Source organism: Arthrobacter sp. C152 (genome assembly GCF_054890965.1).
Genome location: NZ_JBTZSU010000004.1, coordinates 57672 through 115342, shown reverse-complemented (window position 1 = coordinate 115342; position 57671 = coordinate 57672). Strand labels below are relative to the sequence as shown.

The window sequence follows — 57671 nt, the reverse complement described above, 5'->3', positions numbered from 1 at the left end:
CGTAGACGCTTCCGCCCCGGGTACCGAAGTACACGCCGGCAGGCTCCGCCGTATCCACCGATGCCGCGTCCCGCAGGACACTGTTGTATTCATGCTCCGGCAGCCCGGCGCTGAGGCTCGTCCAGGTTTCGCCGGCGTCATCAGTGCGGTGGACGGCGAGCTTCCCGTCCGGCGGAATGCGTTCGCCGTCGGCCTTCAACGGAATGACCCAGGCGGTGCCGGCCCGGCGCGGATGGGCGAGCATCACGAAACCGAAGTCGGCCGGCAGGCCGGCGGCGATGGAGGTCCACGTGTCCGCGTTGTCATCCGAGCGGTAGACGCCGTGGTGGTTCTGCGCGTACAGGCGCCCGTCCGCCGCGGCATCGGGGGCGATCTTATGGACGCACTGGCCGAACTCGGGATTCGGGTCCGGCATGAAGTAGGCCGAGATGCCGTGGTTGCGCGGCTCCCAGGAGGTGCCGGCGTCGAGTGAACGGTAGACGCCGCCGGTGCTCATGGCGATGTGGACCGTTTCCCCGTCCGGATGGACCACGATCGAGTGCGCCGCGGCCCCGCCGTAGCCGGCCCCCCATTCGCTGCGGTGCGGATGGTCCCACAGGCCGCGGTTCAGTTCGAAGTGTTCGCCGCCGTCGGTGGACTTCCACACGGAGATGGGTTCGGCTCCCGCCCACACCACGCCGGGGCGCGAATCGGCGTCCGGGTAGATCTGCCACACGCGCTCCAGCGCCGCGCCGGTGTCCTCGGGGAACGTGATGGCGCCGTGCTCCGGCTCGGACCAGGTGGCGCCCAGGTCATCCGAGTGCGCGACCGTAGGCCCCCAGTGCGGGCTGCGGACGCCCACCATGATCCGGGTCCGTCCTTCCCTGGTGTCGATCCCGACGCTGGGAATTTCCGACATCAGGAAGTGGGGACCGGTGAAGGACCACTGCCGCCTGTCCTGGCTGGTCGCCAGCCACAGTCCTTTTTTGGTGCCGATTGCCAGGAGGAACTCCGCCGTTTTTGCCATGCGCACCATGCAACCACCGTGGCGGGCCGCCCGCAACGGTTTCGGAGCCCCTTCCCGGAGGGGTGTCAGTCTACGAACTCGGACTGCGTCTGGATGAAGTCCCAGTCGGCAACTGTGAGCGCCGCAGCCGGATTGTCCGGGTGCGGTCCGCCTGCCTCCGCGATCCCTTGCAGGACTCCGAGCGGGAGTTCCTCCGCGTAGAGGTTCTCGCGCAGCCACTCCTTGGTGGCGAGGTCCAGGTCCAGCCACCACATGAAGATTTCCATGAGCACCTGCCTTCCGTCACCTTCAACGTTAGGCGCGGCCACGGTGGCGGACAAGGTCCGGCTGCCAGGAACAGGTAGGGGCGGCGGCGATTCGGGTACCGGCAAGTAACCGGCCCATCCCTGCCCCCGAAAAGACGAGTATCCCCTACTCACGACTGCCATCGGCGGCGCCCCTAGCCTGAAACCTCACGCAAGCTGACCGTGTTGCTGGGGCACACGGCGTCGCCGCCCCGCCCCGCCTGACAGGGTCCGTTTCACCATAAATCTGGGGAGAAGAACATGAAACGCACCTTAGTAACTCTGGGGGTGGTCGGGCTCGGCCTGATCAGCCTCACGGCACCGGCAACGGCTGCCTCGGACAGAGTAGTGGTCTGCCACTGGGATGGAAGCGCCCTGACTCCACTGGAATTCAACGTCAACGGGACGGGCGGACATGAGCAGCACGCCGAGGACATCATTCCTCCGACCCCGAAAATTCCGGCGGGGAAGAACTGGAACAACGCTGGAAAGACGCTCTATGTCGCAAACTGCGCGCCGCTGCCACCTGGTGAAGTGATCGACCCGGTGGACCCGCCGGTCGTCGTCGACCCTCCGGTCACGCCTCCCGCGGTGACCCCTCCCGCAGAGGAGCCGCCCGCAGTTGTCAACCAGCCTGTGGTGGAGGCACCCGCAGTTGTCAACCAACCCGTGGTCCAACCGCCCGCGCCGGCAGCGGTTGAGCCGGCGGCAGCGGCACCTGCCCAGGCTGCACCCGTCCAGCAGGCCGCGGTGCAGGCTCCGGCCGCGCAGCAGCCGGCAGCACCGGCCGCCAAGGCAGCCGTGGGGACCAACCAGGGATTCAACGCCCAGACCGCGGTGGGTGGCCAGGAGGCCGGGCCCGCCTGGCTCGCCGGGGTGGGAGCCCTGGCCGCCGCGGGCGCAGCGGTGGCTGTGCGCCGCAGGTCCCGTTCCCTGCACACGGTCGGCTAGGCAGCTGCCCCGCCACCACGGTGGCCCGTCGACAAGGAAGGTGCCCTGCCAGTGCCCGGCGGGGTGCCTTCCTTCCATATCCCGTCCACCCCACCAGGAGCATCATGCCGAAGGAACGCAGCAAGCACGCCGCTGCCCCGCGGGAGCCACGGCGCCGCTGGAACCGGGGCGACCTGGCCATCCTTCTCTGCGGGGTCCTTTCGTTCCTGTCCTTCACCGTCGGCGCTCCCCTGTTCCACACGCCGGCCGGCGGAGGGACGTCCGCGGCGGCCAGCGCACGGTTCACCACGGGCCCTGCCGTTGCCACCCTTCCAGCATCTCCGGAGGCCGCCACACCAAGCGGCCCAGCATCCACCGACCCAGCGTCCGCAGCGGCCACGGGACTGGCGGCGGCGGGCCAGACGACCGCGCCGGCCCCCGTCCTCCCGGCGTCCGCACCGCCCGTCCGCATCAGTTACCCGGCCGCCGCGTTCGACGTCGCGATCCATCCCCTGGACCTCGACGGCGCCTCCCTGTCCAGCCGCACCATCGAGCCGCCGGCTACGAAGGACGGCTACTGGCTGGCGGCGTTCGGCGCGCCCGGCAGCGGATCCACGAACACCACGTACGTGATCGGCCACAGCTGGGTCGGCGCGGACGCACCGTTCAACCACCTCAGTTCGGCTGCGGCAGTGGGCGACGTGTTCGACGTCGGGACGGCGGCCGGCACCATCCGCTACCGCGTGGAGAACATCAGCACCTACGACAAGTCCAGCCTCAAGGACGGCTCTCTCTGGGACATGGTGCCCAACCGGCTGGTCCTGGTCAGCTGCTTCACGGAGGACCCGTGGGGCACGAACGTCGTAGTTACCGCGTACCCGTCTGCTTCCCAGCCATGAGGGCTGAAGCACCTGTTCACTGGGCCCCCCGGGGCGGAAAATGGGCGTCATGACATCCGATCAGTTCAAGGACAAGCCGCTGCTGGTGGGCCTCATGCCCCGGCAGCATCCGGAAGTCCTGCAGACCGCGGCGGCCCTGGCCGCCGCGGTGGGGGCGCCCATGGTGTGCGCCTACGTGGACGAGGCCAGCTACCTGGTGGACTGGGACCCTTCCCGTTCCGCGCATCGGATGTCGCTGCGTCCGGATGCGGGAGTGAAGGAACTTCGGGTCCTGGCGGCAGGGCTGGAGGAACGGATCCGGGAGGTGGTGGGAGCGGCGCCGGCTGGAAGGGCAGCTGTCGAGTGGACGCTGCGCACCCTCACCGGAGATCCGGCCCGCTCGCTGGGCCGGCTCGCGGCGGAAGTGGAGGCGCCCATGATCATCGTGGGAACCTCCGAACGCGGATTTTCCCACCGCCTGTCGGAGGCTTTGAACGGCTCCGTGGGCGCCTGGCTCAGCCACCACCAGAACCGGCCCGTGCTGGTGGTTCCTTACCACAAGGCCGCCCACGAGGACCGTCCCTGACCTGCCGGCACACCGCATCCGCCCCGCGGAAAGGGCCGTTTCCAGGCCTCCTAAAGTAAAGCGAAAGTAGTTATTCGCGGTGCTGGCGGACCCCCGTACCAGCCAGTAAGCTAAATCCAGCAGGACCGCTTCCCGGCAACGGAAGCCGGAAATGCCCAAGAGCTGCTCCGGAGTGCGTATCCCCCAATAACGCACTCCGGAGCTTTTTTTGTGCCCTGCTCCGCCGGCCCCGACCGCCAGCGGAATTCACCCGGGCCATACCCCCTGGGGGTACTTGCGAACATACCCCTGTGGGGTATAGGTTGGCTGCATGAGCGCTACCGACGAAGCAGCCCTGCCAGCCACCGCGCCGGACCACCCACCGGCGGAGCACGGCTACACGGGGAACAAAGAGGCCTACCTGCGGCGGCTGAAACGCATCGAGGGCCAGGTCCGCGGCATTGCCCGCATGGTCGATGAGGACAAGTACTGCATCGACATCCTCACCCAGGTTTCCGCCGTCACCAAGGCCCTGCACGCGGTCAGCCTGGGCCTGGTCGAGGAGCACATCGGCCACTGCGTGGTGGGTGCCGCCTCGGAACCGGACCCCGGGGCCCGTGCCGAAGCCATCGACGCCAAGGTCAAGGAAGCAGCCGATGCCATCGGCCGGCTGCTCCGCTGAAACCCGCCACCCAACCATCGGCTACAACCGGCCAGGAACGAAGGAGAAATCCGTGAGCACCACCTCCCCTACCACCACAACCGTCAGCGTTTCCGGCATGACCTGCGGCCACTGCATCTCGGCAGTCACCGAAGAACTCGAAGCCCTCGAAGGCGTTGAAGCGGTGGACGTCGAGTTGAACGCCGGGGCCATCTCCACCGTGACCATCACCTCCAGCAAGGAACTCGTGCCCGCGGAAATCGGCGAAGCCGTGGCGGAGGCAGGCTACCTGGTGGTTGCCAGCGAGGCCTAGGAAACTCCCCCCAACCCGGAAAGCTGACATGACCCACCAGGAAGTACTGCATCCGCCCGGCACCAGGGTGGTGGAACTCGATATCGAGGGGATGACGTGCGCCTCCTGCGTCAACCGCGTGGAGAAAAAGCTCGGCAAGCTCGATGGCGTGGCCGCCACCGTGAACCTGCCGCTGGAGTCCGCCTACGTCACCGCCCCGGCGGACATCACCGATGAGCAGCTGGTGGACGCGGTCAACGCCGCAGGCTACAAGGCGAGCGTGCGGCGGCCGGCCCCGCCCAGCGACGGGGAAGCACCCCCGCTCCACCAGGCAGCCGTCCCCGCCGCGAAGCTCAAGCCGCGCCTGGTCGTCGCCGCGGTCCTGACGGTCCCGGTGTTCCTGGTATCCATGCTCCCCGCACTCCAGTTTCCCCACTGGGGATGGGCTGCCGCCGGCCTGGCGCTGCCGGTGGTGACGTGGGCCGCGTGGCCCTTCCACCGGGCCGCGGCCATCAACGCCCGGCACCTCGCGTCCACCATGGACACCCTCGTATCCCTCGGCGTCGCGGCCGCGTACCTGTTCTCCGCCTGGCGGCTGGCGTCTGATCCGGGGATGACCGGGCACCCAGGCATGGAAGGCATGGAAACGGGCGGCCTGTACTTCGAGGTGGCGGCGGTGGTGACCACCTTCCTGCTCCTGGGCAGGTACCTCGAGGCCAACGCCAAGCAGAAGGCCGGCGACGCCCTCCAGGCCCTGCTGAACCTCGGCGCAAAGGACGCCACGGTGCTGCGTTCAGGCGGTGAGGTAAGCATCTCCGCGGACCGGCTGCAGGTGGGCGACGTGCTGGTGGTCCGCCCCGGTGAAAAGATCGCCACCGACGGTGTGGTCATCGAGGGCAACTCCGCAGTGGACGCCTCCCTGGTCACCGGCGAATCGGTTCCGGTGGAGGTGGGACCGGACAGCCGGGTCACGGGCGCCACGATCAACACATCCGGACGCCTGCTGGTCAGGGCCACCCGGGTGGGAGCCGAAACCACCCTGGCCCAGATGGCGCGCCTGGTGTCCCAGGCACAGGCCGGCAAAGCACCGATCGCCCGGCTCGCGGACAGGATCAGCGCGGTCTTCGTTCCGGTGGTCCTGGCCCTTGCCGCCGTGACATTCGTCCTCTGGCTGCTCTTCCCCGGGGCGGGCACCAATGGCGGCCACCTGCTGCAGGCCTTCACCGCCGCCGTCGCCGTCCTGGTTATCGCCTGCCCCTGCGCCCTTGGCCTGGCCACCCCGGTCGGCCTGCTGACGGGGACCGGGCGCGGCGCCCAGCTGGGCATCCTCATCAAGGGCCCGCAGGTCCTGGAGGACACACGGACCGTGGACACCATCCTGCTGGACAAGACCGGGACCGTGACCACCGGGGTCCTCGCCGTGGCCGGCACCGTGGCATTCGCTGGCTTCCAGGAGCGGGACGTCCTGCGGCTGGCCGGCGGCGTCGAGGCCGCCTCCGAGCACCCGGTGGCCCGCGCCATTGCTGCGGCCGCCGGCCCGGGCAGTCCCGCGGACGACGGCGGAGCCTTGCCTTCCGTGCGGGGCTTCCGTTCGGCACCCGGCGGCGGAGTCTCGGGAACCGTGGAGGGCAGGGCGGTCCTCGCCGGGCGCATCGGCTGGCTGGAGCAGAACGGGATTGCCCCGGGACCGGGCCAGCGGGTGGCGCTGGCCGATGCGGAAGCGTCCGGCGCCACGGCCATTTGCGTCGCCGTCGATGGGAAGCCTGCCGGAATCATCAGCCTGCGGGACACCGTAAAGGACGGTTCGGCCGCCGCCGTCGGGCGCCTGAAGTCGCTGGGCCTGCGGCCCATACTGCTGACCGGAGACAACGCCGCCGTCGCCGCACAGGTGGCTGCCGCCGTCGGGATCGCCCCGGACGATGCCTACGCCGGGGTCCTGCCGGAGGGGAAAGTCGAGACGGTGCGGAGGCTGCAGGCTGCGGGCGCCACCGTGGCCATGGCCGGGGACGGCGTCAACGACGCCGCGGCCCTGGCCCAGGCGGACCTTGGCATTGCGATGGGGTCCGGGACCGATGTGGCCATCGAGGCCGCGGACCTCACCGTCATGGGCAACGACCTGGTGCAGGTGGCGCAGGCGATCGAGCTGTCCCGGCGGACACTGGCCACCATCAAGACCAACCTGTTCTGGGCCTTCTTCTACAACGCCGTGGGCATCCCGGTGGCAGCCCTGGGCCTGCTGAACCCCATGATCGCCGGCGGGGCGATGGCCGCCAGCTCGGTCCTGGTGGTTGCCAATTCGCTGCGGCTGCGCAACTTCGGCAAGCCGCGGGGCTGACCGTCAGGCCGCGCCGTACCGCACGGCGGCGCGTGCCCTGGCCTTGGCCGCTTCGGCCTCCCGGTCCTTCGGCGGCGCCTGCGTCACAAGGGCGTCCAGGAGGTGCTGGGTGATGTGGGCAATCTCGTGGACCGCCTCGTCGAACGCCTCCTGGTTGGCCTTGGACGGCTTGGTGCTGCCGCTGATCTTGCGCACATACTGCAGCGCGGCGGCATGCACTTCCTCGGAGGTGGCGTGCGGTTCAAAGTTGTGGAGGGTTCGGATATTCCGGCACATACCGCCATGCTAGGCTCTTCGAACGCCTGGAATCGACCCTTTTCCACCGCCCACCGGGCCCGCGCATGGGGAGTACGGCATGGGCAGGGGTGCCCATCGACACCCTTTTGGAGGCCGGGGTAGGTTTTAGGCAATGGATCTTCCGGATGAGCCGGGAGGCCGCGGGGGATGCCGACCTGGTTCGGATCCACTACCTAACAAGGAGAAACTGATGGCTATTTGGGGTGCAGACGTTGAGCAGCTTCGCCAGCTCGGCAGCAAGCTTCAGGCAGGTGCGTCCGAGATCGAGACGCAGAAGTCCACTCTCACCAAGGTTCTGAGCGGCACCGACTGGAAGGGCCCGGACGCGGACAAGTTCCGCCAGGAGTGGTCCGGTACCCACACCACCATGCTGACCAAGGTTGCCGAAGCACTGAAGGACGCCGGCGCGCAGGCCAAGCGCAACGCCGAGCAGCAGAGCCAGGCTTCGCAGGGCTAACGCCGTGGCGGCAGGACTGCCGCCGGAAGAGGGGCCGGGCACCGCAAGGTGTCCGGCCCCTCCCGCCTTTTAACGGTGGGGCTGCGGGCCCCCAGCCTGGGCTAAGGGACGGGTTCGACGTCGTTCGCGTGTTCCAGCGGGGACGCCACCATGGGTGCCGCCGCGGCTCCGCCCGTCCTGGCCGCAGCACCCCGCAGCTCGTCGAGACGGACCAGGATGACCCCGCCGACGATGAGCACGCCACCCAGCAGCTGGATGGGCCCGGGCAGTTCGCCGAGCAGCAGCCAGGCCCACAGCACGGCGAAGAGCACCTCCGTCAGCGATACGAAGGATGCCACCTTGGAGCCCAGGGCCCGCGCGGCCATGATGCCCGAGACGTAGGCCAGGACGGTGGCCAGGACCACCAGTCCGGCCAGGGAGACCCACCACGGGGTGGTCCACGGGCCCAGCCTGGTGTCCGCGGTGCTGAACGACATGGGGAGCAGGCCCGAGGCGGCAGCAAGCCACATGACGCCAGCACCCACCATCAGCCCGCCCGAGGCCAGGACAATGGGCGGCAGGGTGTCGTTCTCCTTTGCGGTGATGAAGAAATAGATGGCCAGGCATACGGCCGCCGCCATGCCCCAGAGAACCCCCACGAGGTCCACCGTGACGGCGCCGGTCAGGTCAAGCACCAGCACCAGGCCGGCCAGGGACAGCAGTGTCCCGCCGAAGGTCAGTACCCGGGGACGTTTCCGGCTGGCCGCCCAGAGCCACAGCACGATGATCACCGGAGCCAGGTACTCCAGGAGCAGCGCGACGCCCACGGACAGCCGGGCCACGGCGTTGAAGTAGAACAGCTGGCAGGCCGCCACGCCGATGAGCCCGAAGAGCGAGATGGTGAGCCAGTTCGTCCGCAGCTGGTGCCAACGGCCGCGGAGGGCGGAGGCGGCCGGGATGGCAAGGATCAGGGCTGCCCCCGTGAGCCTGGCGGTGACCGCCGCGCCGGGTGACCAGCCGGTTTCCAGGAGTGCCTTGGCGAAGGAGCCGGAGAGCCCGAAGACGGCGGAGGAGAACAGTGCGGTGCCGAGGCCGGACGCCAGGAGGCTGCGCTGCGCGCTGGGCACGGGAGTGGGGATGTGGTTGTTGGCGGCAGGCACCGTCGCCTCCTGTCAGGAGTAAAGTGGGGTAATGGTCATGACACTACGCCCCGGGACTGTAAGGAGTCAACATGGTTTTTGCCCCTGACACCGAGGTGGCGCTGCGCACGGTGGTCAATTTGGTCAATTCCGCGGCGAACGGCAGGGAGGCGCTGGGCTCAGTGGCGGACCTCGACGCCTTCCTGGCGGCCGAGGGTTTCAGCGGGGGCCGGACCCGCGATGCCGCCGAACTCGACAGTGTCCGGCAGTTGCGGGCAGTGCTGGCAGGGGTTTGGACGGCGGATGAGGACACTGCCGTGGAAACCGTGAACAGGGTGCTGCGGGACGCCCGCGCCCTGCCGCAGCTGATGAAGCACGATGGCTGGGACTGGCACCTGCACGCCACCACACCGGATGCCCCGCTGGCGGACCGGATGGGTACCGAGGCGGCGATGGCCCTGGCCGACGTCATCCGCAGCAAGGAGATGGACCGGCTGCGGACCTGCGAATCAGAGGACTGCGATGCGGCGGTGCTGGATCTGAGCCGGAACCGCTCCAAGCGGTACTGCGATACCGGGAACTGCGCCAACCGCGCACACGTGGCCGCCTACCGCGCCAGGCAGGCAGCTGCGGGATAGCCCGCCGTAACCCTGGCGGTGCTGCCGGCGGGAGTGGGTGCTACCGCCCGGGAGCGCCGTCCGTGCCGTCGCCGGGGGTCTCGGGGCTTCCCGCATCGCCGTGACCGTGCAGCGGCTTCCGGCTCGAGCTGAGGTTCACGCCCGACCCCTTGCCGAGGTGCTCGGCGTTTTCCTTGTAGCTCATCGACAGCATGGCAGCGATCACCAGCGTGACGATGAAGGCGATGCCGGCGGCGGTGAAGGCCAAATCAAAACGCGGGGCGCGGGCGCTTCCTCCCGAGGCGAAAATCAGGACCGCAACGAAGGCAACGACGGCCCAGAATGCGGAAAACATCAGCGGCCCCTTCACCGAGGTCCGCAGCCTGCGCGGTTTTCCTGGATGCTGGTCAGCCACGGTGGTTCCTTCCTGCAGGCGGCGTCCGGCCGGCCTGGTGTTGCGGATGAGCGGGTGGCGCACGAAAAATTTCTACAGAAAGTAGAACGCCACCCCACTTAGTTTACGGCTTGTGGGCCCCTGCCCGGGCATCATGCCGCAGCGTCAGCCCGGAAAGCACCCAGAGGACACCGGAAATGATGGCTCCCCCGCCCGCGATGCCGAGGAGGGCGTGGGCGCCGAGACCGATGAAGAAGGGGAGCAGCACTGCGGTTCCGAGCCCGACCACCCCGGACGCAATCCAGTCCCGGGCAAGTACGTGGCCTCCCCTGTGCCGCAGGCCGCAGGCCAGTTCGAGGGCACCTGCGGCGCCCAGGCCCAGCGCTGCCATCACGCCGAACAGCATATCGGTGTGCAGCAGGGCCACCACCACCCCCGCACCGGCCAGGGCGGATCCCGCGGCGGACAACATCTTTCCCGCGGCGGACTTCTGCCCCAGCCCCGTGGCAGGGATGCCCCGGAGGATCAGCAGGCCGCTGGCCAGAAGGTAGAGCCCGCCTGCCCAGCCCATGACCTCGACGGAGGGCGAGGTCCAGAAGACGGTGACGGCGCCGAAGACCAGGGCCGCGCCGGCACGGAGCAGGACCGGCTTCCAGAGATCGGTGGGGTGGGCGGTTCCGGGGGCAGCGCCCGCCGGCGTCGATGGTTGCGTCACCGGTCCAGTTTAGTGGCGGCAGCTGCCAGGTCGAACCGGCGGCCGGCGGTCACCGACGTCAGGGCGATCCCAGCACCATCCACCGGTCGGACCGCGCACGCAGGCCCAGGGTGACCGCCCGGGCGGCCATGTAACCGATCCCGAAGGCCACCCAGAGCCACCCGAGTCCGGCAGCGCCGGTTGAACCGGAAACCGCCACGGCGGCGAGCAGCGGGGCATAGAACCCGACATTGGCCAGCCCGGCCAGGGCCAGGTACCGGGCGTCGCCGGCGCCAATCAGCACTCCATCCAGGACAAAGACGTACCCGGCGACGGGCTGCCCGGCCGCCAGCACCCACAGGGCGACCGCAAGGACCCACTGCACCTGCGGATCGGGGGTAAAGAGGGCACCGGCGAAGGGGGCAGCCGCCGCGAGCAGCAGCCCGGTCACCACCCCGAAGCCGGCACCCCAGCGGACCATGGTCCTGGTCAGCAGCCGCGCCCTGGCTGCATTCGAGGCACCAAGCTCCTTCCCGATCAAGGCCTGTGCGGCGATGGCAAGGGCATCGAGGGCGAAGGCCAGGAACGAGAAGATGGTCATGGCCAGCTGGTGGGCGGCGAGGTTGACCGCGCCCTGGGCCGTCGCCACCATCACGGTGGCAAGGATGGCCGCGCGCAGGCTCAGGGTGCGCAGCATCAGCCAGGACCCTACGCGCGCCATGCTGCGGATGCCGCGCCAGTCAGGCAACAGGCTGACGCCGTGGCGCACCGCGTTCCGGCGCACCATCACCACATAGACGGCGGCCATGGCCCACTGCGCGAGGCTGGTGCCCGCGGCCGAACCGACGACGGACCAGCCCAGGCCGTAGACAAGCCAGAGGTTCAACAGGATATTGACGCCGAACCCCGCGGTGGCCACCACCAGGGGAGTCCGGGTGTCCTGCAGGCCGCGCAGCACTCCGGTGCCGGCAAAGATCAGCAGCATGGCTGCCAGCCCGGGCATGGACCACCGGAAGTAATCCACGGAGAACGCCCGCACACTGCCCTCGGCTCCGAGCAGGCCGATCAGCGGGTCCGCGGCCAGGAAGCCTGCCACGGCCAGGAACACCCCCAACAGCAGCGCCAGCCACACTCCATCGCGGCCAGCGGCCAGCGCCTTCCCCACGTGGCCTTCACCGACGGCCCTCGCTACGGCTGGAGTGGTGGAGTAGGCCAGGAAGACCATAAGTCCGACGACGGTCTGCAGCGCAGCCGAGGCCAGTCCCACGCCGGCGAGCTGGGCTACGCCCAGATGGCCCACAATGGCGGAGTCGGCCAGGAGGAAGAGGGGTTCTGCAACCAGCGCGCCGAAGGCGGGCACGGCAAGGCGGAGGATGTCCCGGGCATGCCCCCGGGTGGCGGGCGCGGCGGCAGGAGGCGAGGGTTGGGGCACGGTGCCAGCTTATCTTTGCTTCCCGGGGAGGGGCCGGCGCATGACGAAGGCCACAGCGTGATTAGTTGACACTTCAACTAACGATGCGGGAGGGTTGTCTTATGAACCAGTCACGACTCACCACCACCGCGCTCACCGCCCTTCGCGTCGTCCTTGGCTTCCTCTTCGCAGCCCACGGGTGGCAGAAATTCAACGAATGGACCATTGCAGGCACCCAGGCCTCCTTCGCCAAGATGGGGGTCCCGGCCGCCCAAGCCATGGCCCCGGCGGTCGCCGTCCTTGAACTCGCCGGCGGCGTGGCACTGATCCTGGGCATCCTGACCCGGGTGGTGGCCGCGCTCCTGGTCCTGGACATGCTGGGCGCCCTGGTCCTGGTCCATGCCTCCGCAGGCGTCTTCGCAGCAAACGGAGGGTACGAACTCGTCCTGCTCCTGGCCGCCGCCGCCTTCGCCCTGGCACTCACCGGCCCCGGCCGGCTCTCCGTTGACCGCATCCTGTTCGGCCGGACCAACTCCCGCCTGGCAGTCCTCGCCTAGCCGGGCCCAACCCGCACCCGGCGGCCGCGCACCCTGTCGAAAGCGGTGCGCGGCCGCCGTCGTACTTTAAATGCCTCTGTTGCGTGGGATGCCCGCACTGTTGCGGCCGGACCCGCCGGTAGCGCGGCGCCTCAGTATGATCGCAGCATGACTGAGACCGGGCGCCCCAACTCCGTGACCCTCCGCTTCCTGGCCGCCCCCACCGATGTGGGACACAGCGGATCCGTGGATGCCGGCACCGTGCTGGAGTGGGTGGACAAGGCCGCCTACGCCGCCGCGGTCGGATGGGCCAAGTCGTACTGCGTCACCGCCTACGTGGGCAACATCCACTTCGCCGACCCGGTGAACAGCGGCGACATGGTGGAGGTGGAAGCGACCATCGTGTACACCGGCCGGTCCTCCATGCATATCCACACTGTGGTGTCCTCGGGGGATCCCAAGGGCGGCCCCGCCACCATGCGCAGCCAGTGCATGGTGATCTTCGTGGCGGTGGGCGAGGACGGCAAACCCATCCCGGTGCCTCAGTTCGAACCCGCGACGCCTGCCGAAATAGAGCAGCGCGACCATGCCCTGGCCCGGATCAAGGTCCGCGAGCAGATCGTGGAAGCCATGAACCGGCAGGAATATACCGACGCCGGTACGGCCGAGCGCGTGACGTTGCGGTTCATGGCGGCACCCACGGACGTGAACTGGGGCGGCAAGGTCCACGGCGGGATCGTGATGAAGTGGATCGACGAGGCCGCGTATGTCTGTGCGTCCCGCTACTGCGGCCGGGACACCGTCGCCGTATTTTCCGGGGGTGTCCGCTTCTACCGGCCGCTGCTGATCGGCCACGTGGTGGAGGTGGAGGCACGGCTCGTCTATACCGGAACCAAGGGGATGCACATCGCCGTCCATGTCCGCTCCGGCGACCCGAAGGGACGCGAACTTAGCCTGACCACCTACTGCCTCACGGTGATGGTGGCCCGCGACAAGGAAGGAACCTCCGTGCCGGTCCCCGCCTGGGTCCCGGTCAGCGAGGAGGACAGGCGGCTGCACGCCCACGCCCGCGAACTCCTGCAGATCAGGGGAACGGCGCCGGGGAACCGCCTGCCGAACCACCTACTGGCGCAGGCAGCGGCCGCGGGTACCCCGGGGGAAACCGCCTAGAAGCCGCCGCCACCGCCGGCGTCGCCTGCCATATTGGCGAAGCGGGAATAGTGGCCCTGGAACGCCACGACGATGTCCTTGGTGGGGCCGTTACGGTGCTTGGCCACCAGGATGTCGGCTTCCCCGGCGCGGGGGGACTCCTTGTCGTAAACGTCCTCGCGGTGGAGCAGGATCACCATGTCGGCGTCCTGTTCGATCGAGCCGGATTCACGGAGGTCGGACACCATGGGCCGTTTGTCGGAGCGCTGCTCCGAACCGCGGTTCAGCTGGGAGAGTGCGATGACCGGCACCTGCAGCTCCTTGGCCAGCAGCTTGAGCGCACGGGAGAATTCGGAAACTTCCTGCTGGCGCGACTCCACCTTCTTGCCCGAGCTCATCAGCTGCAGGTAGTCGAGGATGACCAGCTTGAGGTCGTGCTGCTGCTTCAGGCGGCGGCACTTGGCCCTGATTTCCATCAGGGACATATTCGGGCTGTCGTCAATGAACAAAGGGGCATCGTTCATCCGGCCCATGGTGGTGGCGATCTTGGACCACTGCTCGTCCTTGATGGTTCCCTTGCGCAGGTCCTGGAGGCCGATGGTGGCTTCGGCGGAGAGCAGGCGCATGGCGATCTCGTTCCGGCCCATTTCGAGCGAAAACATCACCGTGGACAAGTTGTTCTTGATGGCGGCGGAGCGGGCAAAGTCCAGGGCAAAGGTGGACTTGCCCACGGCGGGACGGGCGGCGATAACGATCATCTGGCCGGGGTGCAGGCCGTGGGTGAGTTCGTCCAGTTCGTAGAATCCGGTGGGCACGCCCGTCATGCCTTCACCGCGGTGGCCCGAGGCTTCGATCTCGTCCACGGTGGATTCCATGACGTCCTTGAGCACCACGTAGTCCTCGGCGGTGCGGCGCTCTGCCACGGCATAGACCTCGGCCTGCGCCTGGTTGACGAGGTCCTCCACCTCACCATCGGAACCGTAGCCCAATTGGACGATCTTGGTGCCCGCATTCACCAGGCGCCGCAGGACGGCCCGCTCGGCGACGATTTCGGCGTAGTAGCCGGCGTTCGCCGCGGTGGGGACGGTCTGGATCAGTTCGTGCAGGTAGGCCGGACCGCCGATCCTGTTGATTTCGGCACGCTTGGTCAGCTCATCGGAAACCGTGACGGCATCCGCAGGCTCACCACGGCCGTAGAGGTCGATGATGGCCTCGTAAATGGTCTCGTGGGCGGGGCGGTAGAAGTCCTGCCCACGGAGGATCTCCACGACGTCGGCGATGGCATCCTTGGAGAGCATCATGCCGCCCAGCACCGACTGTTCGGCGGCAATATCCTGCGGCGGTTTCCGGCTGGCGTCTGATCCGCGGGTTGCCTCAACAGGGTCCAGATGCGCGATTGACAAAGCTGCCGTCCTCCATTTGTACCAGGATCCTGGTGGTCCCGGTGGTGTTCCATCCTGTTCCAAAGCTCCACCCGGCAACCGGGCTTCACCACCTGTCCAGGTCTACCCGCCGGCACCGACATTGGTGCCGGAACAGGTCGGACGCGCGCGGGCCGGATGGAGTTATCCCCAGTGTCCACAGCTTTTCCACAGAGGATCCGCGCCGCTGGATGCGGGGGCCCGGGCAAGGCTGCTGGACCCCTCGGCAGGCCCTGGAGAACAGGTACCCCGCTACGCTAGCCCCCCGCCGCGCAACGGCAAAGCCAGCTAGTCCACGGCCTTGTGGATAACCTGTGCAGTACGCGGCATAGCTTGTGCACAGTCTGTGGGAAAGTCTGTGGAAACAAAAATTCTTTTGCCCCTCAAACCGCCTTGACCTGCGGAAACATCACCGCCAGCATGTGGAGTAAATATTTCTGCCACGGAATTTCATCCACAGCCACCGGACAGCAGAGGCGGCCGGACCCGGGGTGGGGGCGTTCGGCAAGGGCCCCCGACCGCGACCGTGGCGCCCATCATATTCCGCAGCGGGAGCACTGTCCGGCACTCTCCGGCCCTGTATACGGAGCAGCGAATATTGCTGTGGATAACCTCGATCTGGATTAAGCTCTAGGTATGGGCGATCTACTGCTGGTGCTGCTGCCTGCGGTGGTACTGGCGGCAGCCTGCAGGACCATTCCCGGGCGCAGAACCCGGCAATCTACCCAGAGCCGGCCGCGGCCGGCAAGCGCATAGAACGGCATTGAAAATGGAATCCCTCGTGGTCCCGGTCCTGATCCTTCTCGCCGTGCTGGCGGGCGTGCTGTTGGCGTACCGCGCCGTCGCCAAACGCAGGGCGGCGCGCACTGCCGCACCTTCCGAGCCGGCACCCACGCCGCAGGAGGTGGCCCGGGCTGCAGCGGCACGGCTGTCGGAGGATGAGCACCGGCGGCTGTACGCCCTGATCGCCCAGGGGCAGGCCATGGCTGCCATCAAGCTGTACTACGATGCCACGGGGGAGGGACTGCGGGCTGCACGGGACGCCGTAGGCGCCCTGGCCGCCCATCCCCAGCCCTACCGGAGCCCCGAGGCGGTGCCGGCTCCCGACGACGACGACGATGAGCCCCAGCGCTTCCCTTACCGCTACCGGGCGATCGCCAGCAAGGGCGACGTGACCCGCGAGGTCAGCAGCAACATGCTGAACGACGAAATCTACGGCAGGATCCGCACCCTCGCCCGCAGCGGGGACACCGAGGCGGCCGCCAACGCACTGACGCGGCATTCGGACATCACGCTGAAGCAGGCGCGGGAATTCATCGCCCTGCTGGACGACTAGCGGGATCCGGCGATACCCGCGAGCAGCTGCTCGAACGGGAGGGATTCCAGGGGTGCCGGCTTTCGGCCAGGCTGGGGCCCTTCGAGAAGCCGGCCGAACTCGGCCGCCGCGCGCTCGATGCGGTCCGCCAGGGAGGCGCCGCCCTCGTCGGCAGTGCCCCAGTCCTGCGGCCCGGCGAAGACGCCGGTGGCGGCGATCCGGGTGCGCAGGTAGCTGAAGAGCGGCCGCAGGGCGTAGTCCAGGATCATCTGGTGGCGGTCCGTGCCTCCGGTGGCACCCAGCAGGACCGCCTTGCCGTCCAGCGACTTGGGATCGAGGACATCGATAAAGGATTTGAAGAGGCCGCTGTAGGAGGCGCTGAACACGGGGGTCACCGCAATGATGCCGTCAGAGGCTTCCACGGCCGCGATGACCTCCGCCAGCCGCGGCGCCGCATAGCCGGTGACAAAGTTGTTGGCGATGTCCACGGCCAGGTCTCGCAGTTCCACCACCTCCACCGCTGCCGCATAGCCTGCGGACGCCAGCCGGCGCTCGGCCGCGGCTGCAAGCTGGTCCGCCAGCAGGCGGCTCGAAGACGGGACGCCAAGTCCGGCGGACAGTACGGTGATGCGGCGGGTTTCCATGGCATTCTCCTGGTGCTCGTTCAAATCATTCTACATGCATTTGCATCTATACTCCTGAACCGCGCACCCCTTCCGGATATTCCCGGGGATCAGAGCCTGACACTTCCCTGGATGCAGGTCGTTGAATGGCCTCCCACCCAGATGTCCCCACCGGCCGATTCCACTTGGATGCGCCCGGACCGCCCCAGCACACTGCCTTGGGAGGCCACATAGCGTTCAGGGGCCCTGCCGCTGCCAATCAGCCACTGGGCGGCGCCCGCGTTGAAACTGCCGGTCACGGGATCCTCCACCAGCGCATCACCGGGGAGGAAAGTGCGGACCTCGAAGTCGGCCTCCCCGTCCGGACCGTGCGGAGCGATTACCCCGACTTTCAGGTCTCCCAGTGCCGCCACATCGGGCTGAAGGGACAGGACCTGTTCCGCGGACTCCAGCAGGACGCCAATCCACTCAGGGCCATTGACCAGCCAGGAGGAGTCCACGATGTCGCCGGCGGCCACGCCGAGCGCCTTCGGCAACTGCTGTGCGTCCTGCTTCCCCAGCGTGCCGAAGCGCGTGAGCGGCGGCGCGGCGAAGGCAAGCCGGCCGCCGTCGTGCTTTATCCGGACGAGGCCGGCGCCGCACTCCTGCACCACGTAGCCATCAGATGCGGGCACTCCCCCGGCTTCGAGCCACGTATGCGCCGAACCCAGGGTGGGATGGCCGGCGAACGGAAACTCCTCCGAGCCCGTGAAGATCCGGACCCGGTAGTCCGCGCGTGGATCCTCGGGCGGAAGGAGAAAGGTGGTTTCGGAGAGGTTGGTCCAGTTCGCGAAGTGCTGCATCGTGGCCGCATCCAGGCCCTGGCCGTCGAGGACGACGGCGAGCGGGTTGCCTTTGTAGGGCTGCGGCGAGAACACATCGACCTGGTGGAAGGGACGGCTGCGGGGGGTAGGTTTCACCGGTGCAGGCTACCACCGCGGACGCGAAAGACCCCCGCCGCCGGCATCCGGCAACGGGGGTCTTCTGGCGCAGTGCGGCTGCTACTTGCCGGCAACGACCTCAAGGTCGATGACAGCGGAAACATCCTCGTGCAGGCGGACGTTGGCCGTGTACGAACCGACAGACTTGATGTGGTTCGGCAGTTCAACGTTGCGCTTGTCGATGGCTCCGAGGCCGGCGGCCTCAACAGCGGCAGCGACATCAGCAGGCTTGACGGTGCCGAAGAGACGACCGGACTCGCCGGCCTTCACCTCGAGCTTGACCTTCTTGGAGGACAGAGCCTGGGCCTGTGCCTGTGCAGCTTCAACAGAAGCGTGCGCACGGGCGGCGCGGGCAGCCTTGATGGACTCAACCTGCTTCTCGCCACCCTTGGTCCAGGTCAGGGCGAAGCCGCGGGGCAGCAGGAAGTTACGTGCGTAACCGTCCTTGACCTCGACAACATCGCCAGCAGCACCGAGACCGGTGACTTCGTGGGTCAGAATGAGCTTTGCCATGTTAGTTAATCCCTTCCTTAGCCGCGGCCAGCGCCGGAGTAAGGCAGCAGAGCAACTTCGCGGGCGTTCTTGATTGCCTGGGCGATCTTGCGCTGTTCCTGGACCGTAACGCCGGTGACGCGACGGGCGCGGATCTTTCCGCGGTCGGAGATGAACTTGCGCAGCAATGCTACGTCCTTGTAGTCGATGACAGTGATGTCAGCGGCCTTCAAGGGGTTGGACTTTGGTTTGGGCTTACGGAGTTCAGCCTTAGCCATCGTGGAGCTCCTATTCTAGGGAGCCCGTGGATATTGATCCACGGGATGGTGGTGGTCCGACGGCGGGAACTTCCGAAGGTGCCTTGCAGCACCCCTGGGCGTTCCGGCGCCAGGCCGTGAGTGGTTGGTTAGAAGGGAGGTTCGGAATCGGGGCCGTTGCCCCAGCCGCCTGCGTTGGACACACCGGGCGTAGCCCAGGGATCGTCCTGTGCAGCCTGCTGGTTGCCGCCGCCCCAGCCTCCACCGGAGTTGCCGCCCTGGTTGCCAGAGTTGCCGCCTCCGAAGCCACCGCCGCTGTTGCCTCCGCCGAAGCCACCCTGGCCCCCGCCGGAGCGCTGGGTGCGGTTGACCTTGGCATTGGCGTAGCGCAGGCTGGGGCCGATTTCATCGACCTCAAGCTCAATAACGGTGCGCTTTTCGCCTTCTTTTGTTTCGTAGGAACGGCTCTTCAGGCGGCCGGTCACAATCACGCGCATGCCCTTGGTGAGGGATTCGGCGACGTTCTCGGCTGCTTCACGCCAGACAGCGGCGCGGAGGAACAGGGTTTCCCCGTCCTTCCACTCGTTGGACTGGCGATCAAAGGTGCGCGGAGTGGAAGCGATGGTGAAGTTCGCTACTGCGGAACCTGACGGTGTGAACCGCAATTCCGGGTCATTGGTGAGGTTACCGATGACCGTAATGGTGGTCTCGCCTGCCATCTACTGCCTCCTTGTTCGATCCTGGGTGAAGAGTGCGTGTCCTGCGGGGTAAAGAATGAAAGTCGACGCTGAATTACTCAGCAACAACCTTCTGCTCTTCGGGGCGGGTGATCTTGGTGCGCATGATGGTCTCGTTAAGAGACAGCTGGCGGTCAAGTTCCTTGGCGGTTTCCGGCTTGGCGGTGAAGTTCACCACGGCGTAGATACCTTCGGACTTCTTCTTGATGTCGTAAGCCAGACGGCGACGGCCCCAGATGTCAACCTTTTCGATGGTTCCACCATCGTTGGTGATGACGTTCAGGAACTTCTGAAGCGACGGCTCAACGGTACGCTCTTCGACCTCGGGGTCGATGATTACCATCAATTCGTAAGGACGCATATGTGAACCCACCTCCTTTGGGCTAAGCGGTTACGGCATTTCCGTAACAGGAGGTTCATTTGCGGTGCCCGTGCGGCGGACCTCCCGGAACAGGGGTTGGACGCAGCACAGACTTCACTATCTTAGTGCATGCCGCCCGCTTAGGCGATTTGCGCTTGACCCAAGGCTAGCGTCGGGGGCAGCCGATCCATCGCCCGGGCGCAGCGTATGTGGAAAAACCTGCCCTAGGCCCCCGCAACTCCCTAGTGCCGGCGGGCTCCAAACACCCTATTGCCCCGGGAGAATGCTGGAGTCTAAGTTGTGCGGTAAGCACCGGAACGTTCCTGTCACGGACGTTGGGCGCGGCTGGGGGGCCTGCTGATAGATTCCCTCCTGCACGCAAGGTGGACAAGATGCCCAAAGCAAAAACTCCGGCAGCCTTCATCGCCCAGTCCCTGGCCCTGGCAGTTGCCCTGCTGGTGGGCATGATCGCCGCCGTCAGCAGCGCCCAGGCCGCAGAAAACTACGGATACCAGAGCATCAGCTACTCCGGCGTGGCCAACGCCCCTACCTCCGACAAGCCGCAAAGCAAGCTCTGGTGGAACGACGGCACGTGGTGGGCGGACATGTGGGCCACCGGAAGCGGCTGGCATATCTTCCGCCTGGACAGGGCAAGCCACGCGTGGGTGGATACCGGCATCCTCAATGACAGCCGCAGCAGCACCCTGGCGGACACGCTCTGGGACGGCAACAAGCTGTACATCGCGTCGCACGTTGTGACCGTGTCCGGGGACGCCAGTACCAAACCGTCGGTCTCCGGCCAGCCCGCCAAGCTTTACCGGTACAGCTACGCGTCCGGGAAGTACACCCTGGACGCTGGATTCCCGACCACCATCACCAACAACAGCAGCGAGTCGATGACCATCGACAAAGACACCACGGGTGCCATCTGGGCTACCTGGACCCAGGTTTCCGGGAGTTCCACTTCCGGCTACACCAGCAGCGTCTACGTGAACGCATCCGCTCCCGGCGGCACCAGTTGGGGTACGCCGTTCGTCCTGCCGGTCGCGGATCCCAATCCTGCGCCGGATGACATCTCCGCCATCGTCGCCTTCGGCAGCAACAAGATCGGGGTGATGTGGAGCGACCACAGTTCCAATGCCGTCTACTGGGCCACCCGCACCGACGGAACCTCCACCACCGCCGCATCGTCCTGGAAGGTCCAGCCTGCGGTGCAGGGCAAAGGCCAGGCGGATGACCACTTGAATATCAAGGCCCTCCTTGCCGACTCGGCCGGACGCGTTTACGCCGCGGTGAAGACGAGCCTGAACGACATCTCCACCGACAAGACCCTTCCGGAGCTCCAACTGCTGGTGTTCAAGCCGGGGACAGGTTCCTTCACCAAGTCAACCATCGCCACCATCGCCGACTGCGTCACCCGTCCCCAGATCCTGCTGGACACCGCGAACAACCTCGTGAGGGCCTTCTACACGGGACCATCCACCTCCGTTTCGGGCTGCGCGTACTCCGGCATCCCGGGCAGCATCTACGAAAAGACCGCCTCAATGGACAGCCCCGTCTTCGGCAGCGGCCGTGGAACGCCAGTGATCCAGGACGGGGCATCGGCCAACATGAATGACGTCACCACCACCAAACAAAGCGTCAACGCCACCACCGGCGTGGTGGTCATGGCCAGCAACAAGGCCACGCAGCGTTACTGGTACTCGGACCGGCCCCTCGGAACGGCCCCATCGCCGTCGCCCTCCCCGTCACCCTCGCCCTCGCCGTCTCCGTCGCCCTCCCCGTCTCCATCAGGGTCAATCAGCGTCGTGGGCACGGCCAGCAACTACTCCGGCACAGCCTCCACCATTACGCTCACCAAACCTTCGGCGGCTGCCGCCGGGGACGTCCTGGTGGCATCCTTCACCGCTGACCAAAACCCGTCGATCAGCACCGCCCCGGCCGGGTGGACGCCGATCGTCAACGGGCTCAAGATCAGCACCGGGGCAAAAATGTTCTCCTACTACCACGTCGTCGGAACGGGCGATGGTGCGTCCTACTCCTGGACCACCAGCCCGGCAGTGAAGTGGGGCGGCGGAATCACGGCCTACCGGGGCGTCAACACGGGCACTCCCTTGGACAGCGCGGTGGCCACCAAGGTGGACGCCACCTACGCGGCCACCAGCATCACGGTCCCGGGCGTCACCACCGCCAGCAACGGCGCGCTGCTGATTGGCGGCGTGGGGTTTGACAGCGGCAACCCCGCAGCGACAGCACCCACGGGATGGACTGAACGCTATGAGGCCGCAGGCGGCCAGGTGGCAGAGCAGGCCGACAAGCCGCAATCGACGGCCGGGGCCAGCGGCACCGCCACCTGGACCCTTTCAAGCTCCAAGGCAGTGGGCGCCTGGCAGACGGCTTTGAAGCCCGCCGCTTGAGCCCGGGTTAATGTGCACCTCCGGGCTGCGCTGCCACGACGGCGGCGCAGCCCGCCCCTTTTGACGGTTCCTGCCGCGAAGGGCCCCGCTTTCGCCCTGTTGCAGGTACCCGCAATTTCCACATTCTTCCCCCCGCACACCCACACCCGAAGGTACCGCCGGAACCACAACGGCGGACGTCGGAATAGCTTGGCAGCGTACGGCAAAAGCGGCACGCAGCGACGAAGGCAAGCGCCGGAAAAGGGAGCAACCATGGCAAAAGAAGAGGTCCCCCAAAGCGATTGGATCCTGCCAGGTCCTTTCACCGCGCCTGCCCGCCAGCCACATCAACCTCCAGGAGGGATAGCCCAGTTGAGTAATCAGGATATTGCCGCCGGCGAAGCATCCGGGGCCAGCCTTGGCCTGAGGGACTACGCCCGGATCGCGCGGACCTACTGGAAGTTCATTACCGTGGTCACCCTGGTCCTCACGGTGTCTGCCATGGCATGGAGCGCCATGCGTCCCCGCGTTTACGCCTCCGAGGCCAGCGCCGTGGTGGTCGCGGCCGGAACCGAGAGCGTCAGCAGCCTCCTCGCGGGGGATACGCTGGCCAAGGCGAGGGCCAAGAACTACAAGTCGCTGGCCGAATCGCGGCTGGTTGCGGACAACGTCAGCGCCTCCACGGATGTGAAGATGACCGGTGCGCAGCTGTTGGACGCCGTCAGTGTCAATGTTCCCCGGGACACGGCCGAGATCCGGATCAGGGTTGAGGCCTCCGACCCGGACACCGCCCAAAAGGTTGCTGATGCCTGGGTGGCCGAGCTCGGCAAGCAGGTCCAGGAAAGGGAACGGGCATCCGCGGCTGCGGCGGCTTCGGGCCAGCCCGCGAATTCCGCGGTGCCGCCGCTCTCCCTCGTTCCTCTGGATGAGGCGACCATCCCCACCGATCCTGTCTCCCCCGGCGTTGGACTGTCCACCCTTTCCGGCGCACTGCTGGGTCTCCTTCTCGGCTACGTCGCCGCACTCCTGCGCCACCGCCTGGACCGGCGGGTCCGCACCGCCGCGGAAGTTGAGAAACTCTTCTCAGTACCGGTCATCGGTTCCCTTCCGGTCGATGCCACCCTGCAGGGCGGGAACAAAGTACTTGAAAGCCCCTCCGGGAAGGCTGGCTCGTACGCGCAGAACCCCGCATTCGCCGAGGCGCTCCGTGAACTGCGCACCAACCTCACCTTCCTCGACGTGGACAACCCGCCGCGCGTCATCGTCGTCACGAGTTCAGTGAGCGGGGAAGGCAAATCAACCATCGCTGCCAACCTGGCGTCCGCCATGGCGGCGGCAGGCGAGGACGTCATCGTCGTCGACGGCGACCTGAGGCACCCCAGCATCGCGCGAATCTTCGGCGTGGTCCCGGGCATAGGCATCACAGACATCCTGACCGGAAAAGCCCGCGTGGACGATGTCCTCCAGCAACGGAGCGACCTTCCCAACCTGCGGATCCTGGGATCCGGCCGGATCCCGCCGAACCCCAGTGAACTGCTGAGCTCGCGCGCAATGAAGCAGCTGATCGGCTCACTGTCGGACAGGGGTGTGGTCATCATCGACGCTCCCCCTCTGCTCCCGGTAACAGACGCCGTGCTCCTGGCGCGCGTCGCAGACGGTGCGATCGTCGTCGTCAGGGCCGGCCGGACAACCAAGGAACAGCTCTCGAAGTCCCTGGGGAACCTCCGAAGGGTCAGTGCGAGCGTTCTCGGCACGCTGCTGAACTACGTGCCGGCAAAGGAATTCGACGGCTACTCGTACTACACGCCGGAGCAGGAACCTGCTGATGCCGTTCCTGCCAGGGGCTCCGATGGCGCACCCCGGGCAGGGCGGCGGGAGCTTCCTCCCCCCGTTTCCGAAGCCGGCGAAGACACGTTGACCAGGAGTGTTTCGTCGTCCTAGCCGGCGCCTTCCCTGCCTCTCAACTGCCCGGCTTCCGGCAGGCACAACCAACCCGGGCCCCCAGCACTGTCTGACGAAACTTTTAGAGGAGAACGCATGTCCAGGTCGGTTGTGGTCATCGGAACGCGCGGCTATCCAAGCTATTACGGCGGCTTTGAAACTGCCGTGCGGCGCCTGGCACCGTTCCTGGCCGACGCCGGATGGGACGTCAATGTCTACTGCCGTCCGGGCCAGACCAAGGACGAAGACACCGCGCGGGACCCGCGCGTGCGGACCACTACAACCGTGGGGCTGGAGAGCAAGTCGCTGAGTACCCTCTCGTTCGGCCTGACCTCGGTCCTGCACGCGGCATGGAAGAAGCCCCAGGTTGCACTGGTCATGAATGTGGCCAATGGCTTCTTCCTTCCGCTGCTGAAGCTTCGGGGAATCCCCACGGTGGTCAACGTCGACGGGATTGAATGGGAACGCGCGAAATGGAGCCGGTTCGCCAAGTTCGTCTTCCGGCAGGGGGCGCGCATGACGGCCAGGTACGGCACGATCCTGATCAGCGACTCGCGGGAAATCCAGCGCCGCTGGAAGCGGGACTTCGGCCGCGACAGCGTCTTCATTCCGTACGGGGCCAATCTCGCGATTCCGCAGGAAGTGGTTCCGGGCCTGGAGCCGGACTCCTACGTCCTGATGGTTGCCCGGTTTGTTCCCGAAAACACGGTTTCCGAGTTCTTCCAGGCGGCCGAAGTGCTCGCCAAGCAGCATCCGGTGGTGATTGTCGGCTCCAGTGGGTATGGCGGCGTGCTCGATGAGGCCGCGCAGCGGCTGGGTGAACATGAAAATGTCACCTGGCTGGGCCACGTCAGTGACGACCGGAAGCTCCTGTCGCTCTGGCACCATGCCGGGGTCTACTTCCACGGCCACAGCGTAGGGGGCACAAACCCGGCACTGGTCCAGGCAATGGCGTGTGGGGCGCCGGTCGTGGCGCGGCACACTCCCTACAACGCCGAGGTCCTCACGGCCGAGGAGCACCTGGTCTCGCCCGAACCGGCGGACATTGAGCAGGCACTGCGCCGGATGCTGAACGACAAGGACCTGAGGTCACGGGCCAGGGAAGCGAACAGGAAGCGGGCGGTGGTGCATTACAACTGGGAAGACGTCTGCACGAACTACGAAGTGACGCTTCAGGAGGCCATCCTGGCCGGTAAGAAGACCCGGTGGGGGGCGCGCAAGTGACCTTTGGACTCCGGACAAGCGGGGTGCAGGCGCACCCGCCTGCACCCGGCCGCTCTCCGCGGGTCATCGTGGTGAACCCGCTCGGTATGGCCTTGAGCCATTACACGGCGGCCGTGGTGCAGCATCTGGCCGATGCGGGAATTGAGTCGGAACAGCTCTCGGTCCTGGAGCCCTCACAATCCGGAAAGAGCCGTCTCCACTGGCTGGCAGCCTATTCCAGGCTGCTGGCCTCCGCGGGACGGCGGTCGCGCAAGGCGCACGCAGCGGAAAAGGTGCTTCTCACGTGGCCGGTACTCGGGTTCCTGGATCTGCTGATGGTCAAGGCCTTGTGTGGTGGCTCGGGAATCGTTGTGTATCACGATCCGCGGCCCCTCGTCCGCTCGGTGGGCAGCAGCCGTGCCGTGGCCCGTGCGGTGCGGCTGGTGCGGAACCGGCCCGCCACCGTGGTCCACAGCAAGGAAGCGGCCCAGGCCATGGCCGACATGGGGCTCGGGGACGGCCTTACGGTGCTGCCCCATCCCATGCTCGCCGCCCCAGCCGCGGCGGAGGCCCCCGTGTCCGGAAACGGTGCCGATGGCAGGCCGCACGTGCGCGTGCTTGGCCAGTACAAAGCCGACCGGGACGTCGGCCTGCTCGAGGCGCTGGCCGGCAGGCTCGGCGCGAAGTACCAGCTCGAGGTCGTCGGCCGCGGTTGGCCGGAGATTGGGGGCTGGAACGTTGACCCGCGCTTCGTCTCCGAAGCCGAACTCGACGAACTGATTGCGACCAGCGGTGCGATCCTCATCCCGTACAAGCGCTTTTACCAAAGCGGAATCGCGGTCCGGGCACTTGAACGGGCAGTTCCGATAGTGGGACGGGCGGGAACGAGCCTCCAGGAACTGTATGGACCCCGGTCCCGGCTGCTGGTCCAGGACGGGCTGCACGTCCAGGACGGTCCGGGCCTGGGGGGCCAGGAATCCGAAGTGGACGCGTGGGCAGCCGCCATTGAATACGCGTTGGATCACGGCAAGGCCGAAGCGGCCCGTGCGGCGAAGCGCTTCCATGACGAGGCAGCCCAGGGGTGGGCCTCGCTGGGCGGCGGTAAACCTCCGCAGTAATCCACCCCGGCAATCAGTGAACGGAAGCGAAAATCCAAAGACCGGCCGGGTCTCCCCGGCCGGTCTTTTTGCAGCTCGGGGTTTGCGGCCGTTGTTGGCGCTTCCCCCTCTTCGACGGCGTGGTGCTGGCACAAGCCGCCGGCAGGGCGCTGTGGCCCTGCCGGCAGGCGGGAATACTAGTTTGGGTAGCTTTCCAGGGGCTGGACCGCCTGCCCGCCCGGGGCATGCGCAGGAAGCGTCTTCTGCGGCGTCCTGAGCCCGATGACTGCTCCGGCGGCCAGCCAAAGCACCGGCGTGGAGGCAATCGAGGAGGCGGATTCGGAGGATGCGACAGCCAGTACGAAGGCAATGGTGAGCCAGACGGGAAGGCTGCCGCCCCTCGGCACCTGGCGGAGCAGCTTCCACAGGCGGACCACGAGCAGCAGGACGGCGACCAGCATGGGCCAGCCCAGCCAGGCGAAATACAGGCCCAGGAGGCTCTCACTGCCCACACCGGTTGACGCGCCTTCCAACGCCGCCTGGTAGCCGGTGGTGCCAAAGCCCAGCCCGATGGGTGCCTGCAGGCCAAGCATGAAGCCGGAGAACAGGCCGTCGGAGTGGCTCGCCGTGTTGCCTTGCTCAACGAAAGTCGAGAACAGGTATCCACCAAGACCCAGGCCCACCAGCAGGCCGGCGTACTTGCCGATCTTTACCCAGATCAGGTAGATCAGCGTCACGACGAGGAAGATCAGGATCCCGGCCCGTGCATAGGCGAAGAAGAGCGACACGCCAATGGCTGCGAGCATGCCAATCCTGGCGAGACCCCGCAGCTTTGCGACGGCGGCGAAAGCTCCCAGCCCCAGCAGGAAGCCCATGACCGGTGGGTTCATGAAGGGGCCGCCGGGACGCAGGGCAGCTTCGCCGTCGGAGACACCGTCCGCGAAATAGGCCGGCGGCAGGCCCATTCTCATTCCACTTGGTTTGCCGCCGACAACGTTCAGGTAGTACCACGTAGGATCCAGCAGCGGCGCCTGCTTAACTTCCTCGATAAGAACCCAGGCTACGGTCAGGCCGCCAAACACCAGCAGGAAACCGGCCACCTTGGACCACTGGACGAGGTCGCGGTAGACGTAACCGGCAAATACGAGCCCCAGGGGCATGAGGACCTGCCGCGCCTGGGCAAGGCCGATTCCCGGATCCGGGGAACGCAGGAACCCGACAGCCACGAAAAGGGCCAACAGCAGGAGCAGTCCGAGCGCCTTGTGCAGCCGCCGATCCGTGGCGGTAAACGATCTGGTGACGGCGGCCATGATGAGCACGATGACGGGCACGTCATCGATGTACTGGAAGACGCTCGAGTGGGTGAGGCTGATCAATGGCGCCTGCGACCAGCCTGCGGCGATCACCAGCCCGATCAGCACGTGGTAGGAACGGCCCAGGACCAGCGCGACACTGATCAATGCCAGAGTGACCACTATGGATAGCAACAGCACGGGTTGGGCGCTCCTCTGCTGATCGGTCTTGGCTCGCGGGCAGTCCGGAAGGTTCGAAGCGGCCCGGCATCGCGGCGCGATGATCCGCACTTTCACCGTACGGGCACCGCAGTGCTGCCACTAGGCCGGCCAGCGCGGTTTGTGGGTATCCGCACCACGTTTGCGGACGCGCGAACCCCGTCGCTGCCGGGGTGTCAGGTGGACTGGAGGTCAACTTCTGCGCATCGGTCGCCGCCCACCGCGGCCGCCCAGAACGCCACAAACGGCGCAACCGCCCGCCGGGCAGCACGTTCCCTGCGCAATGCCCCGATCTGGTTTTCAAGGTGTTCAAGGGCCGCGGGGTCGGTGATGGTTTGGTGCGCGGCTTCTGCCAGGGCCCGGGCAGACGGGGGAACGGCCACGAGCCCGCCGGCCCCGGCGGCTTCCCCCAGGGTTCCGGCGTCAAAGCCGATGACCGGGGTGCCGTAGGCAAAGGCGCGGGAAACCACGCCCGAGGCAGGCAGCATCTGGCCGTAGAAGCGGCTGGTCTTGTCGTAAGGCAGCAGGATGGCCCTGACGGACTCAAAAAACGCATCCTCCTGGGCACCCTCCACCGCACCAAGAATCGTGACCCCAGGCACCGGGGGGAGTTTTTCGGTCCCCCGGCCCGCAACGATAACTGCCACGTCACGCGGAATTTCATTGCGCAGCTCGACGAGCCTTTCGAATCCTTTGCCCTTCGCTGCATGGCCATAAAGCCCGACGGCGAGCGGCCGGTCCCGCAGCGGCGCAAGGGTGGGCCTGGGCGGCACGAAATGCACGGCGGGCATTACCGCACAATCCGGGAAGGCCGTCCGAAGGGCCCCCGCGCCGGTCTCGCTAAGTGCAAAAAGGGCGGCGTTTCGCAACAGCCGCCTTTCCAGCCTTGCACTCAAGGGACGAAGCGGCAGGTGGATGCCGTGCTGGACGAGTTTGCTCTTCGCCACGGACTTCAGCCGGAAGGGCCACCAGACAGCCCAGGGCGGGTCATGGATGGTGGCGGTGGTAATCACACGGCGGGACCGGCCGGCCAGGAGCCAGAAAGGAGCCACCGACGCTGCGGACAACTCGAAGTGGACCACCACGGGTCCCTCGGACAATGATTTTCCTATTTCCGCGGCGAGCCGTTTCCGGTAACGCAGCAAGTCAGGAAGCCCTGCACCGCCCGGACCAACCGTCCTGACCTCGCGATAGGACGCAAAAAGCGGGGCGGCAGCGGCGATGAATTCTTCGGCATAATCGCCAACTCCGCCCGAATTCTCGTGCGGGGCAACCAGGATGAGCGTCGCCGGAATGGGGGCTTTCTTTTCGGCGGGCATTGCGTTTGCTGTATTCACGATTCTCCGCATTGGCCAAACGGCGATAAATGGGACCTGCAAACGGGACAAAGCGCGTTAAATGTGGGAACAAATCCCTCCTGCCCAGTTTATCCGCCTGTCCCCCACGGTGGCAGGGTGGTGGGCGCGATATGGGGAAAACCCCTAATCCCACAAACATCGTCCCGCGCGGCCCACCAGGGCGGTCATCGGCAGTAGTCTGCTGAAAAGCGGCCACAGGAAGGCTCCGAACCATGACCAACGAACCATGACCAACGTCACTGGGGGACTTGCCCGCGTCGGCTTCCGTGGCGCCGTCTGGCAGGGGCTCGCACTCATCTCCGGCAAGGGCATCGTGCTGCTCACAACGATCGTGCTGGCGCGCCTCCTGTCGCCGGAACAGTACGGCCTCGTGGCCGCGGCGCTGGTCCTCATGGCCTATATGGAGACTATTGCCGACGCCGGCGTCGCCCAGGCCCTGGTGTACCTGCCGGCCTCCGGCGTCGCCGCGCGCTCCGCGCTGCTCGTTTCGGTGGTCCTCGGAGCAGCGCTGGCAGTGCTCGCCGTCGTCGCTGCCCCGTGGATTGGCGGGCTCTTCCAACTGCCCGACGTCGAACCCCTGGTCCGGGTGCTGGCCATCTCCCTGCTCGCCACCGCGCTCGGTGCGGTGCCCGAGGCCCTGCTTCGGCGTGACCTTCAGTTCAAGAAACTGGCCGTCGCGCCGGTGTGCCGTGCGGTGACCACCGGGGCCGTCAGCCTCACGCTCGCGTTTGCGGGGTACGGTGCGTTCTCCCTGGCTGCCGGCACGGCAAGCGGGGCCGTTGCCTACGCTGCCACCTGCTGGTTCCTGATCCGCCGGGATGCGCCGTGGCAGCTGTGGCGCGTGGCGAAGGACGCGATCCGGGCCACCCTGAAGTTCGGGGTCCCGGTAGCCGGCAGCAATCTGCTGGCCCGGCTGATCTTCGACGTCGATTACCTGATCATCGCCTCCATCCTGGGGGCTCAGGCCCTGGGGTACTACACCCTGGCATTCCGGCTGCCGGAGGCGCTGATCATCAACGTCTTCTTTGTCCTCTCGACCGTGCTGTTCCCGCTCTACACGCAAGTGCAGGACCAGCCCGAACGCCTGCGCGAGGGCTACCTGAAGGGTGTGCGGATCCAGTCCCTGTACGGCATGACGTCCGGGGTTGGACTGGCGGTACTGGCACCGGTGATTGTTCCCCTGGTGTTCGGCGCGAAATGGACCGACTCCGTGGTGCCGCTCATGTTCCTGTCCCTCTACGCGGCCGCGCGCTCCCTGGGAGCCGGCGCCAACGACGTGTACAAGGCGATAGGCCGTCCCGGGCTGTCCATCACCTTCTCCAGCATCAGGCTGGCGGTGCTGGTACCGGTCCTGATCCTGTCCACGCAATGGGGCATCGTCGGCGTCGCCTGCGCCCAAATGGCCACGGCGGTGCTGTTCGCCTTCGGGATGCAGGCAGTTGCGGCGAGGGTGCTCGGAATTGGAGCGAAAGCGCTCCTGAGGGCAGTCCTGCCCGCGCTGGCGTGCAGCCTGGCCGTGGTCCTGGCGGGCCTGGAAATCCTCCTCCTGCCCCATTTGGGCGGATTGCCCACCGCTACCCTGGTACTGGCCACCGCCGTGGGCGCCGTCTACCTCGTCCTGCGCCTGGGCTTCGCCCCGCTGCATGACGAACTGGTGGTCCTGCTCCGCCGCCGCTGACGGGTCGCTGCGGGTCAGCGTCGCTGCGGGTCAGTGGGGCGCCCAGTCGGTCACGGCATGGCGCCACAGCCAAAAGTCCCGGTCGGCGGTTACCGCATCCTGGAGGTATCCGGGATCGCCGCCATCTGTTCCCTCGCCCTTGAGCCGGTACGCAAGGGTGGCCGCTGAACGGGCCCACGTAGCGATGACCAGGTAGGGAAGCAGTCCGGTGTCCACGTTCCGGAGCTTGAGGTGCTCTGCAACGGACCCCACCGCCCACCCATCGGCGCTGAAGGCGTTATTGAAGGCCTTCAGCTGCAGCGGGCGGGACGACAATGCGTGCTCCCGCGACTGGCCGACGTACTGCAAGTAGAAGACCAGGTCGTGGGCCGGCAGTCCGTCGAGGCGGGAGCGCTCCCAGTCAACAACGTGAAGGCGGCCGTCCGGCTGAAGAAACAGGTTTTGGTAGCTGAGGTCGCCGTGTTCCACCACGGCCGGCAGCTGTTCCGCCCGCAGGGGCGCCAGGGCCTGGTGCGTGAGGCCGACCAGGGCGGGAACTTCCGCCTGCTCCGGAAAGAGCGAGGCAAGGTCGGCCAGGGGAGTGCCGATGGTGCGCTCGTACCACCCAAGGTTCTCCGGCACCGTCCGGGTGCAGGGCAGGCCGGCGACGAAATCCATGCCCGCATGCACGGCCCTGGCAACGTCTTCCACCACAAGCCGGGGCTCGAGCAAGTTGCCCCCGACGGCTGTTTCGACGAGCACCGTCTGGCCGCCGACGTCGAGCACCCCCACGACCTCCGGAGCCCCCTGTGCCGACCCGACGCCCATCGCCTTGAGCCCAAGCAGCACGTCCGCTTCCTTACGGATGCTGGCATTGTCTCCGGGCTGGCGGGGGACCTTGACCACCAGGCTCGGGCGGTCCGCACCTTCGGCGAAGATCAGTGCCACCACATGCCTGGACGTCACGAATTGAGGCGTCAGCAGGAGCGTGGTCCAGGTGCGGGGAACGCCGTACGCGGCGAGTCCCAGGTCGCCGTAGTGGTCGGCGAGGATCTGGTCGATGTAGTTCACGCGGCGTCCTTTCCGGGCGATGCCTCCGGCCAGCGGCCCACCACAGTCCCGCCTGGAGCCGCCACATCAAACAAGCCCAACGTCAATGCCAGGCCGGCCAATGCAGCCTTGGCCCTGCCGAAACGTGCACTGGAGTAATGGTCCAGGGTGTCCCGGACGGCGGGCACGGACGCCGTGGGCACCAGGCGCTCCGGCCCTTCGAACCGGGGTACGTGCCAGTAGACCGCCACATCTTCAAAACCCAGTTTCCCCATGGCCCGTTTCCACCCCGCCAGGGTGGACGGACCGGAGCGTGGTCCGAACGAGCGCTGCACCTGGATGCACATCCACCCGTTCGGGCGGAGGGAGGCCGCAGCCGTTTCGACAAGGCCCCACCCGGGCCGGGAGAGCAGCACTGCATCGAGATCCGCCTGCAGCCCCGGCCCTGTTTCGATGCTGCGGGCGGCGGGATCCAAGAGGCTGATGGCCGCCATCTCCCCGTGGCTGATCCTGCCGCCGTAGCCGAGTTTTCCGGTCTTGCCCATGGGCAGCAGGAAGCGCCAGTCCAGGAGCATCCACAGATGCAGGGGAATCTGGTCCGGGCCTTCCGGGGCGGCAGCCTGGCCGCCGGCAACCACCTTCCACAGGAGCCCGGACGCCTTCCGCCGAACCTGGGCTTCGGACTCGCTGGCATCGATGACGCACGCTGAGGGAAGTCCTGCCGCCAGTTCCAGGTAGGCATTGCGCCACTTTTCCAGCACCTCCGGGCTGTGCTCGCCTTTCCGTGCGAACATCACCTCCCCCGGAACATCGAGCACCAGCACAAGGTCCGGCTGCGGCTGAACGTAGAGGGCCAGGCAATCCGAGAGCCTGCGCAGCCGGCTCCGGGACTGTTCCCCGCCGACCATCCCGTCCTGGGCCAGCCTGTCCAGGAGCACCAGCCTTCCGCGCAGTGACTGGTACCTCGCCGCGACGCCCCCGCGAAGTATGCGGACCAGCTTCCTGGCGAGAATGCCGCCGGGAACCGATCCAATCCACCGGTCGGAGGGGCTGCTGGCCCACAGCCCCATGTAGACATAGGACGAGGGCAGCGGACACTGCGAACGCAGGCCGTGGAGCAGCGTCGTCTTGCCCGCTCCATCCGGTGCAAGGACCCCAATGACGGGACCGGAGCCCTGGAGACGCGGGCCAACGCGCCGCAGGGCATGGTTGGCCACGCTGATGAGCCTGGGCGGCCTCCTGCCGGCCCGCCACCGGTGCTTCATCATCGCGGCCATCGCAGGGACCTCGTGGAACCTGCCGGACTCCAGCACTTCCAAAAGGGCCGCGGCGGTGCCGTCCCCCACTTTTCCGTCCAGCACGGCCGCCACGGGGTCCGCGGCGGATGCGAGGGCGCAGGCCGCGCGGGCGGTTTCCACCCGTTCCGGGGCGATTTCCCCTTTGTCCAGGACGAGGTGCAGGAGCTGGAGCCAGGACTGGTCATGCGGGTCGGGCAGCCACAGGGGCCCCAGGGGCACTCTCCGCCTGAGGCATCCCCCGGCCAGGGCCGTGCCGAGTTCCTGGAACCGTCCAAAGCTGATGTCCGAAACGACGTCGAGCTTGATCCAAAGATCGGTGTCGGGAAGGTACCGGAAGTAGAAGCGGTGGCTGCCATGGCCCATGGCGTGAACGCGGCGGAACCCGACGCCGGCAAGGAGGCTGTCCAGGCCTGGCACCAGTTCACGTGCAACAAGGAGGTCAACGTCCCCGGCAGGATGGAGCAGGTCATTTTCGCCCCGCAGCACCACCCACGGCAGGCCTGTATTTTCGAGGGCAGCCAGCGCTGCTGCCACGCCGGGGTTGATCTCCGGGACGGGCCTGCGGCCCGCAGCCGCCCGGCGCCCGCCGTTTAAGTCCGGGTTGGTAGCCGGGGCCGGCAGCTGGGGAGACACTGACAAATTGATCACCATTTCATGACAGTCCGAAACACGGAACACGCAGGTGTCCCGCCGGCGCCGCGGCCGTTCCGAGAGACTACGCCCGGGCTGCCCGCGCTATCACCAGTAGAAGGTACTCACTTTTTCAGCCGGTGGATTCCCGCCGTACGCAGGTAAGGGGCCCGCCGGCAGTAAACGCGGGCGGCCATGGGGTTGTTCGCCTGCAGGAAGCCATTAGGTAGGGGAGTGCGGGAGCATCGGGGCTTAGGTAGGTAGGGGCATGCTCTGCCATCTTGAGCAAAAGCGGGGGCGATCTTGAGCAAATCCAAAGCCGGATCGTATGGCGCATGCTGGATTTTCGCGGCTATATTCGCATCTACGGCTGGGTACCGCGCCGGAGGCAGTTAGCCGACGGCCTTCAAGCCCGAAGGTTATTCACATAACCGGACGGCTGCGAAAAGCATTGTAAAAGACGAGCTGCATCGAAACGACAATCGAAAGAATGCCGGTCTCCTTTCTTCGAGAATTGGGGACCCATGTCTTTATTAGGCCGAAGCAAGGAATTGGACAGGGTACTGTCCATAATCCGCGGGCCAAAGGACGCCGCCTTGGCTGTGACCGGCGGACATGGGGTAGGAAAATCCGCGTTGCTTGCCGAAATTCCGACGCTTTCCGAATACCGGACCGTCTTCCTTGGCGCCACCGCGTTCGAGTCGGACTGGCCGTTGTCCGGGCTGACCGCACTGCTGAACGCCATGGACGATCCCGTACTCAACAGGATCTCGGACGAACTGCTGCGCGACGCAGCAGGAACGCTGGATGTCCCGGCCATCTCCTCGCTGCTCCTCAACGGCCTGCACCAGCGTTCGTCCGCCCGGACGGTCATCGTGATCGACGACGCCGACCAGCTGGACCCGAGCAGCCAGGCAGTCATTGGGTTCCTGGCCCGCCGCCTGGCCGGAACCGACATCGCCTTGTTCGTGTGCCTGCGCGATGAGAACCCCGAGAGCCCCTTCAGCGGGCTGCCTGTGCTCTGCCTCCAGGCAATGACCTACAGCGACACCGTACGGATGCTGGAGGCCATCCCGGCCCGGCAGGCCACCACGGCCGTTGCCCACGCCGTTGCCGCGGCCAGCCGCGGCAACCCGCTTGCCGCCGTCGAACTGTACAGCCGGCTGCTGGAGCGGCACGCGGAGGGCAAGTTCGCCCTCCCGGTCCCGCTGCCCTGCAAGGGCAGCTTCGAAGCCGAATTCGCCCTTCTCGCCGGCGGACTGAGCGGCCCCGCCCGCAGCCTCCTGGACGTCCTGTCCCTGTCGTACCGGAGCGACATCACCAGCCTCGAAAAGATCATGCCGGACGTCTGGACCGGCCTGGACGAACTGCTGGCCCGGGGGATGGTGCGCCGGACCGGCCCCTATGCAGGGATCCGCGACCAACTGCTGCGTGGCTACATCTTCGCCGCAATGACCCCGGCAGTCCGCACAGCCAGCCACCGCGCCCTCGCCGAAGCCTCCGAAGACAACGATCCCTACGCCCGCAGGTGGCACCTCAGTTTCACGGCGCTGGAACGCCAGACCCCCTTTGGCCTGCTCCGGCATGCCGTGGACCTGATCCGCGGCGGGGAGGTGTCCTTCGCCGTTGAGTACGTGGAACGGGCGCTGAGCATCAATCCGTGGGAGGCGGAAACGGCGGCCCGGCTTGCCACGGTGGCTGAGCTGCTGTTCAACCGGGGTGAATTCGTCTACGCGAGGCGCTACCTGGAGTGGGCCCAGCGGGTGACCCGCAATCCCGCCCTGATCCTGCGGTTGACGGGCCTGTCCTTCGAAATCGACTTCATCCAGGGCGCCGCAGTGCGTTCGAGCATGGTGCTGCGCCTGGTGAAGGAATTCGGCCAGCACGATCCTTCCTTCGCCGCCAATCTGCTCGCCGTCGCCGCCATCTACTATGCGGAACGGTGGGAACTCGCGGATGCCCGCGAACTGCTGGGCTACGCCAGGAACTTCCAGGACTCGGCGTCCGCCGCCTGCCTGGAAATCGAAGAACAGGCGGAGCTGCTCACCGACTGCATCGGCGGCAGCACCGAACACCTGGGCCGCAAGCACAGTCCGGACGGGGAAAGCACCCTTGCCGCCCTCCTGGTCCAGGGCCGTGCGCTCAGCTACGCGGAACGTTACGACCACGCGCAGGAAATCTTCGCCCGGGTCCGCGCTTCCCACGACTCCGCACACGCCAACTGGCGGGAAACCGCACTGTTCCTGGCTGCTGACAACGAGATCAGGGCCGGAAACGTCAGGGCCGCGGTCCGGCTGATCGACGAGCTCGAAGTCCGTGAACCACAACTGAAGTACCTGCGCGGCATGCGCCACGTCTTCCGCGTCTGGAAAGCGCATGCGCTCGGGGACGAGGCGTTGGCCCACACCTACGCTGCCGAGGCCGGGCGGCACGCGGGCGCAGACAGCCATCCCGCCGTCACGGCACAGCTTGCGGCGTGGCAGGGCCATTTCGCCCTGCTCCGCGGGGACCTTGCCGAGTCTCTGGCCCAACTGTCGCGGGCAGCAGAAATCGGCCTGCGCTTCAGCAGCCCCACCCTGCTGCGCTGCGATGCGGACCTGGTGGAGGTACTGGTCCGGCTCGGACGGCACCGCGAAGCCACCCAGGCGCTGGTGAACCTGGAAAGCCGTTCCGTTGGCCTGCGGTCCCCCTGGCTGATGGCGGCGGTTGCCCGCAGCCGCGCCATCCTTGCGGACGGGGAGCAGTCACTGCAACTGTTCGCGCAGGCGCTCGAGGGCCGGAACGCACGCGATTCGTTGCTGGAGCGGGCCAGGACCATGCTCTCCTACGCTGAGCGGCTGAAGGCGCTGGGCCGGCTGCGCGATGCCCGCGACGGAATGCTGCGCGCCAAGGTGATGTTCGACGAGATCGGAGCCGACGCCTGGGTCCAGCAGGTGGATGCCCTGCTGCTGGATGAGCGGGTGGAGGCCCCGAGCCAGCAGGCGAACCCCGCACTGCTGCTGCTCGCAGACCACGAACGCGTGCTCGCGAAAATGGTTGCCCGCGGAATGCGGAACAAGGAAATCGCAGCCACGCTCTTCGTTTCAGTGCGGACCGTGGAAGTGCGGCTGACGGCTATCTACCGCAAGCTCGGCGTCGAATCGCGGGCCCAGCTGACGGCCCTTGCTGCGAGCAAGGCAAAACCCGCCGTGGAGCCGTACGTCCTGCCTGTTCTCTGAGTCCAGGCGCAGTTCCTGCTGCAACCCGCATTTTCCACAATGTTCCCTGGCGGGGCCCACAGGCCGCCTGCCAAAACACGTCCCACCTCGTTTTCCGTAGCTAGTTTTGACTCACAGTCACAACACCGGTGGACACACACCGTAAGGGGTTACCTTGGCAGAAGTACCCATTACCCGACAGCGGCGCCCCATCCCATGGCGCCCCATTCCCTACGAGGCAAAGACCTCCGTGATTGCCGGCAGCCTCGCCGGGGACCGTCCCGTCCCCGCGGTGGCACCGGCCCCGGTCAGGCCGGCCAGCATGCTCAGGCCGGCCCTGAGCCGAAAAGCGTCAGCCGAATGGATCTCCACCCACATCAACCTGCTCCGGGTCACCGACTCGCTGATGGTGGCAGGGGCGGTCTTCCTCGGCTACCTGGTGGCCGGCGGGACCGTGACTGAGGGAACCGGCGCGGCAGCCGCGGCGAGTGTCGCCGTGGCGGTGGTCTGGATGGCCGCCCTGGAAATCAACAGGACGCGCGATTCCAAGGTCCTGGGTGTTGGGGCCGACGAGTACAAGCGCGTGGCGGCTGCCACCTTCCGGGTCTTCGGCTTGCTGGCGCTGGCCGCCGTCGTGTTCTCGGTCAACGGCGGCTCAGCCCTGGTGACCGTTTCGCTGCCCGTGGGGATCGCCGCCCTCACCGCCAACCGGTGGCTTTTCCGCCGCCGGCTGGCAACGGAGAAGGCCAGGGGCCGCCACCTTTCCCGCGCCATCGTGGTGGGTGAACCCGAGGACGTGCGGTACGTGGTCCACCAGATCCGGAAGAAGTCCGGGCCGGTCTACCAGATTCTCGGTGTCTGCCTGCCGGGATCCCGCAGGGGAGCGAAGCTGCGGGTGGACGATGAGATCGTCCCGGTTCTCTCCTCCACCGATGACATCCCCAGGACCGCAAGGCTGGCGACGGCGGACTCCGTGATCATCGCCGGCCCCCTCCCTGGCGGGAACAGGTTCATCCGGGAGCTGGGATGGCAGCTGGAGGAGTGCTCTGCGGAGATGGTGCTCGCCGCGACGCTGACGAACGTTGCAGGGCCGCGGATCCATTGGCGTCCGGTGGAAGGACTTCCGCTCATGCACGTCGATATTCCGCAGTATTCGGGTGGAAAACACATCCTGAAGCGGATGGTGGACGTGGCCCTTGCCGGCATGGCGCTGCTCGCCCTGTCCCCCGTGCTGTTGCTCCTGGCCGCCATCGTCCGCCGGGACAGCCCGGGCCCCGTCCTGTTCCGCCAGGAACGCGTCGGAAAGGATGGGCAGACGTTCGGGATGTACAAGTTCCGGTCCATGGTGGTGGACGCGGAGGAACGCCTTGCACACCTGAACGTCAGCAACGAAGGCGCCGGCGTCCTGTTCAAAATGCGTGAAGACCCGCGCGTGACCAAATGCGGACGGTGGATGCGGAAGTACTCGCTGGACGAATTGCCGCAGCTCTGGAATGTGATCATGGGTGACATGAGCCTGGTGGGTCCGCGGCCGCCGCTGGCCCGCGAGGTGAACGGCTACGAGCGCCACACCCACCGGCGCCTCCTGATCAAGCCCGGCCTGACCGGCCTCTGGCAGATCAACGGACGGTCTGATCTTTCCTGGGACGAGGCCGTGCGCCTTGACCTGTACTACGTCGAGAACTGGTCGATTGCCGGGGACCTGCTGATCCTGTGGCGGACGTTCCGTGCCGTGGTCCAGCCGTCGGGCGCCTACTGAAGGTTTGAGGAAGAGGAAGCCATGGAGACTTGGGTGAGTACTTTCAGCCTGATTGACGAAGTGCCCCGGAAACTCCGGACGGCGGTGGTGGGAACCGGGTCGCGCGGCACCGGACTGGCCAAGGCGTTCCAGTCCAGCCCGGACTGGGAACTGGCGGCGGTGTGCGACGCGGACCCGCTCAGGGCCGGGCGGCTCTCCCGCAGGCTGGGCGACGTTCCCTGCTTTGCCGCGATCGACGAACTCCTGGACTGCGTTGAGGTGGATGCGGTGGTGATCGCCACGTCCCACCGTGCCCTCTACGGGACCGTGATGACCGCCCTGCGGGCCGGCAAACATGTCCTGGTGGAGGAACTGCTGGCCGACAGCCTGGAACACGGGCGTGAAATGGCCGCGGAAGCGCACAGCGAAGGCGTTGTGCTCATGGCAAGGAGCGCGGCCTCGTTCGACCCCGCCGTGCAGCGGATGCAGAAACTGCTGGACGGCGACACGTTGGGGGAGATCCTGTTCATCGAGGCCCGGCGGACCGAAACCGGCCTCGACCAGGCTGACCGCGACGTGTTCTGGGACCTTTCCCCGGACAGCCTGGCTGTCCTGGACCACGTGCTCCCGGGCGGACTGAACCCGAGGGGGGTGTCCGCCTTCGGCGGCGACCCCCTGGGAACCGGCCGTGACTGTGTGGGGCACCTGTACTTCAGGCTCCCCAATGACGCCCCGGTGCATCTGCACATCAACCGGTTGAGCCACCTGGACAGCCACCGGCTGGTCATTGCCGGCTCACGCCTGACGCTGGCATGGGACGCCACGCTCGTCCAGGAACGGCTCCGCCTCCTCAATCCAGGTTCCTTCAACGGACAGCACCGCACCGCACCGTACTGGGCGGAGCCGGTCCTGCTCCAGCAGCAGGCCGAAGAAGTGCCGGTATCGGTGCTGGACGCGGAATCCCGGGGCCGGCTGGCCGGCGAGCTTGCCCACTGCATCCGCGGCCAGCGGAACACGGGCACCCACAGTGCCACGGGACTGCGCGTGCTGTCGGTCCTGGAAGCCGCCACCCGCAGCAGGGCCCTGGACGGGCAGGCATGCGCCGCCGAACCACCAACACCGGATCCGGCCGCCCAGGAAACCGCCGGCACCGGGCATCAGAACACTTTGTGGTCCACGTGAAGGAAAGTACCGGTCCCCTTCCTGCTCCTCCCAAGAAAGGTGGTGCCTCGTGGCCACGGAATCCGTCGTCGCCCGCATAGAAGTCACGAAGCCGTGGCTGGGGCAGGAGGAAGCCCATGCCCTGGCCGACGTCGTGTACTCGGGCTGCGTCACCCAGGGTCCGAAGGTCAAGGAGTTCGAGGCGGGCTTTGCCCTCGCCCACGGCGCCCGGTTCGCGGTGGCCACCTCAAGTTGCACCACCGCCCTGCACCTGGCCCTGGTGGTGGCGGGCATCGGCCCCGGCGACGATGTGGTGGTTCCTTCCCTGACCTCCATCGCAGCGGTCAACGCGGTGACCTACGTCGGCGCGCGCCCGGTTTTCTGCGACGTCGACCCCGCCACGGGAAACGCCACCGCGGAAAACATCCACGCGGCCCTGACGCTGGACACCCGCGCGGTGATAGTGGCGGACCAGGCGGGGGTCCCGGTGGATCTGGACCCGATCCGGGCACTGTGCGACCGCCATGAGATCACCCTCATCGAGGATGCCGCCTGCGCGGCGGGGTCCCGGTACAAGGGCAGCCCGGTCGGGTCCGGGGCGGATGTGGCTGTGTGGTCGTTCCATCCAAGCCACATCCTGACCACCGGCGAAGGCGGCATGCTCACCACCCGCAGGGCCGACTGGGCGGTACGGGCCCGCGCGCTGCGCGAACATTCAAGCAACCTTGCCGTCCTCGACGGCGGTGATTCGTACCTCTCCCCCCGGGAGATCTGCCTCGAGGTCGGCTTCGATTACCGCATGACGGACCTTCAGGCGGCGGTGGGCATCGTCCAGCTGCGGCGCCTGCCGGAGATGGTGGAGCGGCGCCGGATGATCGCCGCCACGTACGTGGACGCGCTGGCAGGCCTGAGAGGTCTGCGGATTGTGTCCGACCCGCCCTATGGCACCACCAATTTCCAGTCCCTGTGGCTGGAGGTGCTGCCCACGTTCCCCGCCACCCGGGAAACCCTGTTGGGAAGGCTCGCGGAGGCGGGAATCACCGCCCGCAGGGGCCCCTATGCAGCGCACCGCCAGCCGGCGTACCGCTGGCGCGACACCGGCAATGCCTCGCTCCGGGGCACCGAGCGGCTGAGTGACCGGACCCTGGTCCTGCCGGTATTCCATGAAATCGACACGGCGAGCATCAACCGGGTCATCAACGCCATCAGGAACACTGCCCACCCGGTGGGCACGTGAGCGAGCTGATCCTGGTTGCAGCGAGCGGCCTTGCCCGCGAAGTCCTTGCCATGGTGCGCAGCAGCGGCCAGTACGACGTGGTGGGCCTGCTGGATGATGACCAGGAGATGGCCGGCATCACGGTGGACGGCGCACCGGTGCTGGGGACCATCGACGACGCCACCAAATACACGCACGCGTTCCTGCTGGTGTGCCTGGCGTCCAGCAAGGAGCGCGAGTCCGTGGTCCAGCACCTGGCGTCCCTGGGCATCCACGAGTCGCGGTACGCCACCGCCGTCGACCCCACCGTCCAGTACCCGGAGGGATGCCGCATTGGGCGCGGCAGCATCCTGCTGCGCAACGTGACGCTGACCGCGGCCGTGACGCTGGGTGCCCACGTGGTGGCCATGCCGTCGGTGACGTTTTCCTACGACGACGACGTGTCCGATTTCGCGACGTTCGCCGCCGGAGTGTCCCTGGGCGGCGGAGTCCGGGTGGGCAGGGCTGCCTACCTGGGCCTGAACTCCAGCGTCCGGGAAAGGACGTCCGTAGGGGATTACGCCACGATCGGAATGGGCGCGGCAGTCCTGAGCAACGTGCCCGACGGCGAAACCTGGGTGGGCGTTCCGGCGCACCAGATCGACCACGACGTGTTCAACTACCGCAGGGCCAGGTAAGGGCCGGCCAGGAGGGATCAGGCTGCGGTGCGGAAGAACAGTTCCGTGACGGTGGCCAGGCGCAGGGGGTCCTCCACCCCGCACAGTTCCCGGGCCGAATGCATGGAGAGCAGCGGCACGCCCACATCCACCGTCCGGATCCCCAGGCGGGTGGCCGTCAGCGGTCCGATGGTTGATCCGCAGGGCATCACGTTGTTGGACACGAATTCCTGGTAGGGCACCCCTGACGCGCGGCAGAGCCGGGCCCAGAACGCCGCCCCGTGGGCGTCCGTGGCGTAGCGCTGGTTCGCATTGATCTTCAGCAGCGGGCCGCCGTTGAGCACCGGATGGTTGGCGGGATCGTGCCGCTCGGCGTAGTTCGGGTGTACGGCGTGGCCGGCGTCGGCCGAGAGGCAGAACGACGCCGCAAGCGCCTGCCGCCGTTCCCCCGCGGTCGCTCCGAGGCCGTCGGAAATGCGCACCAGCACGTCTTCCAGGATGGGCCCGCACGCACCGGAGCGGGAATTGGAGCCGATTTCCTCATGGTCGAACGCGGCGAGCACGGCGATCGGACCGCCGGCCGCAGGGCCGGAACCGGCGGCGAGGGCTATGAGCGCGGCCAGCCCGGCGTGGGTGGCGGAAAGGTTGTCCAGCCGCCCTGACGCGAAGAACTCCCCCTGGCCGCCGAAAACCGCAGGTTCCTGCGTGTCCGCAATGACGACGTCGTACCCGCCGATGTCCCCGGGGTCAACGTCCGCGTCCTCGACGCAGGAGGCAAGCACGGCCAGCAGGTCGGCGCCGGCGGGGTCCCCGAGCCCCCACACCGGATTCATGTGCCGCTGCTTGTCCAGGGTGAGCCCCTCGTTGACGGCCCGGTCCAGGTGGATCGCCAGCTGCGGGAACCGGAGCATCGGGCCGGTGGCGGTGAGGTGCTCGGTGCCGTCCAGCAGAACGAGCCGGCCGGCGAGCCGCAGTTCCCGGTCCAGCCAGGAATTCAGCAGCGGCCCGCCGTACACCTCCACGCCCGCCTGGAGCCAGCCGAAGGCACCGGTGGTGGGCTTGGGCTTGAGTTTGAACGACGGCGAATCCGTGTGCGCGCCGAGGATGTTGAAGCCGGTGGTGGGGCCGGCGTCCCCGGGAACCACCCAGGCGATGAGGGCGCCGTCGCGGATGATGAAGAACCGGCCGGGGCCGCCTTCCCAGGGCTGCAGCTCGTCCAGCCGGACGAACCCTGCCTCCTCGAGCCGCCAGCCGCCCTCCGCGGCGGCGTGGAAGCTCGACGGCGACGCGCTGACGTAGCTGCCAAGGTCGCGGACATGGTCTGCAGCGGAGGAAGGCAAAGGCATGGTCCCGAGTCTAGCGCCGGGCTTCCTCCGCCGGGGCTTCGGGGGCTGCCACCGCCGGGCTGGCCGCTGCACCCTGCCGCCGGTAGCGGAACACGCCTACGCCCACCACGACGGCGGCCAGCGCCAGGGAGAGCAGCAGCGATTCCCGCGTGGATTCCACGATCACCATGCCGATGAGCAGGGCCACGATGCTGATGATGGCTGCCCAAGTGAGGTAGGGGAACAGCCACATCTTCAGCTGCAGGTCGTTGGCCGCAGCGCCCATGCGGCGGCGGAGGACCAGCTGCGACGCGGAGATGACGAGCCAGACGAACAGTGCGATGGCGCCGGAGGTGTTGACCAGGAACAGGAAGACGGTGTCCGGTGCGATGTAGTTCAGGCCCACGGTGACGAAACCGACCACGGTGGAGGCAAGCACGGCGGCGGCGGGGACGCCGCGGCGCGAGATCCGGGTCCACGAGCGGGGCGCGTCGCCGCGGGTCGAGAGCGAGAAGAGCATGCGGCTGGCGGTGTAGAGGCCGGAGTTCAGGCAGGACAGGACAGAGGTCAGCACCACGACGTCCATGATGGTCCCCGCACCGGGGATGCCGAACAGCTCGATGACTGCTACGTAGGGGCTCTTGGCCACGGAGGCGGAGTTCCAGGGGAGCAGGGTGACCACCACGGCGATGGAACCGATGTAGAACACGAGGATCCGCCAGACCGTGGACTTCACGGCCTTCTTCACGGCGTCCACCGGGTTCTCCGATTCGCCGGCGGCGATGGTGGCGATCTCCGCGCCGAAGAAGGAGAAGACGACCACGAGGATGCCGGCCAGGACAGCGCCGGGGCCGTTGGGCATGAAGCCGCCGTTGCCCAGCAGGTTGCTCAGGCCGGGGGCCGGTACCCCGGGGATGAGGCCCAGGATGGCTGCGGCACCGAAGACCAGGAAGAGGACGATCGCCGCGACCTTGATGGATGCGAACCAGAACTCAAACTCGCCATAGGACTTCACAGATCCCAGGTTGGTCAGCGTCAGCAGCACCATGAGGGCAAGCGCCCACACCCACTGGTCGATGCCGGGAACCCACCGGTGCATGATGGCCGCACCCGCGGTGGCCTCGATGCCCAGGACGATGATCCAGAACCAGGCGTAGAGCCAGCCGATGCTGAAGCCTGCCCAGCGGCCCAGTGCCTTGTCGGCGTAGGTGGAGAAGGAACCTGTTTCCGGGTTCGCTGCCGCCATCTCGCCGAGCATGCGCATCACCAGGATGACCACCAGGCCGGCCGCAGCGTAGGCGAGAAGGATGCCGGGTCCGGCCTGCTGGATCGCGGCCCCCGAGCCGACGAAGAGTCCTGCGCCGATGACGCCGGCGATGGCGATCATGGACAGGTGCCTGGGTTTCAGGGACTTGGAGAGTTGCTGGTCATGCATGGGAGCGCCGTCCTGTTGGGGAAAAGCCTGGGGAGGCAGGGGTTGTGGTGCGACGTAGCTGGACCCGGCGGCCCGTGTGGTGCGCCACATCGTCGTTTTACCCTAGGTCGGTGCTCGGCCGCCAGGCTTTGTGCGATTCTCCAGATCTGGCCGCCGCCAACAGGACGCAGCTCCAAGCGGGAGGTCTAATAGGCAAGATAAGTTGCCCGCCAGGCATATTTGTAATGTGCCGGAAACCACGGGAGAGCTACACGTCGCGCCGCTTCAGCAGCACCGCCGCAAGCAGGAGGGGCACCACAACCCAAGCGCCGAGGACCAGGGCAGCCTGCCAGGCCTCGAGCGTATCCGGCACGTGGTCGGCGGCGGCGAGCGGGTCTACGGTGTTGCCTGGCAAGTATTTCCGGGCCTCCTTGAAGAAGTCCCCGGGAATGAGCTGGAACGCGATCGGTGCCACGAAGAAGATGCCCACCAGGCTCATGATGCCGCCGGCCGAGTTGCGGAGGAGCGTCCCCAGGGCCATGCCAATGGCAGCGACGGCGGCCACGTAGACGCTGTTGACCAGCAGGAGCTTGACCGACTGGGAACTGCCCAGGTCCAGCGTGAGGCCGTAGTTGTCCAGGATGGGCACGGCCACCAGCCCGGCCACCCAGGTGGACGCCGCGGTGACCAGGAATGACGTCGCCATGACCACCACCAGCTTGGCGGCGAAGGCGGGCAGGCGGCGTGGCACCGCGGCGAACGTGGACCTGGCCATTCCTGTGGTGAATTCCGAGCTCATCAGCAGGACGCCCAGCGAACCGAGGATCAGCTGCGCGAACGCGATGCCGGACGTGGGCACACTGACCGCGAGGTCCCCGCCCTGGGCCGCGATCCGGGCGGCGGCCTGCGGATCGCGGGTGGCGGCCCCGGCGAACTGGCCGGTGCCCCAGGCGGAGAGTGCACCGAATCCCACCATGACGGCCGCCGTGGAGGCGAGCAGGATCAGGGTGGAGAGGAGGCTGCGGAATTTGATGGCCTCGGAGTTGAGGACCCGCAGGAAGGTGGGGCCGGGAAGGATGGTCGTTGAGCTCATTTGGTTGCCTCCATGGCGGGCAGCGAGTGGTATTCGACCTCGTCCTTGGTCAGTTCCATGTAGGCCTCCTCCAGGCTGGCCATCAATGGGGTGAGTTCGTAGACCATGATCCGGTGTTCCAGCGCGGTCCTGGCGATTGCCCTGGGGTCCAGGCCGGTGACCTCCAGCAGGTCCGGCTCGGCGGGTGCAACCGTTGCCCCCTGGCCGGCAAGCAACTGGCTTAGCCGCACCGGTTCGTCGGTGCGGACGCGGGTGCGCGACTGGCCCCGTCCCGTGATGATGTCCTGGATGGGTGCATCGGCGATGACCCGTCCCCGGCCGATGACGATCAGGTGGTCGGCGGTCTGCGCCATTTCGCTCATCAGGTGGCTGGAGAGGAACACGGTCCGGCCCTGGCCTGCAAGGTACCGCACCAGGTTGCGCACCCACACCACACCCTCCGGATCGAGTCCGTTGACTGGCTCATCCAGGATGAGCGTCTGCGGATCCCCCAGCAGGGCGGCCGCGATGCCAAGCCGCTGGCCCATCCCCAGCGAAAAACCGCCGGCCTTTTTGCGGGCCACCGCCTCCAAGCCGGTCATTTCGATCACTTCATGGACCCTGGACCGGGGGATGCTGTGCGTTGCCGCCATGGCCAGGAGGTGGTTGTAGGCGCTGCGGCTGGTGTGCACGGCCTTGGCGTCCAGCAGCGCACCCACCTCGCGCAGCGGCGACCTGTGCCGGACGTACGGCAGGCCGTTCACGGTGACCGAGCCCGACGTCGGCCGGTCCAATCCCATGATCATGCGCATCGTGGTGGATTTCCCTGCGCCGTTCGGGCCCAGGAAGCCGGTTACCTGCCCTGCCCTGACGGTAAAGCTGACGCCGGCGACTGCGGTTTTTGCCCCGTAGACCTTGGTCAGCGCGGTTGCCTCGATCATGAAGAATCCTTTGGACGGCAGCGCGCGGCTGCGGAAGACGTTCGGGCGGAATGCACTTCCCACGCTACCGAGGCCGCACTCCCTTTCGCGCCGGTTTCAGGGATGATTCAGGGGCGAATCAGGGTCATCCTCCTGTCCCGGGCCGGCTGTCCCGGCCGGAGGGTTCAGAAATGCGGCGAATAGTACGCCAGTGCTTTGGGCCGGACGTTGTAGGCCACGCTGCGCACCCCGGCCAGCGCCTCGCCGTCGACGGCCAGCGCCATCGGCGCGCCGCCGGCATCCACCCGGACTTCCTTCGCTTCCCTGAGGTGGGTGATGCGTGAGCCGGCCACGGTTCCGGTCAGCACGGCCCACAGCAGGCGGAGCCGTGCGAAGGACTCATCGGCAGTGATCAGCCGGACGTCCAGCACGCCGTCGTCCATGACGGGCCGGAGCAGGGGCGCGTGGTCCCGGGGGTAGTACCGTCCGCGGCCCACGTAGGCGATCCAGACCTTGTGCCGCTTGCCGTCCACGCTCAGGGTGGTTGGAGTCCCTGCGGCGAAGGTCCGGAACATGGCCACCACGCCGGCCAGGGGCTTGCCCAGTGCCGGCTGCAGGTGTTCGCGGCGCCGCACGAAGTTGGGGTAGAGGCCGATGCTTGAGGTGTTCAGCATGATCAGCTCTACGATTTCGGGGTTCCCGGCCAGGCCACGTTCAGCCGTGACCACGCCGACGTCGGCGAGGGCTGCTTCGCCGTTGGTTGCCGCCTCCACGGCCTCCTTGAGGCTTCCGGTGCCGGCGTCCCGGGCGAAGTGGTTCAGGGTCCCGCCGGGCAGGACCAGGAGGGGGATGGAACGTTCGACGGCGGCCGCCGCTGCTGCGCCAACGGTTCCGTCCCCGCCCCACACCCCCAAGGCACGGGTCCCGGGTGCGTCGGCCGTTGCGGCTATCTCCTCCAGCAGGTCCTCGTCCGGCTGCACGGTGTTGATATGCGCCCTGGGGAATACTTCCCGGAGGGCGTCCGCCGTTTCCTCGGTGAAGGATCCGCCGAGGGTGTTGACCACGATGCTCAGCCCTTCGCCGTCGGGGAGCCGGGGTGCGTCCGTCCATGTCCGCGCGGTGGGCGGAAAAGGGGGCCGGACCGGCCACCAGTGGCGTGTTACCAGGGCGGCGGCTGCGCCGATGGTGGAGCCGAAAAGGACGTCCGAGGGCCAGTGGGCGCCGGTGTGGACCCGGGAATATGCCACGCCCGCAGCGGCCGGTGCCAGGGCAGCCCCAAGCGCGGGGCGGACCAGGCCCGCCCCCACGGCAAAGGCCACCGCCGAGGCCGAGTGTCCCGACGGCATGGAGGAACTCTTGGGCTGCGGATGGACGAACCGGAAGACCGGAAGGTGCTCGGGCAGCGGCCGGGTCCGGGGGAGCAGCGTCTTGAAGACCCCGTTGGTGACAGCGGAAGCCACGGCCTGGGCAATGAGGCCATGGAGCGCTGCCCTGCGGGTCTTGCCCGGGAAAAGGGCCATGACGGCGGCTACCGCGATCCAGAGTTTGCCGTGGTTGGCGGAGGCCGAAAGCCGCCGGAAGAAGTCGTCGTGGCTGCCCCCGGGAAGGCTGGAAACATGCCTTAGAAGGTATCTATCCAACCGGCTGATCCACGGGTAGGTGCCGCGCCTGCTGCTCTGCATGTGAACACCCTAACCCCAACCCCGTCCGGTCCTAGGTTGCGTCTGCCGCCTGGTCGACTTTCAGCGGCTTGGCGGCTCCCGCCAGCAGCAGCGCCACCACGATCGGGGCCATGATGGCCAACAGGGCGGTGTGGATTCCCGTCAGGTCCCCAAGGTAGCCCAGCAGCGGGGGCCCGGCCAGGAAGGAAATATACCCCAGAGTGGATACAACGGACACCCTCGCCGCTGCATGGCGGGGATCGTCCGCGGCAGCGGACATGCCCATCGGAAAGGCCAGGGCCGCCCCTACGCCCCACAGCGCGGCGCCCACGGCGGCCAGCCAGATGTTGCTGGCCAGGACGAACAGCCCGAGGCCGGCAGCGGCGGCAGCCATGCTGGCCCGCAGCACGGCGGTGCGCCCGAACTTGTCGATAACCCGGCCGCCGAGGAAGCGCATGGCCGTCATGGCAAGGACGAAGAGGGCGAACATCAGCGCACCGGTTGATTCGGAGGTTCCGAGTCCGTCCACCGAGGCCTTGGCGATCCAGTCGTTGCCTGCGCCCTCGGTAAGGGTGGCGCCCAGCACCACCACCCCGATGAGGATCGTGCGGCCATCACGCCAGGCGGAGGGCCCCTTCGACGGCTTCGCTTCCCCCTCCGACGCCATAGTGGCAGCGATATGGGGGAGGAAGTAGCGCGGCGCCGTCAGGGCCACCAGCACTACCACTGCGGCTATCGCCACGAGGTGCAGCGGCAGGTCCACGCCCAGGTTGGAAAGACCGGCGCCCACCAGCGCCCCGACGAAGGCCCCGCCGCTGAAGGCGGCATGGAACTGCGGCATGACCGTCCGCCGGAGCTTGTGTTCGACGTCGGCCCCTTCGATGTTCTGCGCCACGTCCCAGAGCCCGATGCCAATGCCGAAGAAGAACAGTGACACGGCGGTTCCGGGGATGGACGTGGCGGACAGTGACAGGGAGATGCCCACGCCCGCGGCGGCTGCCAGGATTCCGGCGAAGCGGACCGTGTTGGCGGTTCCGATCCTGCCGACCACCAGGCCCGCGGTGGGCAGCGCCAGGAGTGAGCCCACCGCGGTGCACAGGAGCAGGGTGCCCATCTGGCCCGAGGTGATCTGGAGGATCTGGGTGACGGCGGGGATGCGCGCCGCCCAGCTGGCGAAAACGAGCCCGTTGATGCCGAAGACCACGAAGGTGGCCACGGCTGCGGCGTTGACTCCCGCGTGCTGGTCCGTGCCGGTGTTGGTGCTCATACGTTCACTACTTCCACAGAGTATTGGTCGAGTTGGGCGCGTTCCGCCGTGCTGAATGTCTTGTCCGTGACCATCACGTCCACGCGGTCGAGGCCGGAGACCAGCGCCCGGGCGTGTGCCTGCCACTTTGCCGCCGACGCGGCGAGGACCACCCTTGCCGCCGATTCAAGGCCCGCCCGCTTGACCGCCGCGTCTTCCAGGTCGTGGGCCAGCAGCCCGTCCTTCAGGTCAACGGCGCAGGGGGTCACGATCGCGGTGTCGAACCGGAGCGAGCGGATGTTGGATTCGGCAAGCGGCCCGCGGAAACAAAGCTCGCCGGGCAGCAGGCTGCCGCCCGGAAGCAACAGTGCGGGGCGGATGCCCAGCGCGTCCTCCCCGCCGTTTGCAGCGTTCAGCGCCTGGAGGGACATGGGCATCAGTGTCAGGTCCCTGCCGGCAAGGGTCCGGGCAATCCCGGTGGCGGTGCTGCCGCTGTCCAGCCACACCTGTTCGCGGTCCGCCAGCAGGCGCGCCACGGCGGCGGCGATGCGGCTCTTGGCGTCCCGGTCCTCGAGCTCGCGCTGGCCGTATCCGGGGTGGCCCCCGCGGCCGATCAGGCTTTTGGCTCCGCCGTGGACCCGCCGCAGTACACCGTGTCCTGCGAGCACTTCCAGGTCGCGCCGGATGGTGGCACCGGACGCGCCGCAGGCACGCATCAGGTCCTCCACGCTCGCCTCCGACTGGCGCCGAAGGACCTCGGCGATCATGCGGTGCCGCTCAGGAGTCTTCATTGATCAAATGCTAGCAAATTTTGATCATTTACTCATATAAGTGAGCGCTGTACCCCGGGAGCCGGAATACCGCCCGGTCAGCGGGCGCGCTGTACCCTCTGTTCGTCCCACACCGGCCCGTCCGATTCGTAGACCTTCCCGTCGGAGCCAAACACCAGGAACCGGTCGAAGGTGCGGGCGAACCACCGGTCGTGCGTGACGGCCAGGACGGTTCCCTCGAAATGGTCGATGGCACGCTCCAGCGCTTCGGCGGAGTGCAGGTCAAGGTTGTCCGTGGGTTCGTCGAGGAGCAGCAGGGTGGCGCCGCTGAGCTGCAGGAGCAGGATCTGGAACCGCGCCTGCTGGCCGCCGGACAGCGACTCGTACTTTTGTTCCGACTGGCCTGCCAGGCCGTAACCGTCCAGCGCACCTGCCGCTGCCTCCCGGCCGAGTCCGGAACGGTGCTCGTCACCACGGTGCAGGATCTCGAGCAGGGTCTTGCCCAGCAGGTCCGGGCGGACGTGGGTCTGGGCGAAGAATCCGGGCCGGATGCGTGCCCCGAGTTTCACCGTCCCCTCGTGCGGCACTTCCGCGATCTCCACATCCGAGACGGGCAGGTGCTCCTTCTCGGGATCGGTGCCGCCGGTGGCGAGCAGGCGCAGGAAGTGCGATTTGCCGGAGCCGTTGGAGCCCAGGACCCCTACGCGGTCGCCGAACCAGATCTCGGTGGAAAAAGGCTTCATCAGCCCGCTCAGCTCCAGCTGGTCCGCGACGATGGCGCGCTTGGCGGTCCGGCCGCCCTTGAGCCGCATTTGCACGTTCTGCTCGATGGGCAGCGCTTCCGGCGGCCCGGCCTCGAGGAACTTCGCCAGCCGGGTTTGGGCGGCGTGGTAGCGGTTTGCCATGTCGGAACGGAACGCGGCCTTGTTCTTGTACATGTTGACGAGTTCCTTGAGCTTGATGTGCTCCTCGTCCCAGCGCTTGCGCAGCTCCTCGAAGCGCGCGTTCCGGTCCGCCCGCGCCTCGACGTAGGAAGCGAAGCCGCCGCCGTGGATCCACGCTGCGGCCCCGTTGATACCGGGCTCGAGCGTCACGATCCGCCCGGCTGCGTTGTTCAGCAGTTCCCTGTCGTGGCTGATGAAGAAGACGGTCTTCCTGGAGTCGTTAAGCTTCTCCTCAAGCCAGCGCTTGCCCGGCACGTCCAGGTAGTTGTCCGGTTCGTCCAGCAGGAGGAGCTCGTCGGGGCCGGCGAAAAGCGCCTCGAGCACCAGGCGCTTCTGCTCACCGCCGGAAAGGCTCGACGCCGGGCGGTGCTGCGCGCGGTCGAACGGCAGTCCCAGCGCGGCCATGCAGACCTCGTCCCAGACGGTTTCGACGTCGTAGCCGCCTGCATCGCCCCAGTCCACGATCGCCTGGGCGTACCGCATCTGGGTGGGCTCGTCGTCGTGCTCCATCATGGCGAGCTCTGCATCATCAACCTCGCGTGCAGCGGCCGCCAGCGCCGGGGGAGCGGCGGAAACCAGGAGATCCCGGACGGTGGATCCGTCCCTGACCTGGCCCACGAACTGGCGCATGATGCCCATGTTCCCGGAGCGGCCCACGACACCCTCGTCGGGATCAAGGTCGCCCGCGATGATGCGGAACAGCGTGGTCTTGCCGGTGCCGTTCGGGCCGATCAGCGCGGTCTTGGTGCCGTCCGGGACCTTGAAGGTCACCCCGTTGAGCAGCTGGGTGCCGTCGGAGAGGAAGTAGTCGATGCCGGAAACGTCAATATGGGCCACGGGCTCCATCTTCCCACGGCCCGGCCGCGGTCTTCCTAGCCGGCAGCGGTGAGGAACTGCTTGAGCAGCGGGCCGGAGGTGGTGGCGCCCAGGCCGCCGTCCTCCACGAAGACGGCGACGGCCAGGTCGCCGTGGACAGCCACGATCCAGGCATGGGTCTTGGGCGGGTTCTCGGTGCCGAACTCAGCGGTGCCCGTCTTGGCCCCCACCGGTTCGCCGGGGACGCTGGCGAGGAAGCCCGCGTGCCCTGAGGTGACCACCGCGCGCATCATGTCCCCCAGGGCCGTGGCCTCGGCCGCCGTGATGGGCTTGTCCGACGCCGTGGAGGGTGCTTCCGCCGTGGCGGTGGCTGAGGGACTGGCCGCGGGGGCGGTGGACCCTGCGGTCGTGCCGGCGGCGGGAGCACCGGCGTCGGGATTCAATACCAGCTGCGCCGAGACCGGGGCGCCCTTGGCAACGGAGCCTGCCATGATGGCCGCAGCCAGCGGGGAGAGCAGCACTTTGCCCTGGCCGATCATGGACGCGGCATGCTCGGTGCCCTCGGCCTGGCCGGGGACGGAGCCGAGGAAGGCTTCGGCTCCGAGCTTCGGAGCCTCGACCGCGACGCCCATCGACGTGGCCGCGGATTCAAGCTGGGCCTGTGAAACAGCGTCGCGCTGGGAGATGAAGGCTGTGTTGCAGGAGTGCGCAAAGGCGTCCCGCAGCGTGACGGAGCCCAGCGAGGTGGCCGGGTAGCCCTCCGAGTTCTTGAAGGTGCGCCCGTCCACCGTGAGGGTGGGCGTGCACTGCACGGTGGAGTCCGGCGTCATCCCGTTTCGGAACATGGCGAGCGAATCGACCATCTTGAAGATGGACCCGGGCGCGTACTGCCCCAGCATGGCGGTGTTGTAGCCGTTGCTGCCGGGGCCGGACGCAGCTGCCAGCACAGCGCCGCTGGAGGGGCGGAGGGCCACAATGGCCGACGCCGGACCCACGCCCTCGAGGGTGCTTTCGGCCAGTGCCTGGAGCCGCGGGTCCAGGGTGGTTTTCAGCGGCGTCCCGGGCTTGGGTGCCACTTCGAAGAGGACGCGGCGGGGGTCCGTTGCCGAGGATTGGATCTGCTCCCGGGTCAGGTCTGCCCGCTGCGCACGGATGACGACGGCGTCGGTTCCGCGCAGCTGTTCGTCGTACTGTTGCTGGAGCCCGCCGATGCCCGTGACGTCTCCGGCGGTGAGCTCGCCTCCGGACGCTTCGATCTGTTCCGCCGTGGCTTCCCCCACCGAGCCGAGGACGGCGCGGGCGAACGTCCTGCTGGGTGCCAGCGGAACGGAGGCGGGGATGGCCCGGCCGCCGGGGATCGCCTGGATCTGCTCATTGGTGATGGTGCGGCCCTCCTCACGGAGGGTGATGGCGGAGACAAAGGCCTGTGCGCCGGCCGCCTTGACCTGCTGGACGTATGCCGCGGGGTCCACGCCCACCAGCGCGGCGAGCTTTCCGGCGGCGTCGGCGGGGTCTGTGGTGCCAAGCTGGGGCTTATCGATCCCCACGTTCACCACCGGACGGTAGGTCACCAGCTGCGCATCATTGGCGCCCAGGATGTCGGCGCGCTGGGGTGACTGGGAGCCCTTGGTGACGATCTCGCTGTCGGCAAGGCCCGGAACCAGGATGGCCGGGTCCCAGAGCGCCAGCCATTTGTCGCCGGATTTCCTGAATTTCGCGGAGACCGTGTACTTCCACTCGGCGTCGCCGAACTTCCACGTGTAGGCCAGCGGCGCGGAGGCGTTGTCTCCGTCGAGGGTGAGCCCTCCAGCCTGGACCGCAGGCTTCTGCGGGTCCAGGGATGCGAACACCGTGTGCAGCTGCTCGTTGGCGGCGGCCGAATCCCTGCCGTCGAAGGCCACGGAGCCGACGTCCAGCGCCGAAACGGCGGTGGCGAGCTGCTGGGCCGCTGCTTCCGCCCCGGATTTTCCGTCATCGCAGGAAACGAGCGTGGCACCCACAATGAGCGTGGCTAAAGCGAGCGAAAGTTTTGTTGTTTTCCCCATCGCGCCATTATCCCCCGGCGGATGGTCAGTGAATGCCCAGGTCAGGAACCGGCAGCTTGAAGATGTCCTTCAGCGCGTGCGTTGCGGCGTGCAGCCCCGGCATGCCGGTGACGCCGGGGCCGGGCGGGGTGGAGGAGGAGCAGAGGTAGACGCCCAGCAGGGGTGTCCGCCACGGCACGGGGGAGACAACCGGTTTCTGGACCAGCCCACGGACGTCCATAACCCCTGCACTGAAGTCGCCGCCGATGTAGTTCCGGTTGTATTGGGACAACTGTGCGGCTGTGATGGCGTGGGATTCGACGATGACGTCGCGGAAGCCGGGCGCGAAGCGTTCCAGCTGGGCCGTGATCTGGCGTGTCATGTCCTCCGGTGAGCCGGCGGGGACGTGGCAGTACGTCCACAGGGTGTGCCGGCCGTCCGGTGCCCTGCCTGGGTCGAAACGCGATGGCTGGGCAACCAGCACATAAGGGTGCTCGGGGTGGCGTCCGGCACTGACCTCGTTTTCCGAGCGGGCAAGTTCGGCCCTGGTTCCGCCGACGTGGACGGTCCCGGAGCCGGCGAGTTCGCGGGCCCGCCAGGGGACCGGCCCGGACAGGATGAAGTCCACCTTGCAGGAGCCGTTGCCGTAGCGGAAGGCTTCAAGGGCGCGCCGGTAGCGGCCGGGCAGGGTGTCCCCTGCCATGTCCACGAGCCCGCGGGGGGCGACGTCCAGGAGCGTGGCCCGGCTGGCGGGCAACTGCTCCAGCCGGTCGACCGGGGATCCGGTATGGATTATTCCTCCGTGGGCGCGGATGTCGTCCGCCAGCGCCGCTGCGATGGTGGCGGATCCACCGCGGGGGATGGGCCATCCGGCCGCATGCCCCAGGGCGCCGAGCATAAGCCCGGCACCGGATGCGGCGAGGGAGGGCAGGTGGGAAACGGCGTGCGCCGCCACGCCGCTCAGCAGTGCCGGGGCCAGCTGTTCACGGAAGCGGACGTTCCACAGGCCTGTCCCTTGTTCCAGTGTCCGCAGGCCGTATGACAGTGCCACCAGGGGATTGTGGGGTATCCGCAGGAGCTGGTTCTGCGTGAAATCCATGACGTCGTCGATGTTCCGGACCAGGGGTTCCATGAGCCGCCGGTAGGCAGGTCCGTCGCGGCCCAGTTCCGCAGCCGTCCGGTCCAGTGACTTGTAGGCCAGCGCCGCGCGGCCGTCGGCCAGGGGCGAGCCAAAGGACAACTCCGGGGTGATGAGGTCTATCCGGCGCGGCAGTTCGAAGGCACGGAAGAACGGGGATGCCAACGCCATGGGATGCACGGCGGAGCAGACGTCGTGGAAGTGCCCGGGTTGCATCAGCTCGGAGGTCCGGGTGCCGCCGCCAATGCTTTGTGCTGCCTCGAAGACCTCCACGGACAGCCCGGCGCGTGCCATGACGGCGGCCGCGGCGAGGCCATTGGGTCCGGATCCAACGACGGCGGCGTCAGGCACGGGAGCCGGCCTTCCGCGGAAGCGCTGGCTGGCCGGGTCGAAGCAGGAACCGGTCGGAAGCGTTGGCGAAGGGTCCGCCGTGGGGATCGTCGAGATGGTGCCGGCGGATGGGGTCGTAGGACGGATCGTAGATGTCCCAGGTGACGCGGGCCATGAGGTAGGCCACGGCGAGCATGTGCGCAGCAACGGCAAGGACGTAGTAGGGCATGTCCAGGTTGTGCTGGGAAGAACCGGCGCTGGTCACCTGTCCAAGGTACATCCAGATCGCAGCCCAATGCAGGCCTTCGATTCCCTGCCACACGAGGAAATCCCGCCACCGCGGCCGTGCCAGGGCGAGCAGGGGAACCAGCCAGACCACATACTGGGGCGAGTAGACCTTGCTGGCCAGGATGAAGGCCGCAACGATGAGGAAGGCGAGCTGCGCCAGCCGTGGCCGGCGGGGTGCCGTCAGCGCCACTGCCGCGATGGCGAGGCACGCCACGGCGAAGCATACGGCCGAGAGGGTGCTGACCGACTCCGCCCCGAGGCGTGGCCACCCCAGCCTGCCGGCCACCAGGTCGTACGCGAACCAGGCTGAACTGTACCCGGCGCCCCGGTCGGCGCTGTACTGGAAGAAGTACGCCCACCCTGCGGGGTTGGCCGCGGCGAACGGCAGGTTGACCACCAGCCAAGTGCCGGCGGCGGCGCCCCCGGTCATCAGCAGGGGCCGCCACCGGCCGGTGCGGATGGCCAGGAGCAGGATGGCGCCCAGGACCAGCAACGGGTAGAGCTTTGTTGCCGTGCCCAGGCCGATCAGGACGCCCGCAGCCAGCGGCCGGTCGCGGGCGAAGAAGTACAGGCCCCAGGCGAGCAGGCAGGCGGCCCAGAGGTCCCAGTTGATGGTTCCTGCCAACACCAGACCGGGCGCCATTGCCACCATGGCGGCGTCCCAGGGACGCCGGCCGGGCATGCGGGCGACGGCCAGGACGGTGGCCATGGCCACGACGGCGAGCAAGAGGACGTTGACGTCGAAATAGGCCAGGGCGCGGGCATCGGTGTTTCCGCCCGGCACCAGCCAGGAGGTAACGCCCGCGACCACGGCGATGATCACCGGGTATTCGAACTGGCTGCCACTGCCAAGGATGGGGAAGATGCCCTCGGCCATGCCACGGTTCCGGAAGAGCTCCGGGAAGTCCGAGTAGCACGTGGCGTAGAACTGGGTGGGAGTCTCCCAGCCGTTGGCCCGGCAGTAGCCCTTGAGCAGGATTCCCACCAGGGCCGCGATGGCCGTCAGGACGACGAGTATCCGCTCCACCGTGAAGATTCCGGGGGACACCAGGCCCGGCTCGGCCCTCGTTCCCAGTGGACCGCCGATGACTTCGGTGAAGTTGCGCAGCAGGACGTCGCTGCGGCTGGGAACCACGATCCGGGACCGTCGTTCAGTCTCCGGCGGCTGGGTCTGGTGCATGGAATCGAGCTTACAGCCGGCCCCGGTTTCGGAAGCCGGGGCCGGCGCTCAGCGCAGTCCACCCAACTGCTGGTGCAGAAGCATGAAAACGCCGTCCCGGTGCTGCTCCAGCATGGCGCTGTTGAAGGAACCGGGGCGCTGCAGTGCGCGGGACAGGAGTCCCATAATCGTTTTAACCAAGGAAATCACCTCCTTTGTCAGCGTTGAGGCAAAAAAGGGCATGGCAAATTAGCGCCAGTTAAAGGCGCGCAAAAGAGGCCGTAATTAGGGCGCAATAATTCCACAGCGGAATTAAAGGGACTGCGCCAAAAGCGCAGTTATGCGAAATGCACTACCGCGGAAACCGGCAAACGCTGCAGTATTCCTGGACACCGGATTACCCGTGGCCTGTTCAGGCGCGCGGGTGCTGGTGCAGGAAAGCTGGTGCCGGGAAGCGGTACCGTCCGCAGCCGCTGCCTCGCGGTCAGCGAAAGCGAAGGCCCGGAGGCTGCCGCCGGTTAGCGGCGGCGCAGCCCGGCGGAGTGGCCCGCGGCACGCCATGGGCGGGAACCGGCCGAAGCCACGCGTGCAGAACCGACAAAGGCCGGAAAGGCACCGATGATGGCATTCCAGTCGCCAGTCAAA

The 57671-nt window shown here is 67.3% G+C and carries 52 protein-coding genes (2 of these 52 cut by a window edge); 21 read left to right on the top strand and 31 right to left on the bottom strand.

Annotation, left to right across the window (positions count from 1 at the left end):
* Window positions 1–1015 carry the 5' portion of a WD40/YVTN/BNR-like repeat-containing protein gene (locus tag ACYSM9_RS04300; protein ID WP_461855760.1) on the bottom strand. The gene continues 92 nt to the left of window position 1, outside the view, so only the first 1015 of its 1107 coding nucleotides appear in the window; the start codon lies at window positions 1013–1015; its stop codon lies off the left edge, out of view.
* 56 nt (window positions 1016–1071) lie between these two features.
* Window positions 1072–1272 carry a hypothetical protein gene (locus tag ACYSM9_RS04295; protein ID WP_461855759.1) on the bottom strand — a complete coding sequence of 67 codons (201 nt, stop codon included), beginning with the start codon at window positions 1270–1272 and terminating at the stop codon, window positions 1072–1074.
* Window positions 1273–1551: 279 nt separating this feature from the next.
* On the opposite strand from ACYSM9_RS04295, the gene ACYSM9_RS04290 reads away from it, so the two are divergent.
* The 6 genes from ACYSM9_RS04290 (at window position 1552) to ACYSM9_RS04265 (ending at window position 6951) form a co-directional block, all read left to right on the top strand.
* Entirely contained in the window at window positions 1552–2241 is a 690-nt protein-coding gene (locus tag ACYSM9_RS04290; protein ID WP_461855758.1) for a hypothetical protein, read from the top strand.
* Window positions 2242–2345: 104 nt separating this feature from the next.
* Window positions 2346–3119, top strand: a complete 774-nt coding sequence (locus ACYSM9_RS04285; RefSeq protein ID WP_461855757.1) for a class F sortase — start codon at window positions 2346–2348, stop codon at window positions 3117–3119.
* Between the two features lie 49 nt (window positions 3120–3168).
* Window positions 3169–3684, top strand: coding sequence for a universal stress protein (locus ACYSM9_RS04280; RefSeq protein WP_461855756.1), 516 nt, complete (start codon window positions 3169–3171; stop codon window positions 3682–3684).
* A gap of 310 nt (window positions 3685–3994) precedes the next feature.
* Window positions 3995–4345, top strand: coding sequence for a metal-sensitive transcriptional regulator (locus ACYSM9_RS04275; RefSeq protein ID WP_461855755.1), 351 nt, complete (start codon window positions 3995–3997; stop codon window positions 4343–4345).
* A gap of 52 nt (window positions 4346–4397) precedes the next feature.
* A complete protein-coding gene (locus ACYSM9_RS04270) occupies window positions 4398–4637 on the top strand; it encodes a heavy-metal-associated domain-containing protein (protein WP_461855754.1) in 240 nt (79 codons plus the stop codon).
* A 28-nt stretch (window positions 4638–4665) separates the two neighbouring features.
* Window positions 4666–6951, top strand: a complete 2286-nt coding sequence (locus ACYSM9_RS04265; RefSeq protein WP_461855753.1) for a heavy metal translocating P-type ATPase — start codon at window positions 4666–4668, stop codon at window positions 6949–6951.
* A gap of 3 nt (window positions 6952–6954) precedes the next feature.
* Here ACYSM9_RS04265 and ACYSM9_RS04260 read toward each other — a convergent pair whose 3' ends face one another.
* The gene (locus ACYSM9_RS04260) at window positions 6955–7227 is read right to left on the bottom strand and encodes a DUF2277 domain-containing protein (protein ID WP_461855752.1); all 273 of its coding nucleotides are present in this window, start codon (window positions 7225–7227) and stop codon (window positions 6955–6957) included.
* A 211-nt stretch (window positions 7228–7438) separates the two neighbouring features.
* Here ACYSM9_RS04260 and ACYSM9_RS04255 point away from each other — a divergent pair, with 211 nt between their 5' ends.
* Window positions 7439–7705 (top strand): WXG100 family type VII secretion target, encoded by a 267-nt coding sequence (locus ACYSM9_RS04255; protein WP_221384379.1) that lies wholly within the window; start codon window positions 7439–7441, stop codon window positions 7703–7705.
* 101 nt (window positions 7706–7806) lie between these two features.
* On the opposite strand, the gene ACYSM9_RS04250 is transcribed toward ACYSM9_RS04255, so the two are convergent.
* Entirely contained in the window at window positions 7807–8844 is a 1038-nt protein-coding gene (locus tag ACYSM9_RS04250; RefSeq protein WP_461855751.1) for an EamA family transporter, read from the bottom strand.
* A gap of 71 nt (window positions 8845–8915) precedes the next feature.
* Here ACYSM9_RS04250 and ACYSM9_RS04245 point away from each other — a divergent pair, with 71 nt between their 5' ends.
* Window positions 8916–9461 (top strand): CGNR zinc finger domain-containing protein, encoded by a 546-nt coding sequence (locus ACYSM9_RS04245; protein ID WP_461855750.1) that lies wholly within the window; start codon window positions 8916–8918, stop codon window positions 9459–9461.
* Between the two features lie 40 nt (window positions 9462–9501).
* Here ACYSM9_RS04245 and ACYSM9_RS04240 read toward each other — a convergent pair whose 3' ends face one another.
* The 3 genes from ACYSM9_RS04240 to ACYSM9_RS04230 all read right to left on the bottom strand — a co-directional run bounded on the left by ACYSM9_RS04240 (window position 9502) and on the right by ACYSM9_RS04230 (window position 11960).
* Window positions 9502–9855 carry a hypothetical protein gene (locus tag ACYSM9_RS04240; protein WP_461855859.1) on the bottom strand — a complete coding sequence of 118 codons (354 nt, stop codon included), beginning with the start codon at window positions 9853–9855 and terminating at the stop codon, window positions 9502–9504.
* 103 nt (window positions 9856–9958) lie between these two features.
* Window positions 9959–10549, bottom strand: coding sequence for a hypothetical protein (locus ACYSM9_RS04235; protein ID WP_461855749.1), 591 nt, complete (start codon window positions 10547–10549; stop codon window positions 9959–9961).
* Window positions 10550–10607: 58 nt separating this feature from the next.
* Window positions 10608–11960, bottom strand: coding sequence for an MATE family efflux transporter (locus ACYSM9_RS04230; RefSeq protein ID WP_461855748.1), 1353 nt, complete (start codon window positions 11958–11960; stop codon window positions 10608–10610).
* 101 nt (window positions 11961–12061) lie between these two features.
* On the opposite strand from ACYSM9_RS04230, the gene ACYSM9_RS04225 reads away from it, so the two are divergent.
* Both ACYSM9_RS04225 and ACYSM9_RS04220 read left to right on the top strand, forming a co-directional pair.
* The gene (locus ACYSM9_RS04225) at window positions 12062–12496 is read left to right on the top strand and encodes a DoxX family protein (RefSeq protein ID WP_461855747.1); all 435 of its coding nucleotides are present in this window, start codon (window positions 12062–12064) and stop codon (window positions 12494–12496) included.
* Between the two features lie 147 nt (window positions 12497–12643).
* Window positions 12644–13645 (top strand): acyl-CoA thioesterase, encoded by a 1002-nt coding sequence (locus tag ACYSM9_RS04220; RefSeq protein ID WP_461855746.1) that lies wholly within the window; start codon window positions 12644–12646, stop codon window positions 13643–13645.
* Here ACYSM9_RS04220 and dnaB read toward each other — a convergent pair.
* Window positions 13642–15027, bottom strand: coding sequence for a replicative DNA helicase (gene dnaB / locus ACYSM9_RS04215; RefSeq protein WP_221384386.1), 1386 nt, complete (start codon window positions 15025–15027; stop codon window positions 13642–13644). The genes ACYSM9_RS04220 and dnaB overlap by 4 nt on opposite strands.
* A 787-nt stretch (window positions 15028–15814) precedes the next feature.
* On the opposite strand from dnaB, the gene ACYSM9_RS04210 reads away from it, so the two are divergent.
* Window positions 15815–16381, top strand: coding sequence for a hypothetical protein (locus ACYSM9_RS04210; RefSeq protein ID WP_461855858.1), 567 nt, complete (start codon window positions 15815–15817; stop codon window positions 16379–16381).
* On the opposite strand, the gene ACYSM9_RS04205 is transcribed toward ACYSM9_RS04210, so the two are convergent.
* The 6 genes from ACYSM9_RS04205 to rpsF all read right to left on the bottom strand — a co-directional run bounded on the left by ACYSM9_RS04205 (window position 16378) and on the right by rpsF (window position 19810).
* Window positions 16378–17004, bottom strand: a complete 627-nt coding sequence (locus ACYSM9_RS04205) for a CE1759 family FMN reductase (protein ID WP_461855745.1) — start codon at window positions 17002–17004, stop codon at window positions 16378–16380. The genes ACYSM9_RS04210 and ACYSM9_RS04205 overlap by 4 nt on opposite strands.
* An 89-nt stretch (window positions 17005–17093) precedes the next feature.
* Window positions 17094–17942, bottom strand: coding sequence for a PhzF family phenazine biosynthesis protein (locus ACYSM9_RS04200; protein ID WP_461855744.1), 849 nt, complete (start codon window positions 17940–17942; stop codon window positions 17094–17096).
* 81 nt (window positions 17943–18023) lie between these two features.
* Entirely contained in the window at window positions 18024–18476 is a 453-nt protein-coding gene (gene rplI, locus ACYSM9_RS04195; RefSeq protein WP_018762867.1) for a 50S ribosomal protein L9, read from the bottom strand.
* 17 nt (window positions 18477–18493) lie between these two features.
* On the bottom strand, window positions 18494–18733 hold the full coding sequence (gene rpsR / locus ACYSM9_RS04190) for a 30S ribosomal protein S18 (RefSeq protein WP_003800144.1): 240 nt from the start codon (window positions 18731–18733) through the stop codon (window positions 18494–18496).
* Window positions 18734–18861: 128 nt separating this feature from the next.
* Window positions 18862–19431: a single-stranded DNA-binding protein gene (locus ACYSM9_RS04185; RefSeq protein WP_221384391.1), complete on the bottom strand. Its 570-nt coding sequence runs from the start codon at window positions 19429–19431 to the stop codon at window positions 18862–18864.
* A 73-nt stretch (window positions 19432–19504) separates the two neighbouring features.
* A complete protein-coding gene (rpsF, locus tag ACYSM9_RS04180) occupies window positions 19505–19810 on the bottom strand; it encodes a 30S ribosomal protein S6 (RefSeq protein WP_015939036.1) in 306 nt (101 codons plus the stop codon).
* Window positions 19811–20202: 392 nt separating this feature from the next.
* On the opposite strand from rpsF, the gene ACYSM9_RS04175 reads away from it, so the two are divergent.
* The 4 genes from ACYSM9_RS04175 to ACYSM9_RS04160 all read left to right on the top strand — a co-directional run bounded on the left by ACYSM9_RS04175 (window position 20203) and on the right by ACYSM9_RS04160 (window position 26468).
* Entirely contained in the window at window positions 20203–22227 is a 2025-nt protein-coding gene (locus ACYSM9_RS04175; RefSeq protein WP_461855743.1) for a hypothetical protein, read from the top strand.
* A 351-nt stretch (window positions 22228–22578) separates the two neighbouring features.
* Entirely contained in the window at window positions 22579–24147 is a 1569-nt protein-coding gene (locus ACYSM9_RS04170; protein ID WP_461855742.1) for a tyrosine-protein kinase domain-containing protein, read from the top strand.
* Window positions 24148–24243: 96 nt separating this feature from the next.
* A complete protein-coding gene (locus ACYSM9_RS04165) occupies window positions 24244–25371 on the top strand; it encodes a glycosyltransferase (protein ID WP_461855741.1) in 1128 nt (375 codons plus the stop codon).
* Window positions 25368–26468, top strand: a complete 1101-nt coding sequence (locus ACYSM9_RS04160; protein WP_461855740.1) for a hypothetical protein — start codon at window positions 25368–25370, stop codon at window positions 26466–26468. Before ACYSM9_RS04165 ends, ACYSM9_RS04160 begins: the two co-directional genes overlap by 4 nt.
* 176 nt (window positions 26469–26644) lie before the next feature.
* Here the strand turns inward: ACYSM9_RS04160 and ACYSM9_RS04155 are convergent, their stop codons facing one another.
* On the bottom strand, window positions 26645–27940 hold the full coding sequence (locus ACYSM9_RS04155; protein WP_461855739.1) for a hypothetical protein: 1296 nt from the start codon (window positions 27938–27940) through the stop codon (window positions 26645–26647).
* Between the two features lie 194 nt (window positions 27941–28134).
* Window positions 28135–29058, bottom strand: coding sequence for a glycosyltransferase (locus ACYSM9_RS04150; protein WP_461855738.1), 924 nt, complete (start codon window positions 29056–29058; stop codon window positions 28135–28137).
* 484 nt (window positions 29059–29542) lie between these two features.
* Between ACYSM9_RS04150 and ACYSM9_RS04145 the strand changes: the two genes are divergently transcribed.
* A complete protein-coding gene (locus tag ACYSM9_RS04145; RefSeq protein WP_461855737.1) occupies window positions 29543–30994 on the top strand; it encodes a lipopolysaccharide biosynthesis protein in 1452 nt (483 codons plus the stop codon).
* Window positions 30995–31024: 30 nt separating this feature from the next.
* Here ACYSM9_RS04145 and ACYSM9_RS04140 read toward each other — a convergent pair whose 3' ends face one another.
* Both ACYSM9_RS04140 and ACYSM9_RS04135 read right to left on the bottom strand, forming a co-directional pair.
* Window positions 31025–32044 (bottom strand): aminoglycoside phosphotransferase family protein, encoded by a 1020-nt coding sequence (locus tag ACYSM9_RS04140; RefSeq protein ID WP_461855736.1) that lies wholly within the window; start codon window positions 32042–32044, stop codon window positions 31025–31027.
* The gene (locus tag ACYSM9_RS04135) at window positions 32041–33960 is read right to left on the bottom strand and encodes a hypothetical protein (protein WP_461855735.1); all 1920 of its coding nucleotides are present in this window, start codon (window positions 33958–33960) and stop codon (window positions 32041–32043) included. Before ACYSM9_RS04135 ends, ACYSM9_RS04140 begins: the two co-directional genes overlap by 4 nt.
* 515 nt (window positions 33961–34475) lie before the next feature.
* Here ACYSM9_RS04135 and ACYSM9_RS04130 point away from each other — a divergent pair.
* From ACYSM9_RS04130 to ACYSM9_RS04110, 5 genes are all read left to right on the top strand, one after another.
* Entirely contained in the window at window positions 34476–37169 is a 2694-nt protein-coding gene (locus ACYSM9_RS04130; protein WP_461855734.1) for a helix-turn-helix transcriptional regulator, read from the top strand.
* 301 nt (window positions 37170–37470) lie between these two features.
* Window positions 37471–38907, top strand: coding sequence for a sugar transferase (locus tag ACYSM9_RS04125; protein WP_461855857.1), 1437 nt, complete (start codon window positions 37471–37473; stop codon window positions 38905–38907).
* A gap of 33 nt (window positions 38908–38940) precedes the next feature.
* A complete protein-coding gene (locus ACYSM9_RS04120; RefSeq protein WP_461855733.1) occupies window positions 38941–40068 on the top strand; it encodes a Gfo/Idh/MocA family protein in 1128 nt (375 codons plus the stop codon).
* 49 nt (window positions 40069–40117) lie between these two features.
* Entirely contained in the window at window positions 40118–41284 is a 1167-nt protein-coding gene (locus tag ACYSM9_RS04115) for a DegT/DnrJ/EryC1/StrS family aminotransferase (protein ID WP_461855732.1), read from the top strand.
* Window positions 41281–41940 carry a NeuD/PglB/VioB family sugar acetyltransferase gene (locus tag ACYSM9_RS04110; RefSeq protein WP_461855731.1) on the top strand — a complete coding sequence of 220 codons (660 nt, stop codon included), beginning with the start codon at window positions 41281–41283 and terminating at the stop codon, window positions 41938–41940. The genes ACYSM9_RS04115 and ACYSM9_RS04110 overlap by 4 nt, the downstream gene beginning before the upstream one ends.
* 17 nt (window positions 41941–41957) lie before the next feature.
* On the opposite strand, the gene ACYSM9_RS04105 is transcribed toward ACYSM9_RS04110, so the two are convergent.
* The 13 genes from ACYSM9_RS04105 to ACYSM9_RS04045 form a co-directional block, all read right to left on the bottom strand.
* Complete coding sequence (locus ACYSM9_RS04105; RefSeq protein ID WP_461855730.1) at window positions 41958–43265, bottom strand: M18 family aminopeptidase; 1308 nt, start codon at window positions 43263–43265, stop codon at window positions 41958–41960.
* A gap of 10 nt (window positions 43266–43275) precedes the next feature.
* Window positions 43276–44679: an amino acid permease gene (locus tag ACYSM9_RS04100; protein ID WP_461855729.1), complete on the bottom strand. Its 1404-nt coding sequence runs from the start codon at window positions 44677–44679 to the stop codon at window positions 43276–43278.
* Window positions 44680–44926: 247 nt separating this feature from the next.
* Window positions 44927–45751: an ABC transporter permease gene (locus ACYSM9_RS04095; RefSeq protein WP_461855728.1), complete on the bottom strand. Its 825-nt coding sequence runs from the start codon at window positions 45749–45751 to the stop codon at window positions 44927–44929.
* Window positions 45748–46671 carry an ABC transporter ATP-binding protein gene (locus ACYSM9_RS04090; RefSeq protein WP_461855727.1) on the bottom strand — a complete coding sequence of 308 codons (924 nt, stop codon included), beginning with the start codon at window positions 46669–46671 and terminating at the stop codon, window positions 45748–45750. The genes ACYSM9_RS04095 and ACYSM9_RS04090 overlap by 4 nt, the downstream gene beginning before the upstream one ends.
* Window positions 46672–46835: 164 nt before the next feature.
* Window positions 46836–48332, bottom strand: a complete 1497-nt coding sequence (locus ACYSM9_RS04085) for a phosphatase PAP2 family protein (protein WP_461855726.1) — start codon at window positions 48330–48332, stop codon at window positions 46836–46838.
* 31 nt (window positions 48333–48363) lie between these two features.
* Window positions 48364–49578, bottom strand: a complete 1215-nt coding sequence (locus ACYSM9_RS04080) for an MFS transporter (protein ID WP_461855725.1) — start codon at window positions 49576–49578, stop codon at window positions 48364–48366.
* Complete coding sequence (locus ACYSM9_RS04075; RefSeq protein WP_461855724.1) at window positions 49575–50348, bottom strand: DeoR/GlpR family DNA-binding transcription regulator; 774 nt, start codon at window positions 50346–50348, stop codon at window positions 49575–49577. Before ACYSM9_RS04075 ends, ACYSM9_RS04080 begins: the two co-directional genes overlap by 4 nt.
* 77 nt (window positions 50349–50425) lie before the next feature.
* Complete coding sequence (locus ACYSM9_RS04070) at window positions 50426–52108, bottom strand: ABC-F family ATP-binding cassette domain-containing protein (RefSeq protein ID WP_461855723.1); 1683 nt, start codon at window positions 52106–52108, stop codon at window positions 50426–50428.
* 35 nt (window positions 52109–52143) lie between these two features.
* Entirely contained in the window at window positions 52144–54132 is a 1989-nt protein-coding gene (locus tag ACYSM9_RS04065) for a penicillin-binding transpeptidase domain-containing protein (RefSeq protein WP_461855722.1), read from the bottom strand.
* Window positions 54133–54157: 25 nt separating this feature from the next.
* Window positions 54158–55600, bottom strand: a complete 1443-nt coding sequence (locus ACYSM9_RS04060) for a phytoene desaturase family protein (RefSeq protein ID WP_461855721.1) — start codon at window positions 55598–55600, stop codon at window positions 54158–54160.
* Complete coding sequence (locus ACYSM9_RS04055; RefSeq protein WP_461855720.1) at window positions 55593–57047, bottom strand: glycosyltransferase family 87 protein; 1455 nt, start codon at window positions 57045–57047, stop codon at window positions 55593–55595. The genes ACYSM9_RS04060 and ACYSM9_RS04055 overlap by 8 nt, the downstream gene beginning before the upstream one ends.
* Before the next feature lie 48 nt (window positions 57048–57095).
* Window positions 57096–57227: a hypothetical protein gene (locus ACYSM9_RS04050; protein WP_461855719.1), complete on the bottom strand. Its 132-nt coding sequence runs from the start codon at window positions 57225–57227 to the stop codon at window positions 57096–57098.
* A 317-nt stretch (window positions 57228–57544) separates the two neighbouring features.
* Window positions 57545–57671, bottom strand: the 3' portion of a protein-coding gene (locus tag ACYSM9_RS04045; protein WP_461855718.1) for a hypothetical protein. The gene runs 8 nt beyond the window's last position; 127 of the gene's 135 nt are visible here — the last part of the coding sequence; the start codon falls outside the window, past its right edge — the gene reads right to left on this strand; the stop codon is at window positions 57545–57547.

Excerpts from the sequence above, each read along its gene's own strand:
- rplI (WP_018762867.1), bottom strand. The coding sequence starts at position 18,476 with ATGGCAAAGCTCATTCTGACCCACGAAGTCACCGGTCTCGGTGCTGCT.
- ACYSM9_RS04130 (WP_461855734.1), top strand. The coding sequence starts at position 34,476 with ATGTCTTTATTAGGCCGAAGCAAGGAATTGGACAGGGTACTGTCCATA.
- ACYSM9_RS04255 (WP_221384379.1), top strand. The coding sequence starts at position 7,439 with ATGGCTATTTGGGGTGCAGACGTTGAGCAGCTTCGCCAGCTCGGCAGC.
- ACYSM9_RS04245 (WP_461855750.1), top strand. The coding sequence starts at position 8,916 with ATGGTTTTTGCCCCTGACACCGAGGTGGCGCTGCGCACGGTGGTCAAT.
- ACYSM9_RS04105 (WP_461855730.1), bottom strand. The coding sequence starts at position 43,265 with ATGCCTTTGCCTTCCTCCGCTGCAGACCATGTCCGCGACCTTGGCAGC.
- ACYSM9_RS04075 (WP_461855724.1), bottom strand. The coding sequence starts at position 50,348 with ATGAAGACTCCTGAGCGGCACCGCATGATCGCCGAGGTCCTTCGGCGC.
- ACYSM9_RS04085 (WP_461855726.1), bottom strand. The coding sequence starts at position 48,332 with ATGCAGAGCAGCAGGCGCGGCACCTACCCGTGGATCAGCCGGTTGGAT.
- ACYSM9_RS04145 (WP_461855737.1), top strand. The coding sequence starts at position 29,543 with ATGACCAACGTCACTGGGGGACTTGCCCGCGTCGGCTTCCGTGGCGCC.
- ACYSM9_RS04290 (WP_461855758.1), top strand. The coding sequence starts at position 1,552 with ATGAAACGCACCTTAGTAACTCTGGGGGTGGTCGGGCTCGGCCTGATC.
- ACYSM9_RS04285 (WP_461855757.1), top strand. The coding sequence starts at position 2,346 with ATGCCGAAGGAACGCAGCAAGCACGCCGCTGCCCCGCGGGAGCCACGG.
- rpsF (WP_015939036.1), bottom strand. The coding sequence starts at position 19,810 with ATGCGTCCTTACGAATTGATGGTAATCATCGACCCCGAGGTCGAAGAG.
- rpsR (WP_003800144.1), bottom strand. The coding sequence starts at position 18,733 with ATGGCTAAGGCTGAACTCCGTAAGCCCAAACCAAAGTCCAACCCCTTG.
- ACYSM9_RS04080 (WP_461855725.1), bottom strand. The coding sequence starts at position 49,578 with ATGAGCACCAACACCGGCACGGACCAGCACGCGGGAGTCAACGCCGCA.
- ACYSM9_RS04280 (WP_461855756.1), top strand. The coding sequence starts at position 3,169 with ATGACATCCGATCAGTTCAAGGACAAGCCGCTGCTGGTGGGCCTCATG.
- ACYSM9_RS04260 (WP_461855752.1), bottom strand. The coding sequence starts at position 7,227 with ATGTGCCGGAATATCCGAACCCTCCACAACTTTGAACCGCACGCCACC.
- ACYSM9_RS04100 (WP_461855729.1), bottom strand. The coding sequence starts at position 44,679 with ATGCATGACCAGCAACTCTCCAAGTCCCTGAAACCCAGGCACCTGTCC.
- ACYSM9_RS04220 (WP_461855746.1), top strand. The coding sequence starts at position 12,644 with ATGACTGAGACCGGGCGCCCCAACTCCGTGACCCTCCGCTTCCTGGCC.
- ACYSM9_RS04090 (WP_461855727.1), bottom strand. The coding sequence starts at position 46,671 with ATGATCGAGGCAACCGCGCTGACCAAGGTCTACGGGGCAAAAACCGCA.
- ACYSM9_RS04055 (WP_461855720.1), bottom strand. The coding sequence starts at position 57,047 with ATGCACCAGACCCAGCCGCCGGAGACTGAACGACGGTCCCGGATCGTG.
- ACYSM9_RS04210 (WP_461855858.1), top strand. The coding sequence starts at position 15,815 with ATGGAATCCCTCGTGGTCCCGGTCCTGATCCTTCTCGCCGTGCTGGCG.
- ACYSM9_RS04265 (WP_461855753.1), top strand. The coding sequence starts at position 4,666 with ATGACCCACCAGGAAGTACTGCATCCGCCCGGCACCAGGGTGGTGGAA.
- ACYSM9_RS04125 (WP_461855857.1), top strand. The coding sequence starts at position 37,471 with ATGCTCAGGCCGGCCCTGAGCCGAAAAGCGTCAGCCGAATGGATCTCC.
- ACYSM9_RS04095 (WP_461855728.1), bottom strand. The coding sequence starts at position 45,751 with ATGAGCTCAACGACCATCCTTCCCGGCCCCACCTTCCTGCGGGTCCTC.
- ACYSM9_RS04165 (WP_461855741.1), top strand. The coding sequence starts at position 24,244 with ATGTCCAGGTCGGTTGTGGTCATCGGAACGCGCGGCTATCCAAGCTAT.
- ACYSM9_RS04275 (WP_461855755.1), top strand. The coding sequence starts at position 3,995 with ATGAGCGCTACCGACGAAGCAGCCCTGCCAGCCACCGCGCCGGACCAC.
- ACYSM9_RS04065 (WP_461855722.1), bottom strand. The coding sequence starts at position 54,132 with ATGGGGAAAACAACAAAACTTTCGCTCGCTTTAGCCACGCTCATTGTG.
- ACYSM9_RS04295 (WP_461855759.1), bottom strand. The coding sequence starts at position 1,272 with ATGGAAATCTTCATGTGGTGGCTGGACCTGGACCTCGCCACCAAGGAG.
- ACYSM9_RS04225 (WP_461855747.1), top strand. The coding sequence starts at position 12,062 with ATGAACCAGTCACGACTCACCACCACCGCGCTCACCGCCCTTCGCGTC.
- ACYSM9_RS04175 (WP_461855743.1), top strand. The coding sequence starts at position 20,203 with ATGCCCAAAGCAAAAACTCCGGCAGCCTTCATCGCCCAGTCCCTGGCC.
- ACYSM9_RS04185 (WP_221384391.1), bottom strand. The coding sequence starts at position 19,431 with ATGGCAGGCGAGACCACCATTACGGTCATCGGTAACCTCACCAATGAC.
- ACYSM9_RS04205 (WP_461855745.1), bottom strand. The coding sequence starts at position 17,004 with ATGGAAACCCGCCGCATCACCGTACTGTCCGCCGGACTTGGCGTCCCG.